This window comes from Altererythrobacter xiamenensis, assembly GCF_900177715.1.
Lineage (GTDB): Bacteria > Pseudomonadota > Alphaproteobacteria > Sphingomonadales > Sphingomonadaceae > Erythrobacter > Erythrobacter xiamenensis.
Window position 1 is genome coordinate 807,501 of record NZ_FXWG01000001.1, and the last position, 57,671, is coordinate 865,171.

General features: G+C 59.9%; 49 protein-coding genes and 1 tRNA gene (1 of these 50 only partly in view). 21 read left to right on the plus strand and 29 right to left on the minus strand.

The window, feature by feature from the left end:
- Nucleotides 1-253, plus strand: partial view of a lipopolysaccharide biosynthesis protein gene (locus CCE89_RS04030; RefSeq protein WP_086437001.1) — the 3' end only. The gene continues 1,277 nt to the left of window position 1, outside the view; 253 of the gene's 1,530 nt are visible here — the last part of the coding sequence; its start codon lies beyond the left edge, outside the window; the stop codon is at nt 251-253.
- On the opposite strand, the gene CCE89_RS04035 is transcribed toward CCE89_RS04030, so the two are convergent.
- The gene (locus CCE89_RS04035; protein ID WP_086437002.1) at nt 162-1,046 is read right to left on the minus strand and encodes a glycosyltransferase; all 885 of its coding nucleotides are present in this window, start codon (nt 1,044-1,046) and stop codon (nt 162-164) included. The genes CCE89_RS04030 and CCE89_RS04035 overlap by 92 nt on opposite strands.
- 128 nt (nt 1,047-1,174) lie before the next feature.
- On the opposite strand from CCE89_RS04035, the gene CCE89_RS04040 reads away from it, so the two are divergent.
- Together CCE89_RS04040 and CCE89_RS04045 are read left to right on the plus strand one after the other, a co-directional pair.
- Entirely contained in the window at nt 1,175-2,170 is a 996-nt protein-coding gene (locus CCE89_RS04040; RefSeq protein WP_234989927.1) for a retroviral-like aspartic protease family protein, read from the plus strand.
- A 71-nt stretch (nt 2,171-2,241) separates the two neighbouring features.
- Entirely contained in the window at nt 2,242-4,083 is a 1,842-nt protein-coding gene (locus CCE89_RS04045; protein ID WP_086436696.1) for an ABCB family ABC transporter ATP-binding protein/permease, read from the plus strand.
- On the opposite strand, the gene CCE89_RS04050 is transcribed toward CCE89_RS04045, so the two are convergent.
- Nucleotides 4,084-6,912 (minus strand): M16 family metallopeptidase, encoded by a 2,829-nt coding sequence (locus CCE89_RS04050; RefSeq protein WP_086436697.1) that lies wholly within the window; start codon nt 6,910-6,912, stop codon nt 4,084-4,086.
- A gap of 238 nt (nt 6,913-7,150) precedes the next feature.
- Here CCE89_RS04050 and CCE89_RS04055 point away from each other — a divergent pair, with 238 nt between their 5' ends.
- The 3 genes from CCE89_RS04055 (at nt 7,151) to CCE89_RS04065 (ending at nt 9,806) form a co-directional block, all read left to right on the plus strand.
- On the plus strand, nt 7,151-8,656 hold the full coding sequence (locus CCE89_RS04055; protein WP_086437004.1) for a SulP family inorganic anion transporter: 1,506 nt from the start codon (nt 7,151-7,153) through the stop codon (nt 8,654-8,656).
- Between the two features lie 21 nt (nt 8,657-8,677).
- Nucleotides 8,678-9,244 carry a SixA phosphatase family protein gene (locus CCE89_RS04060; protein WP_143255953.1) on the plus strand — a complete coding sequence of 189 codons (567 nt, stop codon included), beginning with the start codon at nt 8,678-8,680 and terminating at the stop codon, nt 9,242-9,244.
- 199 nt (nt 9,245-9,443) lie between these two features.
- The gene (locus CCE89_RS04065) at nt 9,444-9,806 is read left to right on the plus strand and encodes a cupin domain-containing protein (RefSeq protein WP_086436699.1); all 363 of its coding nucleotides are present in this window, start codon (nt 9,444-9,446) and stop codon (nt 9,804-9,806) included.
- 42 nt (nt 9,807-9,848) lie between these two features.
- On the opposite strand, the gene CCE89_RS04070 is transcribed toward CCE89_RS04065, so the two are convergent.
- Nucleotides 9,849-11,540, minus strand: a complete 1,692-nt coding sequence (locus CCE89_RS04070) for an alpha/beta fold hydrolase (protein ID WP_159456576.1) — start codon at nt 11,538-11,540, stop codon at nt 9,849-9,851.
- Nucleotides 11,541-11,894: 354 nt separating this feature from the next.
- Here CCE89_RS04070 and CCE89_RS04075 point away from each other — a divergent pair, with 354 nt between their 5' ends.
- Both CCE89_RS04075 and CCE89_RS04080 read left to right on the plus strand, forming a co-directional pair.
- Nucleotides 11,895-12,386 carry an Imm26 family immunity protein gene (locus tag CCE89_RS04075; RefSeq protein ID WP_086436701.1) on the plus strand — a complete coding sequence of 164 codons (492 nt, stop codon included), beginning with the start codon at nt 11,895-11,897 and terminating at the stop codon, nt 12,384-12,386.
- Between the two features lie 227 nt (nt 12,387-12,613).
- Nucleotides 12,614-14,797 (plus strand): putative bifunctional diguanylate cyclase/phosphodiesterase, encoded by a 2,184-nt coding sequence (locus CCE89_RS04080; RefSeq protein WP_086436702.1) that lies wholly within the window; start codon nt 12,614-12,616, stop codon nt 14,795-14,797.
- 254 nt (nt 14,798-15,051) lie between these two features.
- Here the strand turns inward: CCE89_RS04080 and CCE89_RS15555 are convergent, their stop codons facing one another.
- Nucleotides 15,052-15,327 (minus strand): PilZ domain-containing protein, encoded by a 276-nt coding sequence (locus CCE89_RS15555; RefSeq protein ID WP_086436703.1) that lies wholly within the window; start codon nt 15,325-15,327, stop codon nt 15,052-15,054.
- Between the two features lie 223 nt (nt 15,328-15,550).
- The gene (locus tag CCE89_RS04090; protein WP_086436704.1) at nt 15,551-16,627 is read right to left on the minus strand and encodes a helix-turn-helix transcriptional regulator; all 1,077 of its coding nucleotides are present in this window, start codon (nt 16,625-16,627) and stop codon (nt 15,551-15,553) included.
- Between the two features lie 464 nt (nt 16,628-17,091).
- Between CCE89_RS04090 and CCE89_RS04095 the strand changes: the two genes are divergently transcribed.
- On the plus strand, nt 17,092-17,685 hold the full coding sequence (locus CCE89_RS04095; protein ID WP_086436705.1) for an outer membrane protein: 594 nt from the start codon (nt 17,092-17,094) through the stop codon (nt 17,683-17,685).
- Nucleotides 17,686-18,080: 395 nt separating this feature from the next.
- Here the strand turns inward: CCE89_RS04095 and CCE89_RS04100 are convergent, their stop codons facing one another.
- On the minus strand, nt 18,081-25,079 hold the full coding sequence (locus CCE89_RS04100; protein ID WP_086436706.1) for a tandem-95 repeat protein: 6,999 nt from the start codon (nt 25,077-25,079) through the stop codon (nt 18,081-18,083).
- Nucleotides 25,080-25,242: 163 nt separating this feature from the next.
- Here CCE89_RS04100 and CCE89_RS04105 point away from each other — a divergent pair, with 163 nt between their 5' ends.
- Entirely contained in the window at nt 25,243-26,334 is a 1,092-nt protein-coding gene (locus CCE89_RS04105; protein WP_143255955.1) for a helix-turn-helix transcriptional regulator, read from the plus strand.
- Nucleotides 26,335-26,423: 89 nt separating this feature from the next.
- On the opposite strand, the gene CCE89_RS04110 is transcribed toward CCE89_RS04105, so the two are convergent.
- From CCE89_RS04110 to CCE89_RS04125, 4 genes are all read right to left on the minus strand, one after another.
- Nucleotides 26,424-26,828, minus strand: coding sequence for an ACT domain-containing protein (locus tag CCE89_RS04110; protein WP_086436708.1), 405 nt, complete (start codon nt 26,826-26,828; stop codon nt 26,424-26,426).
- Entirely contained in the window at nt 26,828-28,129 is a 1,302-nt protein-coding gene (gene hslU / locus CCE89_RS04115; RefSeq protein ID WP_086436709.1) for an ATP-dependent protease ATPase subunit HslU, read from the minus strand. Before hslU ends, CCE89_RS04110 begins: the two co-directional genes overlap by 1 nt.
- 26 nt (nt 28,130-28,155) lie before the next feature.
- Complete coding sequence (gene hslV, locus CCE89_RS04120) at nt 28,156-28,716, minus strand: ATP-dependent protease subunit HslV (RefSeq protein ID WP_086436710.1); 561 nt, start codon at nt 28,714-28,716, stop codon at nt 28,156-28,158.
- A 71-nt stretch (nt 28,717-28,787) separates the two neighbouring features.
- Complete coding sequence (locus CCE89_RS04125; RefSeq protein WP_234989928.1) at nt 28,788-29,255, minus strand: outer membrane protein assembly factor BamE; 468 nt, start codon at nt 29,253-29,255, stop codon at nt 28,788-28,790.
- A gap of 204 nt (nt 29,256-29,459) precedes the next feature.
- Here CCE89_RS04125 and CCE89_RS04130 point away from each other — a divergent pair, with 204 nt between their 5' ends.
- From CCE89_RS04130 to CCE89_RS04140, 3 genes are all read left to right on the plus strand, one after another.
- Nucleotides 29,460-29,975, plus strand: coding sequence for a ubiquinol-cytochrome C chaperone family protein (locus tag CCE89_RS04130; RefSeq protein ID WP_086436711.1), 516 nt, complete (start codon nt 29,460-29,462; stop codon nt 29,973-29,975).
- Nucleotides 29,972-30,505, plus strand: coding sequence for a YceD family protein (locus CCE89_RS04135; RefSeq protein WP_086436712.1), 534 nt, complete (start codon nt 29,972-29,974; stop codon nt 30,503-30,505). Before CCE89_RS04130 ends, CCE89_RS04135 begins: the two co-directional genes overlap by 4 nt.
- 83 nt (nt 30,506-30,588) lie before the next feature.
- Nucleotides 30,589-31,356: a DUF2189 domain-containing protein gene (locus CCE89_RS04140; protein ID WP_086436713.1), complete on the plus strand. Its 768-nt coding sequence runs from the start codon at nt 30,589-30,591 to the stop codon at nt 31,354-31,356.
- A 16-nt stretch (nt 31,357-31,372) separates the two neighbouring features.
- Here CCE89_RS04140 and ssb read toward each other — a convergent pair whose 3' ends face one another.
- From ssb to CCE89_RS04165, 5 genes are all read right to left on the minus strand, one after another.
- A complete protein-coding gene (gene ssb / locus CCE89_RS04145; protein WP_086436714.1) occupies nt 31,373-31,897 on the minus strand; it encodes a single-stranded DNA-binding protein in 525 nt (174 codons plus the stop codon).
- A 30-nt stretch (nt 31,898-31,927) separates the two neighbouring features.
- Nucleotides 31,928-33,784, minus strand: a complete 1,857-nt coding sequence (gene feoB, locus CCE89_RS04150; RefSeq protein ID WP_086436715.1) for a ferrous iron transporter B — start codon at nt 33,782-33,784, stop codon at nt 31,928-31,930.
- Entirely contained in the window at nt 33,781-34,017 is a 237-nt protein-coding gene (locus CCE89_RS04155; RefSeq protein ID WP_086437006.1) for a FeoA family protein, read from the minus strand. The genes feoB and CCE89_RS04155 overlap by 4 nt, the downstream gene beginning before the upstream one ends.
- An 88-nt stretch (nt 34,018-34,105) precedes the next feature.
- Nucleotides 34,106-34,759: a COQ9 family protein gene (locus CCE89_RS04160; protein WP_086437007.1), complete on the minus strand. Its 654-nt coding sequence runs from the start codon at nt 34,757-34,759 to the stop codon at nt 34,106-34,108.
- A gap of 29 nt (nt 34,760-34,788) precedes the next feature.
- A complete protein-coding gene (locus CCE89_RS04165) occupies nt 34,789-35,409 on the minus strand; it encodes an ankyrin repeat domain-containing protein (RefSeq protein WP_086437008.1) in 621 nt (206 codons plus the stop codon).
- A gap of 70 nt (nt 35,410-35,479) precedes the next feature.
- Here CCE89_RS04165 and CCE89_RS04170 point away from each other — a divergent pair, with 70 nt between their 5' ends.
- The 7 genes from CCE89_RS04170 (at nt 35,480) to CCE89_RS04200 (ending at nt 40,826) form a co-directional block, all read left to right on the plus strand.
- The gene (locus tag CCE89_RS04170; RefSeq protein ID WP_086436716.1) at nt 35,480-36,109 is read left to right on the plus strand and encodes an SCO family protein; all 630 of its coding nucleotides are present in this window, start codon (nt 35,480-35,482) and stop codon (nt 36,107-36,109) included.
- The gene (locus CCE89_RS04175) at nt 36,097-36,537 is read left to right on the plus strand and encodes a YcgN family cysteine cluster protein (protein ID WP_086436717.1); all 441 of its coding nucleotides are present in this window, start codon (nt 36,097-36,099) and stop codon (nt 36,535-36,537) included. Before CCE89_RS04170 ends, CCE89_RS04175 begins: the two co-directional genes overlap by 13 nt.
- Nucleotides 36,534-37,256, plus strand: coding sequence for a M48 family metallopeptidase (locus tag CCE89_RS04180; protein ID WP_086436718.1), 723 nt, complete (start codon nt 36,534-36,536; stop codon nt 37,254-37,256). Before CCE89_RS04175 ends, CCE89_RS04180 begins: the two co-directional genes overlap by 4 nt.
- A 70-nt stretch (nt 37,257-37,326) precedes the next feature.
- On the plus strand, nt 37,327-37,773 hold the full coding sequence (locus tag CCE89_RS04185; RefSeq protein ID WP_086436719.1) for a hypothetical protein: 447 nt from the start codon (nt 37,327-37,329) through the stop codon (nt 37,771-37,773).
- Nucleotides 37,774-37,783: 10 nt separating this feature from the next.
- Nucleotides 37,784-38,731 (plus strand): bifunctional diaminohydroxyphosphoribosylaminopyrimidine deaminase/5-amino-6-(5-phosphoribosylamino)uracil reductase RibD, encoded by a 948-nt coding sequence (ribD, locus tag CCE89_RS04190; protein WP_086436720.1) that lies wholly within the window; start codon nt 37,784-37,786, stop codon nt 38,729-38,731.
- Between the two features lie 11 nt (nt 38,732-38,742).
- Nucleotides 38,743-39,360 (plus strand): riboflavin synthase, encoded by a 618-nt coding sequence (locus CCE89_RS04195; RefSeq protein WP_086436721.1) that lies wholly within the window; start codon nt 38,743-38,745, stop codon nt 39,358-39,360.
- A gap of 83 nt (nt 39,361-39,443) precedes the next feature.
- The gene (locus tag CCE89_RS04200) at nt 39,444-40,826 is read left to right on the plus strand and encodes a flavin-containing monooxygenase (protein WP_086436722.1); all 1,383 of its coding nucleotides are present in this window, start codon (nt 39,444-39,446) and stop codon (nt 40,824-40,826) included.
- 75 nt (nt 40,827-40,901) lie between these two features.
- Here the strand turns inward: CCE89_RS04200 and CCE89_RS04205 are convergent, their stop codons facing one another.
- The 3 genes from CCE89_RS04205 to CCE89_RS04215 form a co-directional block, all read right to left on the minus strand.
- Nucleotides 40,902-42,341 (minus strand): S41 family peptidase, encoded by a 1,440-nt coding sequence (locus CCE89_RS04205; RefSeq protein ID WP_086436723.1) that lies wholly within the window; start codon nt 42,339-42,341, stop codon nt 40,902-40,904.
- Between the two features lie 143 nt (nt 42,342-42,484).
- Nucleotides 42,485-43,660 (minus strand): amino acid aminotransferase, encoded by a 1,176-nt coding sequence (locus CCE89_RS04210; RefSeq protein ID WP_086436724.1) that lies wholly within the window; start codon nt 43,658-43,660, stop codon nt 42,485-42,487.
- Nucleotides 43,661-43,772: 112 nt separating this feature from the next.
- A complete protein-coding gene (locus CCE89_RS04215) occupies nt 43,773-44,579 on the minus strand; it encodes a DUF1134 domain-containing protein (protein ID WP_086436725.1) in 807 nt (268 codons plus the stop codon).
- 224 nt (nt 44,580-44,803) lie between these two features.
- Between CCE89_RS04215 and CCE89_RS04220 the strand changes: the two genes are divergently transcribed.
- A tRNA-Ser gene (locus tag CCE89_RS04220) sits at nt 44,804-44,896 on the plus strand.
- 271 nt (nt 44,897-45,167) lie between these two features.
- On the opposite strand, the gene CCE89_RS04225 is transcribed toward CCE89_RS04220, so the two are convergent.
- The 11 genes from CCE89_RS04225 to CCE89_RS04275 all read right to left on the minus strand — a co-directional run bounded on the left by CCE89_RS04225 (nt 45,168) and on the right by CCE89_RS04275 (nt 57,575).
- Nucleotides 45,168-45,902, minus strand: coding sequence for a CPBP family intramembrane glutamic endopeptidase (locus tag CCE89_RS04225; RefSeq protein WP_159456577.1), 735 nt, complete (start codon nt 45,900-45,902; stop codon nt 45,168-45,170).
- Between the two features lie 45 nt (nt 45,903-45,947).
- A complete protein-coding gene (locus tag CCE89_RS04230) occupies nt 45,948-46,841 on the minus strand; it encodes a pirin family protein (protein ID WP_086436727.1) in 894 nt (297 codons plus the stop codon).
- A 20-nt stretch (nt 46,842-46,861) separates the two neighbouring features.
- Entirely contained in the window at nt 46,862-48,139 is a 1,278-nt protein-coding gene (locus CCE89_RS04235) for a serine hydrolase domain-containing protein (protein ID WP_086436728.1), read from the minus strand.
- Nucleotides 48,136-48,645: an anthrone oxygenase family protein gene (locus CCE89_RS04240; RefSeq protein ID WP_086436729.1), complete on the minus strand. Its 510-nt coding sequence runs from the start codon at nt 48,643-48,645 to the stop codon at nt 48,136-48,138. Before CCE89_RS04240 ends, CCE89_RS04235 begins: the two co-directional genes overlap by 4 nt.
- On the minus strand, nt 48,642-49,478 hold the full coding sequence (locus CCE89_RS04245) for an NmrA family NAD(P)-binding protein (RefSeq protein ID WP_086436730.1): 837 nt from the start codon (nt 49,476-49,478) through the stop codon (nt 48,642-48,644). Before CCE89_RS04245 ends, CCE89_RS04240 begins: the two co-directional genes overlap by 4 nt.
- A 92-nt stretch (nt 49,479-49,570) precedes the next feature.
- The gene (locus tag CCE89_RS04250) at nt 49,571-50,584 is read right to left on the minus strand and encodes an AraC family transcriptional regulator (protein WP_086436731.1); all 1,014 of its coding nucleotides are present in this window, start codon (nt 50,582-50,584) and stop codon (nt 49,571-49,573) included.
- A gap of 82 nt (nt 50,585-50,666) precedes the next feature.
- Nucleotides 50,667-52,124 (minus strand): tryptophan halogenase family protein, encoded by a 1,458-nt coding sequence (locus CCE89_RS04255; protein WP_268762209.1) that lies wholly within the window; start codon nt 52,122-52,124, stop codon nt 50,667-50,669.
- 167 nt (nt 52,125-52,291) lie between these two features.
- Nucleotides 52,292-55,318 carry a TonB-dependent receptor domain-containing protein gene (locus CCE89_RS04260; RefSeq protein WP_086436733.1) on the minus strand — a complete coding sequence of 1,009 codons (3,027 nt, stop codon included), beginning with the start codon at nt 55,316-55,318 and terminating at the stop codon, nt 52,292-52,294.
- A gap of 214 nt (nt 55,319-55,532) precedes the next feature.
- Nucleotides 55,533-55,844, minus strand: coding sequence for a P-II family nitrogen regulator (locus CCE89_RS04265; RefSeq protein ID WP_086436734.1), 312 nt, complete (start codon nt 55,842-55,844; stop codon nt 55,533-55,535).
- Nucleotides 55,841-56,803: a sodium-dependent bicarbonate transport family permease gene (locus CCE89_RS04270; RefSeq protein ID WP_086436735.1), complete on the minus strand. Its 963-nt coding sequence runs from the start codon at nt 56,801-56,803 to the stop codon at nt 55,841-55,843. The genes CCE89_RS04265 and CCE89_RS04270 overlap by 4 nt, the downstream gene beginning before the upstream one ends.
- Before the next feature lie 40 nt (nt 56,804-56,843).
- Nucleotides 56,844-57,575 carry a carbonic anhydrase gene (locus CCE89_RS04275; RefSeq protein ID WP_086436736.1) on the minus strand — a complete coding sequence of 244 codons (732 nt, stop codon included), beginning with the start codon at nt 57,573-57,575 and terminating at the stop codon, nt 56,844-56,846.
- Nucleotides 57,576-57,671: the final 96 nt, after the last annotated feature.

Genomic DNA, 57,671 nt, shown 5'->3' on the forward strand with positions numbered 1-57,671 from the left:
GTTCGCCAACGGCCTGATGGTCGTAGCGGTGATGGCGCTGGACTGGCTCGTGCCGGTCAGCTCGCCGTTCCTGGAGCTGGTCATGCACGGATCGGTCGGCGCTGCGACCTATGCGCTCGCGCTCTTCCTGCTGTGGCCCAACATCCTGGCAGAGACCTGGGCTATGCTGCGCCAGCGCGGCGAGCATCCGCCCGCATCGACGTCAGAGCCTGCCGATCGAACCAGTAATACCGCGGATCCAGCCGCGGTCTGAACGTCGGCAGGTGCTCTGCATAAAGCGTGGCGAGATATTCGGGCAGCGCCTGCGGACCCTCGCTACGCATGATGCGGCTGACGATGCGGTTCTGGAAATGACGTACGCTGTAATTGCGCATCCGCCGCGCCTGCAGCGCTAGCGATGAGATGCTGGCAGTGATCGGCTCGCAAAGAAATCCTGCCCCGGCGCAGGGTTCGACGCGCCTGTCATCCCAGTGGCTTTCATCTTCGAGATCGGTCTTGGCCAGCGCACAGATCAGCCCGTCATCGCCGATCAGATCTTTGGGAAGACGAATCCCGCGCGCGCGCACGCGCGAGACGAAATTCCCGCTCAGCGCATAGAGATCGCCGAACAGCCCGTGTTCGCGCATGATGCCTTCGCGGTAGGCCCCGGCCCGGCGACCATTGGCCGGAAGACCGGATGCCGCGTTCGCACCCGTCTCCGCCAGCGCCCCAACGAGCGCATCGATCGAGCCGGGAAGGACCTCGGCATCGCCATCGACGAACACGTAGGCGTCTGCGTCCACCCCCGGCGTATCGAGCACGATGCGGTTCCAGCTGCGCGACTTCCCGCCCTCGGGCCAGTCATGCACGGTGATACCGGCGAAACCGCGCGCGATTTCCGCCGTGCGATCGCTTGAGCCGTTGACGACGACATGGACCGCGATGGCCTCGTCCTCCAACGGAAGCGAGCCAAGGCAGGCCGCGATCCTGCGCTCCTCGTTATGGGCAAGCACGATGACAGCGACCGTGCGGACCGCCGAAGATGAAGCTGAAGTTTTGCGGTCCATGCCGTTGCCCACCACGTTCATGCGCGCCCGATACGCGATTGCATTGGTGCGCCATAGCCAATTCGTCGGACCCGGCTGCAAATTGAGGTAAACTCCCGCGTTTGGGCTTTCGCCGCGAGAGTGGTAAATTGGCCCGGGGACAGAAGGGCGGCGTGCGGGCTCGGTCGCCGCCACGCGAAGAGGAAAACCTGACGATGCACACCTTGTGGCTCTCGCCCGCGCTGCTTGCCATGCTGGCCGGGCCGCTCTCCGACACAGCCGATGAGCAGGCGATCGCGCCCAACCTCACCGATGCACAGACCGAAGTGCTGGCGATCCGTGAAGACCAGCACAATCGCTACACCGTTCCCGTCACTATCGACGGGGCGGGTCCGTTTCACTTCATGATCGACACGGGTTCGCAGGGTACGGCGATCACCGATGCCGTCCACGCGCAGCTCTCTCTGGCTCCGGCGGGTACGGCCACGGTGGTCGGGACCGCCAGCCGGAAACAGGTAAACCTGGTCGAGGTCGAGAGCCTCGGCCTCGGGTTCCGCACGATCTACGATATCGAAGCGCCGGTCCTGATGAAGGATCATGTCGGCGCGGACGGGATTATCGGGCTCGACACGCTTCAGGACTTGCGCGTGCTGATCGACTTCCGTGAGGAGTCGATTGCCATCGCCGACACGCATGAGAAGGTGAGCCGCCGCGGATACGAAATCGTGGTGCTCGCCCGGGAGAAGCTCGGTCAGCTGCTGATTTCGAACGCCGTGGTCGAAGGAGTGAAGGCCACCCTGATTATTGACACAGGTGCTCAGGGCAGCATCGGAAACATGGCGCTGCGCGATCGCGTGCGCCAGCGGCGCGAGCACGAGATCCTCACGACCGACGTCAACGGTGTGTCCATGATCGGAAATTTCACTTTCGCCCGCTCCGTCACAATCCAGAACATGGAACTGAGCAATATCCCGATCACCTATGCCGATACGCCCGCTTTCGAGGCGCTGGGCCTGACCGACGAGCCTGTCCTGATGCTGGGCATGCGGCAACTGCGGTTGTTCGACCGCATCGCGATCGACTTTTCACGGCGAAGGGTCCTGTTCGATCTGCCCAAGCAGAATCGTTCTCGCGGCCGGTACTAGGCTTCAATCCGGGCGAAGCCTCATTGCGGAGAGCTTGCCTCCATGGCTGATCACGCCCACATGGGCACGCAATGCCGCCCGATACAGGAGATAACCGCCCGCTAGAGGCCGATGGCTGGCACCTGATCAGGCGCTTCCTGCCGTATCTCTGGCCGCGCGGCGACGCTGGGCTCAAACAACGGATCGTCACGTCGATCCTGCTCGTGCTTGCCGCCAAGGCGATCACGCTCGCTCTGCCGTTTGCCTACAAATATGCGGTCGATGCGATGTCGCAGCCTCCTGCCGAGGTTGCGGGCGTGGCAATCGCGCTGGTGCTCGCCTACGGTCTCGGCCGCTTTACCGGGACCGCCTTCGACAACCTGCGCAACATCGCTTTCGAACGGGTCGGCCAGACCGCCACTCTCCATCTGGCGCGCGATGTCTTTCACCGGCTCCACCGCCTCAGCCTGCGTTTCCATCTCGAACGCCGCACCGGCGAGGTCGCAAAAACGATCGAGCGCGGGACCAAGAGCATCGACACGATGCTTTATTTCCTCATGTTCAACATCGCCCCGACGGTGATCGAACTGACCGCCGTGGGCGTCATTTTCTATATCAACTTCGGTTGGGAGCTCGTCGCGGCGACCGCCGTGACGGTGGTTCTTTATATCCTTGTCACGCGGTGGATCACCGAATGGCGAACCAAGCTCAGGCGCGAGATGAACGAGCTCGACGGGCAGGCGCTCCACCGCGCTGTCGACTCGCTGCTCAATTACGAGACTGTGAAATACTTCGGGGCCGAACGGCGCGAAGAGGCGCGCTACGGGGAGGCCGCGCACCACTACACCGAAGCGGCGATCAAGACCTCGAACTCGCTCGGCCTGCTAAACATCGCGCAGGCCTTGATCACCAACGGTCTGATGGCGGGCGCGATGGCCTACACCGTCTGGGGCTGGAGCCGCGGGCAATTCACCACCGGCGATCTGGTGCTGGTCAACACCTACCTGCTGCAGCTTTTCCGCCCGCTCGACATGCTGGGCTTCGTCTATCGTTCCGTCCGCCAAGGGCTGGTCGACATGGGCGAGATGTTCAAGCTGATGGATACTTCGGTCGAAGTCACCGACGCTCCCGGCGCACCCGCCCTCGCCGTGAGCGAGGCGCGCATCACCTTCGAGAACGTGGTGTTCCAGTATGACGATGGGCGCACCATCCTCCATGGACTGAGCTTCGACGTGCCCGCCGGGTCAAGCGTGGCCATCGTCGGACCATCGGGTGCCGGCAAGAGCACGATCGCACGGCTGCTGTTCCGGTTTTACGATCCGCAGGGCGGGCGAATCCTGATAGACGGGCAGGACATTGCAGGCGTTACGCAGGAAAGCCTTCGGGCCGCGATCGGCATCGTCCCGCAGGACAGCGTCCTCTTCAACGAGAGCGTCGGCTACAACATTGCCTATGGTGCTGGCAGCGCTGGTGACGAAGTTACCGAGACCGAATTGCGCCGCGCTGCCGAGGATGCCGCAATCCTGCCCTTCATCGAGAGTCTGCCACAAGGCTTCGATACCATGGTTGGCGAGCGCGGTCTGAAACTGTCCGGAGGCGAGAAACAGCGCGTCGCGATCGCTCGCACGCTGATCAAGGATCCGCCGATCCTGCTGCTCGACGAGGCGACAAGCGCGCTCGATTCCCGAACCGAGCAGGACATTCTCTCGACGCTGAAACGCGTCTCCCAACGCCGCACCACTATCGCGATCGCGCACCGGCTCTCGACAATCGCCGACGCTGACAAGATCCTCGTCCTCGACCACGGTCGCCTTGCCGAGGAAGGCAGGCACACAGAGCTGCTGGAGCGCGGCGGGCTTTATGCCGAAATGTGGGCGCGCCAGGCCGCCGAGCGCGATGACGAGGAAGACCCCCGCGCCCAGGCGGCCGAATAGCTAGCCCCCCTGCTGCATGAGATCGGTGCGCGAGAAGTCGATCTCGCCCGCCTCGATCACCTCGACATCGGGACGGATCGCCTTGAGATCATCGAGAAACTCCGACGCATTGCCCACGACGATGATCGTGGCTTTTTCCGATCCGACATATTCGGCCGCCACAGCGTCCGCCTGCGCTGGCGTCACCGCAGCGAGATTGTCGGCGTAGCGGGCCGCGTCGGCGGGCTCGAGCCCGTCGAGCAGCAGGTTCGCAACGATGCTGTTAAAGCCGGACGAGGTTTCGAGGGCGCGCGAGTAGCCACCGCTCAGATAGAGGCGACGCTTGCTGAGCAGATCGTCGGAGATGGGCTCATCTCCGAGACGGTCGAACTCGTCGAGGAAGACTTGGACCACTTCGTCGGCTGTCGAGTTCTGCGTCTGCGCCGATGCGATGAGGATGTCGGTGCCGAGGCCGCTTCCCGCGCCATAGCTGATCGACCGCTTGGTCCGCACTTCCTCGAAAAGGCGGCCCGACGAGCCGCCGCCGAGAATCGCGTTCGCAATCTCAAGCGGATGATAGTCTTCATCGGTACGCGAAGGCGCGCGCATTCCGGCATAGACCGCCGCTTGCCCAGCATCGGGCAGGTTGATGACGACGGTGCGAACGGGCTCGCCCGTCCCGGTCGGATCAGCAATATCGGCAGGGGCAGGCGTTTCCACCTGCCAATCGCCAAGCAGATTTTCGGTCAACGCGATCGCATCCTCAGGTGCGATCCCGCCGCTGACGATCACTTGTGTACGTTCGGGCCGCCACCATGTTTCGCGGTGTGCGATCAGGTCTTCGCGGGTCAGCGAGGCGAGGCTTTCGGGCGTACCGCCGGGGATCGTTCCGTAGGGCGAATCTCCGTAGAGGACCGGTCGCGCGACAAGCCCTGCCAGACCGCCCGGGTCCTTGAGCGTGATGGCCAGTGCGTCGACCGCGCGTTTGCGCTCGCGCTCGAACTCGGCTTGCGGGTATTCTGCGGCGGTCATGATGGCTGCCAGCACCTCGCCTGCCTCGGCGATATTCGCGGTCGGCGCGGTCAGGCTGAAGAAGGATCCCTTGGAACCCGCCGTCGCGTTGAAGCTCGCGCCGAGACTTTCAAGCTTGCGCGCAATTTCGGCGGCACTCATGCCGCCAGCACCCTGCTCGGCAATCTGCGCGGCCATCTGGGCGAGGCCCGCTTTCTCGCGAGGGTCGCTGATCGAACCGCCCGGCACCAGTACCGTCATGGTCGCGATAGGAACATCGCCGGTCTGTGCAGCAACGATCTCGATACCGTTGTCGAGCGTTGCCTCCACGATCTGGGCACTGGCGACTTCCGGTCGTTCGCCCGGACCGGGTACGGGCTCGCGCTGACCATCCGGTGCCACCGACAACGGCTCACCGGTCGCATCGGGCAGTGAGCGGAATGTCGGCATCGGCACCGGATTGGCATATTTCGAAGGATCATCTTCGCCGGCTGTATAGGTTATGTCGGTGCGCGCATTCTCGTTGTAATAGGTGCGTGCAACGCGCTGGACGTCTCCTACCGTCACGGCGGCAATCGCAGCGAGCCGGCGATCGGCAGCCGCCGGGTCTCCGGTCTGGACCAACGCCTCACCCAGTTCGAAGGCGCGACCACGCGCGGTCTCGCGTCGGCGCAGCGAACTGGCGATGAGCTCGCTCTTCGCTTCGGCGAGTTCGGCCTCGGTCACGGGTTCATCGCGCATGCGCTGGCGCTCTGCGATCAGGATCGCGGCGACTTCCTCGGCATCGGCAGTCGGATTGGTGACTGCGAACTGCGCGAGCATGCCCCCCTCTTCGGACAGGTCGGCGAAATGTACCGCCTGCACTGCCTTGCCGGTACGGACCAGCGCTTCATGCATGCGGCTGTTGTCGCCGCGCGCCATGATCGCATCCATCACTTCGAGAGCGGGCGCGTCGGGATGGTCGATCGAGGGGAGTTTCCAGACGGTGCCGACCAGCGGCAGCGGCACATTGGGCGCAGTCGCATTCACGACACGCGGTTCCGTCCGCTCTGGCGCCTCGAAATCGATCGACACATCGACCGGATCGGCGCGGCGCGGAATATCTGCGAAATAATCGTCGACGAGCGAACGCAGCGCATCCATCTCGAAATTGCCAGCGACGATCAGGGTCGCCGTGTCGGGCCCGTAATAGGCCTGGTAGAAGGCGCGCGCATCGTCCAGCGTGGCGGAATCGAGGTCCTCGATGCTGCCGATACCGGGCCGGCGATAGGGCGAGATGTCATAGGCCGATTCCGGCAGGACGAAGCGCTGGAAGCGGCCGTAGGGCGGCGCGAGCACACGTTGGCGCAGTTCTTCCTTCACGACGTCGCGTTCCTTGTCGAACACCTCCTGGTCGATCACCGGAAAGGCCATGCGCTCGCGGTGGGTCCACAGCATCGCTTCGAGATATTCCGCCGGAACCGTCTCGTAATAATTGGTCCGGTCCGGGCTGTTCGAGGCATTGCGCGTGCCGCCGACGTCGGCGGTGAGCCCGTAGATCATGTTGTAGGGCATGTTGCGCGTCTTGCGGCTGAGGATGTGCTCGAAGAGATGCGCGAATCCGCTGCGCCCTTCGGGATCGAGCTTCGAGCCGACCTCGTACCACATCGATGTCGTCACGGTCCCGGTGCTGCTGTCGGGGATCGCGATGATCTGCAAGCCATTGTCGAGCGTCCAGCGCTCGAACTGGATTTCCGGGGCGGTGAGCGCGGGACCGCTCGCCTCGTGATTGTCGGCCAGCGCTGGCGTTGAAACGAGTAGCGCGGCGGCAGCGCAGCCGGTCATCAGATTGCGGATCATTGAATGTCGTCCCCTTGAATTGCGAGCAATTTCAATGGGAATAGAGCGGTTCACCGGCGTCCCGGCAAGTCGAAAGCCCGCAAATCCGGTAAAAGCGCGATAGAAATCGACCAAATACCTTGACCGTTCACGGGATCTGCCGGTTGCGCTGCACTGCACAATAGGCCAAAGGACGCAGCGCATAGTCGTGAGCCTCGCGCCGCGCATCATCCGCAATACAATCCCGCAAGGCCTTGTCATGACCCAAGCCGCCCAACCGGCCAACGGCTGGTTTTCCAATATTCGCGCCGACGTGCTCGCCGGCATCGTTGTCGCGCTCGCCCTCATCCCCGAAGCGATCGGTTTCTCGATCATCGCAGGCGTCGATCCGCGCGTCGGGCTCTATGCCTCGGTCGCGATCGCGATCGTGATCGCCTTCACAGGCGGGCGGCCCGGCATGATCAGTGCCGCAACTGCGGCGGTGGCCGTCGTTGTGGTACCACTGGTGCGCGATTACGGGGTGGAGTATCTTTTCGCCGCGACGATATTGATGGGTATCTTCCAGGCGATTGCAGCGGTGTTGCGGCTCGACCTGCTGATGCAGTTCGTCAGCCGTTCGGTCATCACCGGCTTCGTCAACGCGCTCGCAATCCTGATCTTCACGGCGCAGCTGCCGCAGCTCGACTTCACCCAGCCCAATATCGGCTGGATGACCTACGCCATGGTCGCGGCCGGCCTTGCGATGATCTACCTCATTCCCAAGCTCACGACCGCCGTGCCAAGCCCGCTGATCGCGATCATCGTGCTGAGCGCGCTCACCATCTATCTCGACCTGCCGGTCAATCGCGTCGCCGACATGGGCGCTCTGCCCGAAGGCCTGCCCTATTTCGCGCTGCCCGATGTACCGCTCACCTGGGAGACGCTGCAGATCATCGCGCCCTACTCCTTGACCATGGCGGCTGTCGGCCTGCTCGAAAGTTTGCTGACGGCGCAGATCGTCGACGACATGACGCACACCGGATCGAACAAACGCCGCGAGTGCGCCGGGCAAGGCGGCGCCAATATCGTCGCCGCATTGTTCGGCGGAATGGGCGGCTGTGCGATGATCGGCCAGTCGGTCATCAACGTGACGAGCGGCGGCCGCGGCAGACTGTCCTCGCTCGCCGCCGGCGTGACGCTGCTGGTGCTGCTCGCCGTGCTCGGCCCGCTGGTCGGCCAGGTCCCCATGCCCGCGCTGGTCGCGATCATGATCATGGTTTCGATCGGGACTTTCAGCTGGAACTCGATCCCCAATCTCGGCAAGCATCCGTGGCAGTCGAGCGTCGTCATGCTCTCGACCGTCCTGGTCGTCGTCACCACGCATAACCTCGCGCTGGGCGTGCTCGCAGGCGTGATCCTGTCGGGCGTGTTCTTCACCCACAAGGTGATGACCATGTTCGAGGTGGTGCGCGAACGCGAAGGCAATACCGCGATCTACCGCGCCAAGGGGCAAATCTTTTTCGCCAGCGTCGACCGCTTCGAAGCGGCGCTCGGCCCGGAGAGCACCCAGCCCGATCCGGCGGACCACGTGATAATCGACGTGCGCAAGGCGCATTTCTGGGACATTTCGGCCATCGGTGCGCTCGACAAGGTGGTCGAGCGGATGCGCCGCAACGGACGCAGCGTTCAGGTGCGCGGGCTCAACCGGGCCAGCACCGACCTGTTCGACAAGTTCGCGCTGACCGACAAGACGGGCGTCGAGATCGGACTGGCCCCGCACCCTTGAGCGGACTTGCCAGTCTCGGATTTGTTGCTCAAGCTTCGGGGCGAAGCGTGCTCGCGCAGATTGAGGGAGGGTTCGATGAAGACATGGCGAGGATTGGTGCTGATTGCAGCAGCCATGCTGGGAGCATGCGCAGTTCCATCTACGCTCGATCATTCCGGAACGAGCGCCCCGACCACAAACGAGAAAACAATCTTCGTCATAAGGCATTTGCACAAAGCGCAAGGTGACGATCCGCCGCTCAACAAAGAGGGCGCTGCTGCAGCGGAACGCCTGGCAGATATGTTGGAGGACGAAGGGATCCTGGCGACTTTCGCGACGCCAACCCGGCGAGCCAGGGAAACCGCCGCGCCTCTATCCAACAGGATTGGCGTTGCGATTACAGAGTACGACGCTCGCAACCCCGAAGCCCTGGTCGCCTCGGTTTCTGCTATCGATGGCTCGGTGCTCGTCGTAGGCCACAGCAACACCGTTCCCGATCTGGTCGAACGCTTTGGCGGCTATCCGGCTCCTCGATTAACCGAAGACGATTACGGGACGATCTTTGCAATCGACCCGATGGGTAACGTCGAAGAATTGCCCGTCGACTGAAGTGACCGGACCAGCACCGACCTGTTCGACAAGTTCGCGATGACCGACAAGACGGGCGTCGAGATCGGACTGGCGCCGCACTCGTAAGCGGAACTTCCGCCACTGGGTGGAAAGCGGACAGGCAGAGCGGCATCATTTGGGCGGCAAATTATGACGGTTTCGCTCGCCTAGTCATTAGTCGGAGATTAAGGCTACCTCCATGAAGATGTTTCACGGCAATCAGCTTGAGAGAGCGGCCGACTCGCACGGCTTTCAGTTTCCTAATTTTGAGAACGCCACCATCAAGTTCCGTCGTATCGAGAGTTCATTCGAGTGGCACGAGAATGAGGGCCAAGAGCTTTTCATGGTGCTCGATGGTGAACTCCAGATGCTTGTTCGAGAGTTTGGCAGTACAGATGAGCGTGTCGAGTTTATGGCTGCCGGTGACATTATGTTGTTAGAAAAGGGCGATTCTCACGTTGCTCGACCAAATGGATCGGTCAAAGTTATGTTCGTTGAGACCGTGCTACTGGAAACTCGAGCAAAGCAGTCTGTCAAATGTAGGGCCGAACCTGTACGTTAGTATCGGCTGCTAATAACGGCGGTAGACATTATCACCGGAAAACTATTTCGGTGATGCTTCCACTCGGTCCAGAAAAGCCTGCACATCATTAGCGAACCGGAACGGCTCATCGAGAAATGGGAAATGCCCTGACCGTTCATAGGAAAGCAGATCGCCGGCAACAATTTTTGACACCAGCTCTTGCTGCGGCTCGATCGCGGTCTGGTGGTCGAGCGCGCCATCGATGAAGAGCACCGGCATCGAGAGACGCTCGGCTGCCTCGAAACGGTAGCTCATCAATCCCTTGCTCCAAAGCGCATTGCCGAGTTCGCCGGTGTTCCCGAGACCGTCGATATTGTCCCACTCCTCGACCTGCCTAGCGACTGTGGGGTTCGGGAACATCGCTTGCTCGATCCAGTCTTTCCTTTGCTTATCGTCATAAGCTGCGAAGGGCTCACATTTCTGTGTGCCATCGACCATTGAGATGCTTCGCCGATACGCATCGGGATCTTCGCTCTCGAGCCGCTTGCAAAGCGCTTGGAGCGCTTCTGGCATGTCGGGTATCGCTCCCGTCAGGACTAGCCCTGCAACCCGGTCAGGCTGCTTGGCGGCGTATTCAAGGGCAAGAACACTCCCGAAGCTGTGCCCGAGGAGAATGGCTTGGTCTGCACCAATCGTGTCCAAGAGTTCGTCCAGATCAGAAACCAAGATTGGAATGGAGTAGAGGTCCGGATTGCTCGGCCGGTCTGAGCGTCCCGAGCCGCGCTGGTCGAAATAGACGACGGTGGTAAACTTCTCCAGCTCTGGGCCGATCGACGCTTGAAAGGTCTGGCTGCCTTGGCCAGGCCCACCGTGAAGCAGCACGATGGGTGTGTCCGAAGGCTTACCGGCCACGCGATACCATTGGCTGACCGGCCCCGGAGAGGTCTCGATGCGCCCTCCGTGCGGGGACGCAGACACGTCCGTCGTCGTTGTTTGGCGGCGGCGATCAATCAGCCAGACGCGCTTTTCGGGAAAGTCTGTCACGATCATAAAGTGGCGCAGCAGACTTACGCCGACATTGGCAGGTACCTGGAGGTCCGAAGAAACGTGAGCACGCACGTCGTAAAAGGTGCGGCCGGCCAAGGTGACTTCTGGAACGATAACAACGGCGCGCAGCAACGAACCGCCGATGCCCCCTGCGGGTTCGAAGCCTACTGGCGAAAGGTCGAGGTCAGTCGCCAATTTCGATGAGATCAGCAAGCCTGAGCCGTTGCCTAGGTCAAAGTCCGCCCGCAACTGTCCAAGGGGGCCAAATTCTACAGGGATGGTCTCAATGCCATGTGAAGGCGAGAGATCGAGCGCTTTTCCCAGAGGTTGCGTGTCTCGTTCCACCCAATCGATACGGCCTCCTTCGATATCGACCGCAATACGGCCAGCGTCGAAGATTTCCCTGCCAAGGACCATTGGCAAGGGAGCATTCAATAGGCGCGAGCCGACGTCCGAGAGATCCATTACCGCGGCCACCGGTATATTAACATTACGACCTAGAGCGTTCAAAGTGATGTTCTCCACGAGTGAAGCTCGTACTGTTTTGGCGCCTGTTCCTCGCGCCTCTACTTCAGTTCCGCCCGTTAGGCCGAGAGCGTCGCCCGTATTAGTATCGAAGATGGTCACTTCGGCACCGCTGTCTAAAAGGGCTTCCACCTCTTTTCCTTCGACAACGACGGTAACGAAAACGCGGTCGCCTCGAACTTCGAGGACTTCAGCGTGCAAGGGAACTGCGCCCAGTCCGACTAGGATGGTGAGAAGGTTTCGTATCATGTGCTCGACATAGTCGGAGTGTTGAGCCCGCACATAACCTGTCGATTAAAGGCGAGTTTGGTCCGACGAATGGAGCTTTATGAAGTGCGCGAAGGTAACTTCGCATCGATTCCGGAGGCTTTTGACACCGCCAAACATAGGATCGATCTCAGCCAGCCGGGTGGCCCCGAAAGTTCACATTCAAAGTCCGTAATCGGCTCGTTAGCCGAAAGTCTGCTCTTGGCACAGCGTTAGCTCGGTGAAACCGTCGTGAGATGGTAGAAAGCGGACATTGCGATTACACGCTGGTTCGAGTTAGCCAAGGTCATGCCAAGTAAGCGAATCAGACGACGCATCGGTGACATCCTGAAGATCGATTTAGGTGACGGGATACAGTCCTATGCTCAAGTAGCCGACGAGCCACTTGTGGTCTTCTTCGGCGGTTTCTTCACCGAAGCGCTGCCGCCGGAGCAGGCAATCGACCTACCAGTGTGGTTCCGTATCTGGGTTCATAACGACGCTATCAAGAAAGGCCGTTGGCATGTGCTCGGTAACGCGCCGCTGGCTGCTGAAAACGCAGCGGAGCCATACTTCTACAAGCAGGATGCAATCACCGGAGCACTATCGGTCCACCACTCAGCGTTCGCGAATACCGGATGGGAACGACCCGCATCATTGATTGAATGCGATGGACTTGAGTGCGCCGCTATATGGGACGCGGAGCACGTAGAAGAACGGCTCCGGGATTCCTACGCGGGGCGTCCGAATCAATGGCTTGAGAGCCTGAGGATTGACAAGAACGCCCTCCCGAAAGCGTGATACAGCTAGAGTCCGTAATCGGGTCGTTAGGAGCCGGTCCGCTGCTGGCACATCACTGACCCGGTGCAAGCGGCTCCTGATGGGTGGAAAGCGGACCTAGCGAGACTTGTTGAGTGGGAAAGCTGCTAGTCCGATTCTAGGCTCGGTGCCGTAGCTAAAATCCGGTAACCACTCTTCAACTAACCTCAGTTAGAAAGGGGAGCGATTGTCAGGGTTGAGGGGCGGACATGTCTTTTGAGAACTTCCATAAGACATTCTCCAGCATCCTCAAAAACGAGACTACTCAAGGTGTAACGCCGACAATCTCTGATTTCTCGGTTCTGCGGGAAATTGAGCAGGTGGGCGTCGGGTGCTTTTGGGCGACTGATAGCCAAGGTAAACTAATCTATCTTTCTGAGAACGCGAAAAGCGCCTTCGAGGAGGAAGGTTGCCAAATCATCGGTCGTCCGATGCTCGAGTTCTTCCAGGAGGCAGGCTGCCACGGTGCGCAGTCTGGCAGCCGCAGTTTGGCTTTTCGCATTCAATCGCGATCTAGTCTGGCCAATCTCACTGTTAAGATTAATTCTCGGCCAGACCAACCGGAGTGCCGTGCGCGATATTGGCGCATTTGTGGCGCACCGCTCTTTGACGATGAAGGCCACTTCAAGGGCTATCGAGGCAACGCGGCGGACACAACGGGCGAGTTTCACCATCAACGCGAAGTTACAAAGCAGTCCCAGTTCGACGAGCTCACCGGCCTCTCCAACCGCCGCCGTTTGAACGAGAAGCTCTCTGGTATTTTGGAGTCGTCGAGAGGACGCTGCTGCGCCCTTATGATGCTCGATCTGGATCGGTTCAAGCAAGTCAATGATACGATGGGGCATCCGGCGGGAGATGAATTGCTCCAACAGGTTGGAGATCGTCTCAGGGTTTTGATCAAGAACCGGGGCGAAGTTGGAAGATTGGGCGGCGATGAGTTTCAAATTTTGCTGCCGGATCTCGATGACCGCGGCGAACTCAGCGAATTGGCCGATCGCGTCATCCAAATGCTTTCTCAGCCTTACTCGATCAACGGTAGGCGAGCCATTATCGGAACCTCGGTTGGCATAGCTATCGCCCCATTTGATGGAATTACGGCAGCTGAATTGATCAGCTCCGCGGACATGGCGCTATACCGCGCAAAAGAAGACGGTCGCGGCGTGTCACGCTTCTATACTGCTGAACTCCGAAATGCAGCGAATCTCGGTGTGCGGCTCGAGGAAGATCTAAGAGATGCGATTGATAAAGGCGAGTTGAGCCTCGCCTACCAACCACTCGTCGATCCGACAGATAACCGCGTGAAGTGCTTCGAAGCGCTTATGCGCTGGGAGCACCCGCATGAGGGCACGATCTCGCCTGGGGTCTTCATTCCTATTGCCGAGAAGAGCGAGTTGATACTGATCCTCGGCGAATGGGCATTGAGACAAGCATGTAGGGACGCGGCACAATGGCCAGACCACATTCACGTTGCTGTAAACGTCTCGGCGAGGCAGTTTATGCAAGCCGATATGCCCAAGCTGGTCTCATCTGCGCTTCGGAGCAGTAGCCTTGCGGCTTCTCGGCTGGAGCTCGAGGTTACCGAGAGTGTGTTTGTCGGCGGTGTCGAGGCCGTCGACCAGACCTTTGATAGACTAGATCGGTTAGGTGTTCGTCTCGCGATGGACGATTTCGGGACCGGATACTCGTCCCTCGGCTACCTTAAGCGAGCACCCTTCAAGAAGATCAAGATTGACCAGAGTTTCGTTCAAGGATGCACCGAGAGTGGAGATACCAATCCCGCGATCATCAGTGCAGTCGTTGCTCTTGCAAAAGCACTCGGCATGCAGACCGTGGCAGAGGGTGTGGAGGCTATGGACGAGCTAGCTCTCGTCAGGGAACGGGGAGCTGATCTGATCCAAGGGTATATCTACTCCCCACCCCTCACTCAGGACCAGATCCTGACAAAGTTTGCAGACGGCGATTGGATACTCAAGGCTGATGGCCCCCCTCGCTATCGAGCCGATAGAATGACGCTCTACCGCAAGGCGGGGCTCATTCATGAGGACCACTACTATGAGGTGATGCTACGCAACTTGTCGAAAACTGGCGCGCGCATCGAAGGTTTGAGAGGTGTTCCCATCGGCACGGACGTTGTGCTGGACCTTGGCGCAGGGCAACTCGTTGTAAGCAAGGTCATTCACACGACGGATCGAAGTCAGGGTCTGCGGTTCGAGACCTCACTTATAAGCGATGGATACAGCGGTCTTATGGCACGACACCGTGTGTCGCCCTACCTCTTGGCGGAAGCTGGAATGCCATTGGCCGCCTTGGGACAGGGAAACACCTACCCGGTCGCAAAAACGCAAGGGCCAATGCGCCCTCCAAAGTTTGTCCAGTTGGACTTGGCACACTAGGGGGCGACTGCCTGTCCCCTAGCAGGCCGCTCGCGCTCCAGAGACTGCACCGATCCCGCTTTTGGGGAATCCCCCTCTGATCAGTAGCTGATCAGGCAATTCACGCTGTTCCTAAAGCAATAAGCTAAGTTGGGGTTCTTAGGCTGAGCTAAGCTTCGAGAGCGACAGGCGTCGAGAGACAAGCAGCCCTGTGCTCCCGAGAGCGGAGCGGAACTATCAAAGCAAGTTCAACGAATGTCGGTTATCCAAGCCACTTACAGAGCTATGCGATCAATCAATTGCTCTGGGATCGGTTTACTAAATTTCACGCCGCATCGTTCTTTGTTTTTCCAAGCGATTTGACCGGCTGCTTCCTCTCCATCTGGTAGGCGGATGAGGATTGTCGCACCGATCTGTGCGAGCTCGCTCGATGTTCGGATTTTGCAACCCGTGGTCGAAATGTCCAATATCGCAACCTCCGCATTGGAAGCGGGTATTCGAGCAGCGGTCACAAACCTAGACGCAAACCTGTCGCCTTGCCGAAGTTCCATTGGATTCTCCTATCCAAGTGCGAAAACTAACATAAGATAGGAAACGGATGGTTAATTCGACCCTTTCAAAGTGAGCTACCAGAGAATGTCCAGATACGGGTCGTTAGCCGACCAGCCGCTCTTGGCCGATATGTGAGGATAGCCGACTGTCGGCTTTCAGGCTGGCCATCAGGAGCGATCGATGGCTGTTTGTGGGTGGAACGCGGACACTGGTAATTTTCCGCTACTTCACCCTTGGCAAGCTTGCTACGAGTTGTGCCAACTGGCTTGCTTTATTGACCCCAGTCTTTTGGTAGATGTGCTGTATATGGGAACGTACTGTCGCTATTGATATCCCATGTTGCTCGGAAATTTCGCCTGCAGAAAGGCCTTGGCTCACTGCCATAAGGATTGGCAACTCAGCCTGAGTCAGCCCGTAAATTTGTTGCATAGCTTGAGGCGCGGACGCCGCCGGTTTGCAACGATCGATCCAAACCAGAACCAGAGTCTTGCCCTCGAAAGTTTTGGGCGCGAGAGTGAAGCGCCAAGCTAAGCCGGACTTGTCCCTCGCAAGAAACGACATCTTGCCTGCTAGCCTGTTATAATTGGTATCGCTTAGTGCGCGAGCGAACCTCTGGTCATCCTGAATTCGGTGAAGGTAGAGCTTACCTTCGGAGGTCTGCAGTAGATCATGCTGTTGCAGCAGAGCCTCAGCAGCCATGTTGGCAAACGAAATGCGTCGATCAGGCGAGAGCACCAAATATGCGTCTTCCAGGCAATCAACTGCCGCAAGGGCTCCAACAGAAGCGGTCGTTGCCTCAGCAAGTTTTTTACGAAGAACCGCTACACGGGTAATATGGGGGCGAAGTGACTCCAGCTTTGACCGCTGTTCTTCTGTAAAATCCTGATCGGATCTGGCGCGATGCAGGCCCATAACCACCAATCCGCCGTCAGGTGTCTCAGAACCGAAGCCCAAACAATGGGCTGAGTCATCTCCGAACCGGCGTATGAACTCGTTATAGAAAAACGACTTACAGAAATCCGCAGTCTCTATGAATTCTGAGTGCAAGTTTGCTCTTCCAACACCCGCTTGCAGCATGGTCTTGGCCCACAAATCGTGAACGTGCAGACCATTTTCACGGTAAAACTGGTCCATCTCTTTTTGGAAGTAGTGGTGCCTCATTAGTTCGAGATCGAAGTTTTTCGAAAAAATCTGAAAGGTGCACGAACGCGATCCAACTGTTTCAGAAACAATATAGGGAAGCATTTCGAACACTTCCTCGTCGTCTAGCGCCTCGTAGATCCTGCCAATGATATCCATTGCGCTTCCCCGCCCAATATCAACCGCGAGCCCGTACTATTATTGGCGACCTGTCAAGGGTTAGGAAATTAGCCTAAGCTAGTTCGTCCAGCATCATCAGAACAGATGATAACAGGAATGGCAAGTTAGCTGAGCTTGGTTCGGCAAGCTTACTTCAAAGTGGAGAGGGGCACACATGAACTTGCCCCAAACATACACTGCCCTGCTGTTACATGCAGCCGTATTTAGCACCGCCCTTGCTGCACTGCTCGCGGATCACAGGCAAATGACACAATTTGCATCGTCAATGATCATCAGAACTGATGATGCGCTGCAAGATGCACCGTATTAAATGCGCAGTATGGAAGTGATGATCTAAGCTCGAAACGCGCGTTCAGAAGAAAAAACAAGGCAGTTGAGGCAATCCTGAGGCCAGCCATCGCTTACCTAGTTGAAGTCACGATTGAAAACGACGGGAGGCAAATATGAAATATTGTATTGGAGCTATCATCATCAGCGTAACTATCGCTAGTCCGGCACTGGCCGAGGGGCGCGCAGAACTCCGAATAGGTCTTGATGACCTCTCAGTGGACGATAGTGAGACTACCATTAGCGGAAGCGGTCTATCTTACGGGGCAGAAGTTGGTTACGACTTCCAAATTGCCGATAAGATTTTTCTCGGCCCGTATGCGTCCTTTGATCTTTCGAACTTCGACAAGGGGACCGACGAAAATGATCCTGAGAACGATTTCATAACTTTCAAGCATGGCTTATCGGTCGGAGCGCGGATCGGTGCCGATGTTGGAGGTGCCCTCGTCTTTGCAAAGGCAGGCTATTCAAACGGAACGCTGCGCGTGGTGAACGACGACTCCGGTGTGTTTGACGAAGAGTTCGGATTTGATGGGATTCAAGTCGGCGGCGGAATCGAACTAGATATAACTCAGCGGCTTTATATTAAGGCAGAGGCTGACTACTCCATGTACAGCCGTGATCGTTTCGATACCGTGAGTGTCACTGAGGAAAACGAAGTTGAGATTGATCGCCTACAAGTACTGGCTGGCGTTGGATTGAGAATATAGATTTTCGTTAACAAAGCCGAACGCGTCCATCCTAGGGTGAGATGTCTAAGGTTCGAAGCGTCACTCAACCGTGCCAGCCAGGACAGTGCTCACGATGCAAGCCTTGCCTCCGCAAGGCCGTCACCGATCGGCCGGGAAAGCGCTTGAGCGAGGGAAACAAATAGCCCCTGCTGCTCTCGGCTCTGAGCCTAGAGAAAGCGGGGGCACTAAATTTGTTTGGGGGGCGAAACCACTAGCTCTAATCGCAGCGCCAGCGAGAAATCATCCCTGAGACACTCTATGGGAGCTCTCGTCAAAATTGTTCATACGCCGATACCAAGCTTGCGCGAGACAGTGGGCCGCTTAGCAGAAGCCTTCAAGCTATTCAGCCAGCATCGTTCTTGGGACTTTAATTGCTACCCGGCTTGATGGGTTTCAGGCTCTTGGACCATTTCCATTAATTCAGGTCCGATCGTCCCAAATTGCACATCCGTGTGCCATTGGGTTTCCAGAATTGCCAATGCTGCCTGCTCGCTTACCGGAGTCGGATCACCATTCTCCTCGGTCGAGACATAGAATTCCAATATCTTCTCGATAGTGCTTGTCGCCGCCAGATCAGCCAAAACTGCCGCTACTTCTTCCGCAGCCGGCTCATCCAATGAGTTCTGACCGTGAGCGTCCGCCATTAGAAGCAAAGATTGCATCAGCAGTTCTGGTGACTCGGTGGCTGGAGCGTTGTTTGCGTTAAGGGGAGCCGCGTCTCTCAAGGTATCAAGTTCAGCGGGTATGGCGGCTCGTAGATTCGGGAGAAATGCCTCTGCATCGGTCTGAAAGTGCCCTTCCCTGCTCGCTAGATTGCTGGGCGCCCAATCTTTCGGACTTTCAGCTCGGAAATATATCTCGGGTGCCTCAGGAGTAAGTTCCACGCCAAGGGTAGGAAGGGCGAAGCTGCAGGCCAATGCATCTTGGCCGAACGGCTCGGCCACTTCCTCAACTGGAATTCGCTCAGAAGAGAAATCGTTCGTCTTCACGAATGCGGTCATCAAGAGAGGCGCTATTGCTGCATCGATAGAAAAGCTGATGGCTCGCTGTTGAGAGTCGATCTTGTTTACATCCGTGAGCAGAGCCGCCCCGCTAAGACTGACCAACTCGTAATCCGCGATAGAAACCAGGGTGGTTTCGGTCTCTTGGGTTTGAAAAGCTGTTTTGGATATGCCTGAGCTGCCAAACCAGCTGGGCAGGGAGTCCGCTTCAAGCACACCGAGATCGGAAATCCCGGTCACGCCCTCAAGCCGGATTGTCCCCTCGTTTGAGAGAAGCAATATTGTATCTGCACCGTCTTCCGCCAGAGAGACGATAGAAACCCCGTCGTTGAAATAGAGGAAATCTTCGCCGATAGTGAAATCAGTAATCGTATCGTTGCCGCTTGATTTGTCTCCGTCTCCGAAGGCGTGAATGTCAGCTCCTGGCCCGCCCGTTTGAATGTCATCGCCACGCCCGCCGACAAGGACATCGTCGCCGGGACCGCCCAGAAGGATGTCAGCACCACGCCCTCCATCTAACAGATCAATGCCAGGCCCGCCTTCGAGGGTGTCGTCTCCACGGTCGCCCGAGATCTGGTCGAATCCCTCGCCGCCTCGGATGGTTTCATTGCCGCGCCCGCCAGAGATGAGATCATCACCGTCGGTCCCTCCTAAATCTCCCCCACCACGACTTGCGCGAATTACCTGACCGTCATCGAGCGCCGTAATTTCGATGGAGAGAGACGCTGTGTCGCTTAGTTCTCCATCCGAAACTTCATAGGTGAATGTATCCGTAACAATGGTTCCTGGGGCAAGAGTGTCAGTGATGTCCGCGTCAGCACTGTAAGTGTAAGACCCGTCGGCCTGTACGATAAGTGATCCATAAGTACCCTGCACGAGTGTTCCCGGAACTTCGCCACCGGCGATGACGACAGTCAGTGGATCGTTCTCCACGTCTGTATCCGCGCCTGGCCCGGTGATGAGATTCCCGGAGACGCTTTGGTCCTCGTTTACGGTGGCGGTGTCGTCCTGCGCCACAGGAGCATCGTTAACCGGCTCGATATTCAGCTGGAATGTATCGCTGGCGCCAAGTTCGCCATCGCTGGCCGTGACGAGAACTTCGAAAGAGCCATTGAAGTCCTGTGGCGGTGTGCCCGAAAACGTCTGTGTATCAGCGTCGAACAAAAGCCACGTCGGCAGCGGGTCGCCATTGGCAAGTGTCGCTGTGTAACTCAGTAGATCGCCATCAGGATCGGAGAAAGCGTTCTCCGGGATAGTGTAGCTGAAGGGTGTGTCTTCATTGGAAAATTGGTCGGCAAGTGTTCCGCCATTGGGGTCGGGAAGATCGAATGTGCGCATGAACACTCCAGACGCGTCCCCGTCCAAGTCTGCATCGGCTTGGAATACCGCAACTAGATTGCCATCCTGTCCCTGGACCAGGTCTGGTGCGAACTGATTGCCGGTAGCAATCTCGTTGATGGCCACCTCGTCGCCGATCTTCGTGCCATCGGCAGAAAATCGCTGCATCAGCAGTCCATATCCTTCGAAGTCCGAGAAGAGGGCCGACCATCCAACTACGTATCCCCCATCGTCAAGCGGGGCTACGGTGGTCAACCATTGGGGGGAAATCGGCCACGTGTTGACCTGTATTACCTCCGTGATGGGCACTCCCGCGGGATCAATAATGCGTGACTGTACTTGCCCCTGTCCTTCCCAAACAACGACAAGGTTCCCATCGTCCAACTGGGTAGCCGCCGCCCTGAAGTGCTCGCCGCTATCGTTGGAATTGATCAGGAATTCATCACCTTGTGCAGTCCCATCCGAATCAAAGCTCCTGCCAAAAATCTGACCCGTATTGTCACCTGGATTGCTGTGCCAGACTATCGAAAAACCGCCATTTGCAAGTGCCACCACGTCCGGTTCGAATTGGTCGCCTAAGGTGGTTTGATTGACCTGGATCTCACCGCTTAGCGGCTGGCCAGAAGCATTGTAGACCCGGGCGATGACTGCCGAGCCATTTCCATCTTGACCGAACGAGCCCCACGTAATGACAATGTTGCCGTTGTTCAGTTCAGTTACATCCGGAAACCGCTGACTGTTCGCGGTGTATTGGTTTGCATGGATGGGATCGCCGACAGGCGCTCCAGCTTCATCGTAAATCTGGGCGCGAACTCCCCACTCAACGTCACCGCCTTCGAACCACGACTCCCAAACAGCGACAAAACCTCCAGATGAAAGTGCAGCAACTTCTGGCACCAGTTGAATGCCAGCCGTGACGGGGTTTATTGTCATTTCTCCGCCTACCGGAGTGCCATCAGCAGCAAAGAATTGAGCGTGAACGTCGGGATTTGGATGTCCAAGACCATCCCCCCAGACGACGATAAATGTTCCGTCCCCGAACATAGCGATCTGCGCGGGCTCTTGTCCGAATGCGAACACGGTATTGACCTGAATATCGCCAGTGAGAGGCACTGGCGTTGGATCAGCATCACCACCGGAAGCAATCGGCGCATCATTGACCGGGTTGACAGTGACATTGACAGTCGCGGTATCCTCACCGCCTTGGCCGTCACTGATTGTATAAGTGAAGCTATCCGACCCATTAAAGTTGGGGTTCGGCGTATAGGTGAGGGTTCCATCAAAATTAGGCACAACCGTGCCGTTGGCCCCTTGGGTTACGCCCGTCACGCTTACGCTGTCGCCGTCGACGTCGCTATCGTTGGCCAAAACGTCAACAATCACCGCATTGTCCTCATAGGTAGACGTGCTGTCGCTTGACGCTAGAGGATCGTCGTTGATCTGGTTAATTTCGATTGTGATGGTTTTACTGGTCGTCAGCTCGCCACCAGAGCCTGTCGCACCGTTATCGTTGACTATTACCTCCAGTTCGGCGGAACTCGGCGGTGCATCGGTATTGGTGAAGAACGTCAAAGTGCTGTCAGGATCAAAATTGAGAAATGCATTAAGTTGGACAGTCGTGCCTGAGATAGTCAGTATAGATGTGCCCGACCCATCGATAGATACTCCACTTGTTCCGGCGACTGCATTGAGAATGCCAAAATCGACAGTAAGCGTAACCGACAGAATAGCGTCGCCTGCATCGGCATCGCCAACTGAAATTTCACCCTTCAGATCGTAGGGGACTTGCTCAGTCGCGGCTGGAATCGAGCTCCTAAGCACGAAGGCTGGAGCGATTTCATCCGTGCCAAAGGTCCCGTCCGGATCTGTTTCGTTCGAAGTATAAGCGCGCAACGCCCCTTCCGGAGTATCAGCAAAACGCACCCAACTGATCTCTGAGCCATCGAAGGGAGAGCCCCAAGGGCCTTCGTGCAAAATGATCCAATAGTCACCAATAGCCAATTGGACGTCGCCAAGCGCAATCGTTATGTCAAAGATTTCAAGGTTCTGTCCTTCACCGGTATCTATTATGCGAGGGCTGACGTCCTCGCCGGTAAATAGTCTAGACCCAGGCTTACCCGTACCATCGTCGGCATAAATGGCCCAACTTAGCGAGCCGGAAAAGCCTTCAAACACTCCATCCTGTGAGCCGAACCCCTCCCGGAGCAAAAGCGATATCTCGGACAGATTTGTGCCAGAATTGAGGGTAAAATTTCCGCCTTGGGCAAACTGTCCTAGTATGAGGCCTCCCGCCGATTGTCCGCTTCCAGATTGGTCCCAAACTTCCGATGCAAATGATACCGAAGGAGCATCATTAACCGGGTTCACCGTTAGGTTGACGGTTACAAGGTTGCCGTCAACCGTCCCGTCATTGGCGCGGTAGGTAAAGCTGTCCGTGCCGTTGAAATCAGCATTGGGTTGGTAGCTGAAGCTCCCGTCCGCGTTCAGCGCGAGCGTACCGTTAGTCACATCATCGACCAGCACCGCGCTGAGCGCATCCCCATCAACATCGCTGTCATTCGCCAGCACGCCCACCGCTTCGACAGTGAGCGCAAGGTCCTCGTCGGTTGAATAGGCGTCATCCGCGCCAATAGGCGCATCGTTGACCGGGTTTACGGTCACTCTAACGAGAAGTTCTGCAGTTCCGCCGTTGCCATCGTCCACAAAAATAGTGAAGGCGTCAGGGCCGTTTGAATCGAGGTTTGGCTCGTAAGTGAAACTGTTACCCTGAAAGGCAACAGATCCCAACGACGGGCCTCCACCTCCAACAAGGCTATAACTCAAAACATCGCTGTCGGCATCGATAGCAAGGATTGGAACAGCGCCGCTGTTGGAATCTTCATCGACAGAAATCTCGATCTCACTAACGGGCAACTTTCCTGCTGCTGAAAAGTTATCAATGAAGGTAGAGTGGCCTGTCCACCAGCCGTAGGTTTCGAACATCACCGAACTCAGCCCGGCACCTATGAATGATGGGTTCTCGGCCGAGATGTCTATTGTCCCGTCGCCCTCAATGTCGATCGTTATTAGGCCCGATGATGAATCGAGATCGAACGCAAAGTTGGTCCAGAGATTGAGATAGTCAGAGGTGCTTAAGTCGAGTGCGTAGAAGCTCTCAACCGACCCATCCTTGTTGAACACGGTAAGCTGTGGTTTGTCATAATTTCCAAGCGAGTTGTCATGATCTGGCCCATAAGAAGTCCGTTGCATACTGAAGCGCACTTGCAATACGTCTCCATCTGCGGTTTCGATCATGAATCGTGTTGGCCCGTAGAAATATTCGCTGAATGGGAAGGTTTCTGACGGCTGGTAATTCGCATCCCAAGAGATCTCTGCATCCCTAAGCGGTTCTTCAAAATTGTAGGTTGCCCTGCTTCTAAGGTCGGTCGAAGATTGAAAAAGCTGCAGGTATCCATCGGCTTCCTGCACATCATACTGATAAGTCCAGGGCAGACCGTTTAGGGCGCCATCCCGGAATTCCTCCGAGACAGAGAAATCGCGATAGATCACTGGCGCATCATTGACCGGGTTCACGGTCACATTGACCGTCGCGGTATTTGTACCGCCCTGACCATCATCGACCGTGTAGCTGAAACTGTCGCTGCCGTTGAAGTCGGGGTTCGGCGTGTAGGTCACCGATCCATCACCATTGTCGACAACGGTGCCTTTTGCCCCTTGCGTCACCGCACTTATGACAAGGCTGTCACCATCGACATCGCTGTCGTTCGCCAGAACGTCGATCACAACCGCGACATCTTCGTCTGTCGCAACTTCATCATTGACCGCATTCGGAACCTCGTTGACTGGTTCTACATCTGGAACAGTAAAAATGCGGAGAAACACTTCGAGTCCCTCCCCACTTCCACTACCAGACCAAGAAAAAACGAGATTTCCGTCTTGGAGTTCGGCAACCGCCTCAATGCCAGTAAAGTTTGATCCGAATGATTGATATCCGGACGTTGTTTCATTGACGAGGAACTCGTCTCCGATTGGGACACCAGCAGCATCAAAACGCTGGCCAAAAACTCCCCAGCTATCGCCATCTTGTCCGAAGGAGTTCCACGTCACCAGAAATCCGCCATCGCTCAAGCCCGTGACAAATGGAGTTCTCTGAACGCCCGAAGTAAATGTGTTTACTTGGAATTCCTCTCCGGAAGGGGTCCCGTCAGCATTGAAGCGCTGGCCAAAGATCCCCCAGCTACTACCATCTTGAAACAGAGATTCCCAAGTCACTACGAAGCCACCATCGCCAAGGCCGGCGACAGAAGAAATAAACTGGTCGTTAGCTGTAACCGTATTTACCTGAAACTCGGTCCCGACGGCGGTCCCATCAATATTGAAACGCTGACCAAAAATTCCCAGACCGCTGCCATCTTGGTCTCTTGAGCTCCATGTCACGATGAAGCCGCCATCGTTTAGACCCGCGACACTTCCAAAGAACTGACTGTTGACCGTATTGGTGTTAATTTGGAACTCGACTCCGACGGCATTTCCAGCCGCGTCGAAGCGCTGGCCAAAGATACCATCCCCGCTGCCGTCAGAGGAGTGCCATATCACCACAAAGCCCCCGTCACTGCTGCTTTCCAGCTGAGGATTTGCTTGGCTTGCGAAAGTCGCTGTATTTATCTGAAACTCATCGCCGGTGGGAGTTCCGTCAAAATTGAAGCTTTGGCCATAAATGCCCCCGCCACTTCCATCCTGAAGGTTTGATTCCCACGCCACCACAAACCCACCATCGGAGAGGCCGACCACGGAAGGATTATCCTGATCCAACAAGGTGTAGGTGTTGACCTGGAATTCGTCACCGACTGCATTTCCAGCAGAGTCGAAACGCTGTCCGTAAACTCCAGGCCCGTCACCATCTTGCCCGTTGGAAACCCAAATAACCACGAAACCGCCGTCGGAGAGGCTGGCGATGTTAGCGGTGCGCTGGTCGTTCGAAATGAAGCTATTCGCCCGAATCTCACCAGAGATGGCTGTGGGTTGGTAGTTCATGGCGATTATTCTCCTACCTCTTCAATGGGTAGGATAATTGCCTTGCCAGTTAGCCATGTCGTCATCAGTTCTGATGAACTCACGCCAGCCCTCGATGGCTAATAAGTCTTAACCCCTTTTGATCGCGACATTCGAGCGTAATCTGAAGGCGAGGAGCAGGACCATGGAGATTATTGGCCAGATCTACGAAGCACTCGACGATGACGAGGCCCAAGAGGTTCTACCAGACCATCTTGCGGGCGCCCTCAGGGGACGCTCTTGCACAATTCAAACATTCTCACCACAATTTGAACTCGAAGAAATGTGGTTAAACCATTTCAGCGCTGCGATGGATGACTACTATCGCCTCCATTCACTGCATCGGCATGACGCGTGGACTAAGACCAATCTTACTCGGATCGGACTCAACCGATCCGCAAAGCATTCGGACTTCGTAGAAATTTCTGAGTTCAGAAATTCGTTTTTCTTCAACGAGTTTATTCGCCAGTTCGGAGATGATTCCGGTCAGTGCATGGGCTTCATTTCCAAGCGGAGCGATGATGGCTTGGTCGTTCTAGGCATTCAGAAAGCATATATCGAGGATGACTTTTCCGACGACGAACTCGGATTGCTCGAACTATTGCGCCCTCATATCACACGCATGGCGGTGCTCCGGCGCAACCTTAATAGACACAAAGAACAGGCATCGGGCGCGATCCTTGGGATAAACGAAATCGAAGATGCCTATCTCGTTCTAGCTGCCGACCGCAGGATTTCCTTTGCCAATGCCGAGGCGGAGGCCTTGCTCAACCATCCCAGTCTGCTGCGATCCTCCCAAGGGAGGCTTTTTCTCCATCGTCCTCAAGACGATCAAAAGCTTGCTGCTGCTTTAAACGACGCCAATCATAATCACCGGTCCGGCAGGCTCTCTTATCTGGGCCAAGACAGCACTGGGACAACATGGCGCTTCACTCTGGCACCAAAGAAATTTGAAGGTGAAACGAAGGTCCTGGTCTGGATTGACAGGTGCAAAGCAAGCGCATCCGCACCCATAGCCATGCAGCAGATCTATGGTCTGACCGAAGCTGAGCTTCCCATTCTTATGGCGGTCAGCCAAGGATACTCCGCGGCAGAGATATCGGACCAGCATCAGATTTCGATCGCGACCGTGCGGACGCATATCCAGCACATCTACCAGAAGACCGGGGTCCAGAAGGCCAGCCAATTGGCTCAGCTAGTCGCAAGTTTACCTCGCATCCGGCAGCCCGAAGGCTGATCATCTTTCCAGATACTAAGGTCCGCAATCGGGTCGATAGCTGCCATTTGCTTATGTCTGCTTTGGACAAACTGGTCGAACAATTCGCCTTAGCGAGAGGCTGCGGACAGCTCGCGCAGAATTGCGAGGGCGTCCTCACCGCGTTCTGCCGGGACAAACGCGTGATCGTGGTGGAATGCCGCGACCATGTTGCAGGCGATGCCCGCCTCAGCGAGCGCGCCCGCAACAGCGGCGGTCAGCCCGACACCTTCGAGCGAGGAATGCACGGTCAGCGTGATGCGCGCCATCGCCGGGCCTTCCTCGCCCAATTCGCGCGCCACGCTTTCGGGCACGATGGCTGTCACGCCCTCGTCCTCGCGGAAAGTGCCGATGGCTGCGCCCAGCGCCTGCGGAGCAATCTCCGGCGCGATCAGCATGAAGCAGTATCGGACGGAATCGAGCACCGGCGCCATCTGCGCCAGCATCGCGTCTCGGTCCGATACCGCTTCCGTCATCAGAGGATATATTTGGACAGGTCGCTGTCGCTGGCGAGGTCCGAGAGCCGCTCGCGCACGTAACCGGCATCGACCGTCACGGTATCGCCCTCGTGCTCCTCGGCTTCGAAGCTGATTTCCTCGAGCAGCTTTTCCATCACCGTCTGCAGGCGGCGGGCGCCGATATTCTCGACGCTCTCGTTGACCTGCGCGGCGATCTTCGCGACCTCGGCAATCCCGTCATCCTGCATGTCGAGCTCGACCTTCTCGGTACCGAGCAGCGCCTTGTACTGGGCGACGAGATTGGCGCGGGTTTCGGAGAGGATCCGAACGAAATCTTCTTCGGTCAGCGCACGCAACTCGACTCGGATCGGCAGGCGGCCCTGCAGTTCGGGCAGCATGTCGGAAGGCTTGGCAACGTGGAATGCGCCAGACGCGATGAAGAGCACATGGTCGGTCTTCATCGGGCCGTATTTGGTGGAAACGGTCGTCCCTTCGATCAGCGGCAGCAGGTCGCGCTGCACGCCTTCGCGGCTGACAGAGCCGCCGCGGACGTCGGACACCGCGATCTTGTCGATCTCGTCAAGGAAGACGATGCCGTTGGTCTCTGCGTTCTGCAGCGCGACACGCGCGACGTCGTCCTGGTCCATGCGCTTTTCGGCTTCTTCATCGACCAGCTTGTCCCAGGCTTCGGGCACCTTCAATTTCCGGCGCTTGGTCGGCTTCTTGCCCATCGCCTTGCCGAACATGTCGCTGAGATCGATCATGCCGACATTGCCGCCAGCCTGGCCGAGGTCGAAAGGCATTTGCGGTGCTTCCTCGACATCGATCTCGACCTCGGTATCGTTCATGGCGTTCTGCACGATCCGCTCACGGAAGGCTTCGCGGGTCGCTTCGGACGCATTTTCGCCGACGAGAGCGTTGAGCAGGCGTTCCATCGCCGCTTCGCTGGCAGCTTCGCGCACGGCCTCGCGGCGGCGATCTTTTTCGAGCCGGATCGCTTCTTCGACGAGATCGCGGGCGATCTGTTCGACGTCGCGGCCGACATAGCCGACCTCGGTGAACTTGGTCGCCTCGACCTTGATGAACGGTGCTTCCGCCAGCTTCGCCAGACGCCGGCTGATCTCGGTCTTGCCGCAGCCCGTCGGGCCGATCATCAGGATGTTCTTGGGCGTGACCTCGTCGCGCAGTTCGGGCGAGAGGCGCTGACGGCGCCAGCGGTTGCGCAGCGCGACGGCGACGGCGCGCTTGGCTTCCTTCTGGCCGATGATGTGTTCATCGAGAGCGGCGACAATCGCCTTGGGAGTGAGTGCTTCTGTCATCGTATCCGTAAGTGTTGGAGGTTCGCTCAGACGGTCTCGAGCGTCACATTTCCATTGGTGAAGACGCAGATTTCGGCGGCGACCTGCATCGCCTTGGTCGCGATGACCTCCGCATCTTCCTCGTATTCTGCGAGCGCGCGCGCAGCGGCCAGCGCATAGTTACCGCCCGATCCGATCGCGGCGATGCCGCCTTCCGGTTCGAGCACGTCGCCATTGCCTGTCAGCACCAGCAGGCTGTCCTTGTCGGCAACGATCATCAGCGCTTCGAGGTTGCGGAGGTACTTGTCGGTGCGCCAGTCCTTGGCGAGTTCGACGGCTGCACGCAGAAGCTGGCCCGAATACTGCTCGAGCTTCTTTTCCAGCCGTTCGAACAGGGTGAAGGCGTCTGCCGTCGCGCCGGCAAAACCGGCGACGACCTTGCCGCCCTCGCCGATGCGGCGCACCTTGCGGGCATTGGGCTTCATGACGGTGTTGCCCATCGAGACCTGGCCGTCGCCCGCGACGACGATCTTGTCGCCCCGCTTGACGCCGACGATGGTGGTGCCGTGCCACTGGGTCAGGCCGTGGCTCGCCGCTTTATCGTTCATGCGGCGGGATATGGGGAGCGCGCCAAAAGGGTCAAGCGCGCAAAGGGGGTGCCCTACCCCCGAAAGGCGATCTAGCCGCCCGGACCCGCGCCGCCCGCTCCCGGTGCGCCAACCTGGCCGATATTGCCGAACAGGTCTTCGAGGAAGCTGCGCTCCCGGCCTAGCGTCGGCGTTTCGTCGCCATCGGGACGCAAGATCACGACATTCTCCATGCCCGAGCGCTCGACCTCGGTCACATTGCCGGCATTATCGAACTTCACCGCCAGCACCGAATGGTCGCGGGTGGTCGGTCGGACGAAGGGTCGGCGGCCGGTCACCGATGAAACGTAATACCAGGTCTGGTCGCCATACTGGCTGGTGAAGCTCGGGCGGCCGAGTGTGCCTTCGACCGAGCGACGATTGTCGATGCCCGGCTGCACCGTCTGCATCAGCGTCTGGTCGATCACGTAACCGCGCGATTCGCGGATGGAGGTGCAACCGGCCAGCCCCGCCCCGACTGCAATCATCAGACCGATTTTCAATGCTGCAGCGTGTTTCATCGCGTCTTTCGTATTCCCTAGATGGCCCATGCGCATTGTCCGCGCGGCAAGCCTGCCTATATCTTGTGCCAGAGCCTTAGGGCGATGGCCCGCGGCATGCAACGCCGCTTCTCCTTGCCACTGGGCATTACGATTTGAATTGCGGCTGAACGCCCCCGCCGACACACGGCGGTCACAAGACACGAGACAAGGCAAGCACAACCCATGTCATTCCTCTCACGACTACTTGGAACAGAGCCCGACCCGCGCGAGCGGCTTCGCCCCTTGTGGCACAAGGTGGTCGAGCTGGCCCGCGATCCCCGCTGGTATGCGGAATGCGGCGTGGCGGACACGGTCGATGGCCGCTTCGACATGATCACCGCCGTGCTCTCGGTCGTGACCGTGCGGCTGGAGGATGCGGAGCTGCGCCGCGAAAGCGCGCTGCTGGCCGAGTTCTTCGTCGAGGACATGGACGGGCAATTGCGCGAGTTCGGCGTGAATGACGTCGTCGTCGGCAAACGCGTGGGCAAGCTGATGGGCGTGCTTGGCGGCAGGCTTGGCGCCTATCGCAGCGCTCTGACCCTAGCAGACGGGCCGCGCCTTGCCGAGGCGGTGAACCGCAACGTCAGCCTGACCGAAGACGGCTCTGCAGATTGCGTTGCTCAGGGCATGCTAGCACTGAAAGACCGATTGGCCGGGCTGGATGACGAAGCGCTGATCGCAGGCGAAATCCCCGCATGAGCGCGCCCGAACTCTCCCGCACTATAAAGGCCCGCTCGCTTCCTGCGGATCCGGTAGTGATCGAGGCGAACGAGGGCGAGCGCGACGCGCTGGCCAGACGTTTCGGCCTGCCGCGCGTCGATTCGCTGCGCGCCGAATTGACGCTCGAGGAAGACGGCAAAGCGGTACTCGCGACCGGCACGCTCGAGGCGGCGATCCAGCAGAATTGCGCCGTCAGCCACGAGGAATTCGCGGTAGAGATCGACGAGCCGCTTTTGCTGCGGTTTGTCGAAGAAGGCGCGATCGATCCTGCGCTGAGCGAGGACGAAGAGATCGAGATCGAGCTCAGCCCCGAGGACTGCGACGAGATCGAGTATTCGGGCGACACGTTCGACCTCGGCGAAGCGGTCGCACAATCGCTGGGCCTCGCGATCGATCCCTATGCGATCGGGCCCGAGGCCGACACGGCGCGAAAGGAAGTGGGCATCGTGCAGGAAGGTCAGCAGGAAGGCCCGCTCGCCGCTGCATTGGCTGCACTCAAGAAGGACTGACCTTCGCGCCGCTCTCACGCGATTGATGCAAATCAATGCGGAAGGCATCCTCTCCGGGCTCATCTGGAGTGGGAGGGAATGTCATGGAAGCAGCTTCGCAGAACGATGCGCAGCCAGTCCACGTCGCTGACGACCTGAGGGCGAGTGACCTGTTTGCCGCGCTGGCGGCGGGCTGGCGCGATTTCAAGGCCTGCCCGCAATACGGGCTCTTTTTTGGAGCGGTATTCGTGATCGCGGGGCTCGTCATGACCCACCTTCTCTTCAATCGCGGCGAGTATTTCTGGGTTATCCCGGCGATGGCAGGGTTTCCGCTGATCGCCCCCTTCGCCGCAGCCGGGCTCTACGAAGCAAGCCGCAGACGCCTGGCGGGAGAGGCGATTTCATGGCGCCCCGTGCTTGGCGCGGTGACTGCTGGTGACGGTCAGTTGCCGGTGATGGGCGTCATCGCCTTCGTCATTTTCGCCTTCTGGGTAATCCTGGCGCACACGGTGTTCGGCGTCTTCCTCGGCCAGTCGGGGGTTGGCGCGGACCCGCTCCAGGTGCTGCTCTCACCCGTCGGCCTCGCAATGCTCGCGGTCGGCAGCGCAATCGGCGGACTCATCGCGCTGCTTCTCTTCGCTATCATGGTCGTGAGCCTGCCCATGCTGATCGACCGCGAAGTCGACTTCATCACCGCGATCATCACGAGCATACGCGTTGTCGGGGCCAACCGAGCAGTGATGCTCTGCTGGGCAGTACTCGTCGCGTTGTTGGTATTTGCCGCGATGATCCCGGCGCTGCTGGGCCTGCTGGTGGCGCTACCCGTGCTGGGTCACGCCACCTTTCACCTCTATCGCCGCGCGGTGCGTTGAGCGTTCAAACGTCCGATCAGAACGGAATATCGTCGTCGAGATCGTCGTAGTTCGAGCCGCCACCCTGGCCACCGCCAGAACCGCCCCCGGAACCGCCGTCACGCCAGTTGCCGCCGCCTCCGCCACCAGAGCCGCCGCCGCCCTGGTTCCAGCCGCCACCGCCCTGGCCGCCTCCACCACCGCCGCCGCCAGCGCCGTCGAGCATGGTCAGCGTGCCGTCGAAACCGCGCAGGACGACCTCGGTCGAATAGCGGTCATTGCCCGACTGGTCCTGCCATTTACGCGTCTGCAGCTTGCCCTCGATGTAGACCTTGCTGCCCTTCTTCAGGTAGCGCTCGACCACGTTGACGAGCCCTTCGGAAAAGATCGCGACGGAGTGCCACTCGGTGCGCTCCTGACGCTCGCCGGTGTTGCGGTCTTTCCAGGTCTCGGTCGTCGCGACACGCAGGTTTGCGACCTTGCCGCCGTTCTGGAAGCTGCGGATCTCCGGGTCTGCTCCCAGATTTCCGATGAGCATGACTTTGTTAAGTGACCCGGCCATTCAGTATTCCTTCGTTTCGCTCCAGCGCGCCTACAGCCCGAAGGCCAGCGCACCCCAATAGGTGATTCCGGCAAATACATAGGCGAGCGCGAAGAGATAGGCCAACATGAAGGCGGGCCATTTCCACCCGTTTGTTTCACGCCGTGCGACCGCGATGGTCGAAAGGCACTGCGGAGCGAAGACGAACCAGGCGAGGAAGGCGAGCGCCGTGGGCAGGCTCCAGCGCGCCGCGATCTGGTCGCGCAGCGCAGCTTCGGTCTCCTCTTCGTCCTCTGCATCGACCGCATAGGTCGTCGCGAGCGAAGCCACCGCGACTTCTCGCGCGGCCATTGCCGGGACCAGCGCCAGCGTCATTTCCTGATTGAAGCCGATCGGGGCGAAGGCGGGCTGCATGACTTCGGAAATCTGTCCGGCGAAGCTCGCATCGAGCTGGCTTTCGCCCGGCTGCGCCTTGGGGAAGGTGAGCAGCAACCACAGGATCACGGTCGCGGCGAAGATGATGGTGCCCGCGCGGCGGAGGAAGACCCAGGCGCGCTGCCACAGGCCGATCAGCACGTCGCGAAGGCGCGGCAACTGGTATCGTGGCAGCTCCATAATGAAGCCCGATGCCGTGCCCTTGGTAACGGAGCGGCGCAGCACCAGCGCGGCCGCCATCGCGCCGAGGATGCCGGCGACATAGAGCGCAAAGAGCACGAGGCCCTGCAAACCGATACCCGGACCGACACTGGTCGCCGGAATCACCGCGGCGATGATTACCGCATAGACCGGCAGGCGCGCCGAACATGTCATCATCGGAGCGATCAGGATGGTCGTCAGCCGGTCCTTGGGGTCGGCAATACTGCGCGTCGCCATGATGCCCGGAATGGCGCAGGCAAAGCTTGAGAGCAGCGGGATGAAACTTCGGCCCGACAGGCCGACGCCCGCCATCATCCGGTCCATCAGGAAGGCAGCCCGCGCCATGTAGCCGGTCGCCTCCATCACGAGGATGAAGGCAAACAGGATCACGATCTGCGGCAGGAACACCACCACAGATCCGACGCCTGCGATCACCCCTTCGGTCAGGAAATCGCGGATAAAGCTTTCGCCCATGTTGGCGGTCAACCAGCCGGCCACCGCCTCAGTCGCGCCTTCGATCATGCCGATGAAAGGGTCGGCCCAGGCGAAGACGGCCTGGAAAACCACGAACAGCAGGCCGAACAGGATCACAGGGCCGAGCCAGGGGTGGAGCAGAATCTTGTCCAGCCCGGTATGCAGGCGGTGCACGCCGCTTTCGGAGAGGATCGCGGCATTGGCGATATTCTTTGCCGCCAACCGGCGTTCCGGCAAGGTCAGATGGCCAGCCCGGCGCTCCTCGCGATGCTCCGCGATCTCCTTTCCGGCCTGCGCAATAACCTCAAGCAGCGTGTCCAGCCCCTTGCGGCGCACAGCAACGGTCGAGACAACCGGTACGCCCAGCGCATGGCCGAGCGCCTCGGGGTCGAGAACAAGACCGTCCCGCTCGGCGAGATCGACCATGTTCAGCGCAACGACTGTGGGCTTGCCCAGCGAAATGACTTCCTGAGCGAAGACGAGGTGCTGTTCGAGATTGGCGCCATCGAGCACGATGACGATCACGTCCGGCTCTGCCTGACCCTCGAACTCGCCCATGATGACCTGCCGCGCGACTTCCTCGTCCGGGCTGGTCGTTTCGGCGAGGCCATAGCTGCCGGGCAAGTCCAGCAATTCGGCTGCTTCGCCGCTTGGCAACGAGATCCGTCCCGCCTTGCGCTCCACAGTGACGCCCGGGTAATTCGCGATCTTCTGCCGAGCGCCGGTCAGCGCATTGAACAGCGCGCTCTTTCCGGCATTGGGATTGCCGACCAGCGCAATGGTGCGCATCGGGTTCATTGCGCGATCTCCATCGCCACGGCGTGGGAGCGCCGCAGCGCGATCGTCATCCGCCCGACCTTGATCGCAAGCGGATCGCCGCCCCCGAATACGCCGCGATGGGCGATCGCCACCTCGGCACCTTCGTCGATGCCGAGCGCGCGCAGGCGCTGGCCTTCCTCCGGCGCAATCAGGCTCCAGTCTATCGCAGTGATCGTTGCGCTTTCGCCGCGCTTGAGATGGTCGAGCGTCATGATCTGCGCGCTGCCAGAGCCCAAGGCTAATTGCAACCGATTATCAATAGCGAGTAGCTTCGAAACTGCGGATGCGCATGCGAAAACATCAGCGTGCGGGGTAGCGCAAGCGGCCGAGGAAGCGCGAGACGCTGAAATGGTCGCGGTCGCCCGAGCCCAGGAGTTGCGCCTTGGCTTTCTCGAACTTCATCACGCCATCGATTCGCCGGTCGAGAAAGGCGTAGGTGTCTGCCTTGCCCTCGCTCTCGTCGCCGACGAACACAGATAGCGTTGCGCCATAGATCGAGGCGAGGATCGCGCGTTTCGTATAGTGATTGTAATCGGTCGCCGTGTCGCCAGCGAGACGCCACATGATATCGGCGCTCCGCCAACCGGTCCTGAGAGCATGGGCTGCATTCTGCGGCATGGCCATCACGGCAAGTGCGCGGCGCAAGGCTTCTTCGAGCCCCGTTACCGCCTCGAGCCGGAAAGCGACGAGTGCACGGATGCGCTCGCGGATCTTCATTTCGGCCAATTTCTCAGCCGGCAGCGCCTCCGCCATCTGCGCATCGATCGTGTCGATCCAGGCCGTGATCATGTCCATCGCGCCGCCGGGATAGGCCAGCCGCGCTACATCGATATCGACGTCCGCCATTTCTGCGGCGTTGACCAGCGCCTCATCGCTCCAACCGTCGAAAATAGCCGAAGCGGCGACGTCGGGTGCGAGCGCGAGCCGCAGCTCGTCGAGCGTCATGTCAGCCATATCGGGAGGGGTGTCTGCCACGGTCACGATCAGATCTTCGGCCCGTAATTCTTGTCTTCACCCTTTGCCTCGCGCTCCTCCTCGGCCTTGATGAACTCGTCGAGGATCGACCGGTTGCCCTTCAACAATTCGGCATAGTCGCGCGCTGTCCGGCCCGAATTGTCCGTCCTGCCGGGGCTGGCACCATTGGCAAGCAGCAGCCGCACCATCGGCACGTCGCGGCGGTGCACGGCGGCGATCAGGGGCGTTTCGCCCGCCGAATCGTTCACATCGATATCGGCGCCATTTTTGAGCAGCGCCTCTACCCCATCGACGAAGCCAAGCCGGACCGCGAGCTGGATCGGTGCGACGCCTTCCTTGTCGCGGATATTGGGGTTCGCCCCGCGCTGGAGCAGAAAGCGCACCCAGACGAGATCACGCCGCGCCGTGACGAGGTGCAGTGCGGTTTCACCGCTCGTGATGTCGCGTGTATTGACGATGGTCGAGCCCGGCTCATTGAGGAACTCGGTCGCAACTTCGCCATCGCGGTCCTTCACCGCCTTCAGAAACTCGTACCCGTCGCGAAACATCTGCGCCGATACCGGTGCAGCCAGGCTCGTCACGATCAGGGCAAGGCCCATGGCAATTGTGCGCATAACACCGCGGGTCATGCTGTCATCCTTCAAAAAATCCTGTCACAAGAAGCTTGTCCAGCTTTCACGAGCACCCAGTTAGCAGAGCATGAACCGTATCGCCATGCCCCACATTCGCTTCCGTCAATTCTGTGCCCTTCCGGCGACTCTTGCCGCCGCGCTGGCGCTTGCCGCCTGTCAGCCGGGCGCGCCCGAAGCTGCAGGAGAGCCGCCACTGGCAGGCGCGGATATAGGCGGGCCGTTCGAACTGGTGAACAAGGACGGCGAGACCGTGCGCTGGGCCGATTTCGACGGACAGTACCGGATGGTCTATTTCGGCTTCACCTATTGCCCCGATATCTGCCCGACGGACGTGCAGCGCATGATTCAGGGCTATAAGAAGCTTGCCGAAACGCAGCCCGAAGCGGCGGCGAAGATCCAGCCGATCTTCATTTCGGTGGATCCCGAAAGAGATACGCCGGAAATCGTCGGCGAGTTTGCCTCGGCATTTTCCGACGATCTCATCGGCCTCACCGGCACGCCCGAACAGGTCAAGGCGGCGGCGGACAATTTCCGGGTGTTCTACTCCCGCGGCGAAGATACGCCGGGCGGCGGGTACCTGATGGACCACTCCGCGATCGTCTATCTCTTCGGGCCGGACGGCGAGCCGCTCGCGACCCTTCCCACCGATCAGGGCGGCGACGCGGTCGCGGCAGAACTGGCGAAATGGGTGAGTTGAGAGAGCGCTTCTGGGAGCTGCCGCTAGGCCAGCTCAACCGCGCCGAATGGGAAGCGTTGTGCGATGGCTGCGGGCGCTGCTGCCTGCACAAGATCGAAGATGCGGATACCGGCGAAATCGAAGACACGAATGTCGCCTGCAAGCTGCTCGACACGAAAACGGCTCAGTGCACGGATTATCGCAACCGCAAGGCCTTCGTCCCCGATTGCCTCCGGCTGACCCTGCGCATCGTCGGCGAGGTCAACTGGCTACCGGAGACCTGCGCCTATCGCCGCCGCGCAGACGACCGGCCCCTGCCCGAATGGCACTATCTCCTGACCGGCGACCGCGAGGACGTGAAGCGTGCCGGAGTCTCGGTGGCGGGGCGCGTGGTGAGCGAGAACGATGCTGGCCCGCTCGAACATCATGTCGTGGATTGGGACGAATGATCGACTGGCTGCGCCGCGACATGCTCGAACCCCAGATCGAGCTGGGCGGACGAAGGGTTCCCATTGCATTGCGACGGCACAAGCGCGCGCGGCGGCTGACCTTGCGGCTCGCACCCGACGGGAGTGAAGTTCGGCTGACCCTGCCGCAATGGGCGCGCAGTGCCGAAGCGATCGCATTCGCGCACGCGCGGCGTGAATGGCTGGAAGCGCAGGTGGCCAAGATACCGCAGCGCCGCTCGCCGCGTCCGGGCGGCACGATATTTTACCGCGGGCGCGACTTGGTGATCGACTGGTCGGAGGATGCGCCGCGTCGTCCCGTCTTGCAGGAAAAAACCATTGCGCTGGGTGGGCCGCACAGCTCGCTCGAACGGCGTCTGCAACGCTGGCTGGAGGTTGAGGCCCGCACGCTATTCGAAGAAGAGATCGCCCATTATTGCGGGCGGGCGCAGCTTGATCCCGTACCGCTTGCGTTGTCGCGCGCGCAGAGGCGTTGGGGCAGTTGTTCGGACCGCAAGACCATTCGCCTCAACTGGCGGCTCATACAGGCGCCCGACCATGTGCGCCGTTCGGTCGTAGCGCACGAGGTCACGCATCTTGTCCATTTCGACCACAGCCCCGCCTTCCATGCCATGCTGGGCGACCTGTTCGAAGACGACATCGCGCAGGCCGATCTATGGCTGAAGGAACACGGTCGCTCGCTCTATGCCAGCTTCGGCTGAGCCCCGCCTTGGCGACCCCGGCCGAGACTGGCCCTAGCGCGCACCGCTCCTGCCACCTATATCCAGCCCCATGTTTTCGCGTTCTCGTTTCAATCCCGTCCCCGGGGCGATGGATTTCTGGACCTATCTGCGCCAGCCCCAGCCCTATCGCTGGGTAATCCTTGCCGTATCCTTCCTGCCGCTTTCGCTGATCCTATGGTGGGCGACGGAGGAATCGATCCTGGTCCCCCCTTCCCCGCCCGAAGTGACCTATATCACCAGCTATGCGCCCGACCGGAGCGACGAGGAGATCGCCGCGTCGAACGAAGCCAACCAGCGTCGCAAGGACGAACGGCGCGCGCAGCTTGAAGAAATCGAGCAGCGCAAACGCGAAATGTATCGCGACCTGGGCCGAGCCACCGGCATCGACGTCGATGCGATGGAGGCAGAGATCGAGGCCGAACGGGCCGCCGAAGAAGCTGCAGAGGCACAAACGGCGAGCGAAACGGGCGAGACCGGTGCCGTCGCAAGCGACTGACACGCGCTGGATGGCGGCAGCCTCGCGGCTGGCCGCTCGCTCTCGCCCTGCGAGTCGGCCCAATCCCGCTGTCGGGTGCATAATCGTCGAAGACGAGCGCGTGATTGCCCGCGGCTGGACGCAAGAAGGAGGGCGACCGCATGCCGAAGCCCATGCGCTGAACCAGCTCGAGAAAGGTGGCGCACAAGGCGCGAGCGTCTACGTCACGCTCGAACCCTGCGCGCACAGAAGCGAACGCGGACCGGCCTGTGCCGATTTGCTCGCCGAGGCCAAGCCCGCACGCGTCGTTATCGGTGTTTCGGATCCGGACCCCCGCACGGCCGGCGACGGTGTCGAGCGGTTGAAATCCGCCGGGATCGCGGTCGATGTGCTTGACGATGCCGCCGCACGCGAAAGCCTCGCGGGATATCTCTCGACGAAAGAGCGGGACCGTCCCTTCGTCACGCTGAAGATCGCCATGTCCCTCGATGGCTGCATCGCCATGGCCGACGGCACGAGCCAGTGGATCACCGGCGAGGAAGCCCGCGCCCATGTCCATTCCCAGCGCGCACGGCAGGACGCGATCCTCGTCGGCGGCGGCACATGGCGCACCGATAAACCGCGGCTCGACGTACGTCTCCCCGGCCTTGAAGACCGCAGCCCTCGGCGCGTTCTCCTCTCGCGCGGTTTCCCGCCTGACGGGGTCAAGGTGATCAACGAGCCCGAGGGCATTTCGGGGCTTGAGGATGTCCAGTATCTCTACATCGAAGGCGGCGCTGGAACATCGTCCAGTTTTCTCGCTGCCGATCTCGTCGACCGGCTCGAAATATACCGCGCGCCCATCGTCATCGGCGAAGGCAAGCGCGCGATCGGCGATATCGGGCTTGAAGATCTGAGCGATGCCCACGGCCGCTGGCGGCTGGTCGAACAGCGCCAGCTTGGCAGCGACCATTTCGCCGCCTACAGCCGCGTCACCTGACAGGAGGCACCATGTTTACCGGTATCGTCACCGCCATCGGCACCATCCAATCGATCGAGGATCGCGGCGACATGCGCGCGGTCATATCCTGCCCCTGGGATCCCGAGGGTATTGCGATCGGAGCCTCGATTGCGTGCTCGGGCGTTTGCCTGACCGTGGTCGATCGCGGAGGTCAAAAGGGCGACGCATGGTTCGCGGTCGACATTTCGGGCGAAACGGTCAGCCGCACCGCACAGGACCAATGGACCGAGGGCCGCAAGCTCAACTTGGAGCCTGCATTGAAGCTCGGCGATGAGCTTGGCGGGCATATCGTCACCGGCCATGTCGATGCGGTCGGGCGGATCGCGTCGAAACGCGACGTAGGCGGATCGCACCGCCTCGAAATCCTCGCGGACAAGTCTGTTGCGCCCTATGTCGCCGAGAAAGGCTCGATCACGGTCGACGGCGTGTCGCTGACGGTCAACGAAGTTGCCGACGAAGCCGATGGCGACGTGCGTTTCGCCCTCAACATAATCCCGCATACCGGCGAGGTGACGACGCTCGGCACGCTCGACGAAGGCGACAGCGTCAATCTCGAGATCGATGTGCTGGCGCGCTATCTCAAGCGCATGCAGGCACTTGCGGGATAACGCGAGGCGCACAGGTTCCTTCATTCTGATAGTGGGCCCGGTGCAAGCTGGACATGGGTTGCAGACCGCAACATAGTTTGCCGATGGCCACAGAAAGTTCGACGGAAGCCCTACCCCGCGTCTGCATCATCGGTGCAGGCTGTTCCGGGTTCACCACCGCCAAGCGGCTGAAGGACTACGGTATTCCCTTCGATGTCTACGAAGGCTCGGACGACATCGGTGGCAACTGGTACTACGGCAATCCCAACGGCCTCTCGTCCTGCTACCAATCGCTGCATATCGACACCTCGAAGTGGCGGCTCGCCTTCGAGGATTTCCCGGTGCCTGAAGACTGGCCCGACTATCCGCATCACAGCCAGCTGCTGCAGTATTTTCACGATTACGTCGATCACTTCGACCTGCGCCGGCACATCACCTTCAATACGCGTGTAACCAAGGCCGAGCGCCGGGAAGGTGGTGGCTGGGATATCACCCTTTCGACCGGCGAGACTCGGCAATACGACGCGCTGTGCGTCGCTAACGGGCATCACTGGGATGCGCGCATTCCCGATTACCCCGGCAGTTTCACCGGCGAGCAAATCCACAGCCACCATTACCGCACCCCGTTCGAACCGATCGATTGCGTCGGCAAGCGCGTCCTGGTTGTCGGCATGGGCAATTCGGCGATGGATATCGCCAGCGAGCTGTCGCAGCGCCCGATTGCCTCGAAGCTGTTCGTTTCCGCGCGCCGCGGCGTGTGGGTGCTGCCGAAGTACTATAATGGCGCGCCGCTCGACAAGAATCCCGCGCCGGCCTGGATGCCGCGCAAGATGCGCCAGAAGCTGGGCGAACGCTTCATCAAGAAGCTCGTCGGCAGGATGAGCGATTACGGCCTGCCCGACCCCGAGATCGGCCCGTTTGAAAGCCACGCGACGGTCTCGGGCGAGTTCCTGCTCCGTGCAGGATCGGGCGACATCGAGATGAAGGGGGCGATCGAGCGTCTGGATGGCGACGGCGTTATTTTTGCCGACGGCAGCCGCGAACAGATCGATGCGATCGTCTGGGCGACCGGCTATGACATCTCCTTCCCGTTCTTCGACGAGCCCGCGTTCAAGGCCGATGCCGACAATTGCCCGCCCCCGCTTTACAAGCGGATCATGAAGCCGGACGTGCCCGACCTGTTCTATCTCGGTCTCGGCCAGCCGCTGCCCACATTGGTCAATTTCGCCGAACAGCAATCGAAGCTGGTCGCCGCCTATCTCGCCGGAGGATACGCTCCGCCGGACGAAAGCGAAATGCATGAGACCATCGTCGCCGACGAGAAATATCACACCGGCCAGTTCTACGAGAGCCGCAGGCACACGATACAGCTCGATTTCGATGCCTATGTCCGCGACCTGCTGAAGGAAATCGAGGCGGGCAAGAAGCGCGCCGATCGCGTCGGCAATCGGCTGCCTGTCCCGGCGCGCAGCCTCGCTGAGGCCTGAGCGGCGTCAACGCCGGTCGGCCAACGACCCGATTGCGGGCATTGGCCTCAGCCTGGAAAGCGGGGCAATCGCCGATCAGTCAGAGCCGGTTATGGCGACCAGCGCTTCGACCGCGCGCCAGTGTCCTTCCACCGGAGCGCTAGCGGGATAAACGGCGAGCGGCACTTGAGGGGCTATCCCGCTTTCTTCGTAAATGCTGCCGTCAGGCGCAGCAAAGACCTCGTTGGAAAGTTCGAGCAGCCAGCCATTGGGAAGCCGTTTGGTCAGCGGGGTCGAGAAAGAACCGCGGGTCACGCCGCCGGCATGGACCACCCGGGGATTTTGCCGAAGCGCAAGTGTAGCGAGTTCTCCGCCGCTCACCGTCACATCGCTGGTCAACAGGTAGACAGGACCGGTAAAGCGCGGGCCGGACGCGAGTTCGATCAGGTGCGGGAACGGCGAGAGACCCGATCCGCGGGCGACGGTCGTGAAACCGACATAGGTTTCGTCGGTGAAACGCGCGGGGATCGACTTGGCGATCCTGTCCCAGCCGCCGCGGTTGTTCGACAGGTCGAGGATCACGCTCTCCACCCCGGCATCGGCAAAGGTGGCGAACGCTTGGTCCATAATACGGTCGAACTCGTTCATTTCCGCCGCGGCCCAGGCATCGCTGCCGAAATCCTCCCGATCCGTGAAACCGCCCATCTGAAATATCTGAAGATAGCCGATGCGTCCGTCGATCAGTCCCCAGACTATCCGGTCATTACCGGTGTGGTGCGCTGTACTACCCAGCTTCTGCATGGTAGCGTTGATCAGGCCCACCAGCCATGCAGATTCGCCACCCTCGGCCGCACGCATTCGGGGCAAGGTCGTGCCCTGTCCATCCTGCACCCGGCGACGTTCACCTCCGACATTGCCGATTAGCTTGGTATGACTGTCCGACAGAGATTCCATGTAGCCTGCCAGAGCATCCCACAATTCGGCCTCGCCCATCTCGGGCCTGATTGCCGCGCGCACCTGCGCGGCGCGGGTCGCATGGTCGGGCGGGCGACGGTCGAAGAAGGCGTAATGACGCTCGAAAGCATCGAGGAAGGCTTCAGCCACCGCTTGCGGCGTGGTTGCCGGGGTTTCGGTGCATTGATCGGGGAGTGCCTCCAACCTGTCGAACACCACATTGGTATCGCCGCGCAGCAACTGGAAGATCGCGCTATCGCCGCCGGGCAACGCCCGAAAGTAGCGGTAGGAAACCGAATCCATCGCGCTCAGTGCCTCGCCCGAACTTGGCGGACGGTAACAGGTCGTGCCGATTTCGAATTGGGTCACCCCCGCTTCGTCGACGCGCAGCAGCCGGCCATAGCCTCGGCTTTGCCACACACCGCGGATCGCCGGATCGGTGGCGCCTTCGGCGGTCAGGATGGGCTGAAGCTGCCCGGCGACGCGCCATGGCTGGGTTGTATCGGAAGGGGTGGAGGTCGAAGCGCAGGCTGCAAGTGTCGCTAGCAGGAAAATGACGAAAGGCTTGATCGAACGGGTCATGCTAGACGAACTGCCTCCTGCGCAGCGCTCAGACAAGATCGACACTTCGAACCGTCCACCAGACGCTTCAGCCCTCTTTGGCCCAGGACAGTGCTCCGTGTGTTCCAGATGGTAGGGTTTGCGCGCGCGAGACAGCGCGCTGCTCAGCCCGTTACATCCGCGATTGCTGCGATGAACTTGTCGATGTTTGTCATGGTGAGCCCGGCCACGTTGATGCGGCCCGATCCCGCCATGTAGATGCCGTGATCCTCGCGCAGTTGCTTGACCTGCTCCGGGGTGACCGGAAGCACGGAGAACAGCCCGTTCTGCCGACCTAGCGGCACCAGATCGACGCTGCCGGCGACACCCGCCTCCGCCAGTCGCTCACGCACGGTCCGCATCCGCTCCCGCATGGTGTCGAGCTCGTCGAGCCACAGCTTGGTCAGATCGGCATCGCGCAGGATGACGCGCACCGCCGCACCGCCGTGATCGGGCGGCATCGACCACGCCGCGCGGGCCAGCGCATTGGCGTTTGAGAAAACCGTCTCCAGTTCGTCCGCGTTCTTCGCCTTCGCGTAGAAGGCACCGACGCGGTCGCGATAGACGCCGAAGTTCTTGTCGCAGCTATAGGCGACGAAGGCCTCCGGCACGGCATCGAGCACGCGGCGCACGCCATGGGCGTCTTCTTCGAGGCCATGACCGAGCCCCTGATAGGCGGTATCGACGATCGGGAAGAGACCCTTGCTCGCAAGCGCCTCGGCAATCCGGTCCCATTCCTCGTCGGTGTAGTCGACGCCCGTGGGATTATGACAGCAGCCGTGGAGCAGGATCGCGTCTGTCTCGTGCGCCCCGTCGATCGCGGCGAGCACCGCATCGATATCGGCGCGGCCGTCCTCCGTCGCATGGTTGAACGGCGCCAGCTCGAGCGCGATGTCGCCAAGGATCTGCGCATGGTTGGGCCAGCTCGGCGTGCCCATGTGCAAGCGCTCGACGCCAGCCTTCTGCGCCAGTGCGACGGCCAACCGCACCGCACCGGTGCCGCCCGGCGTCTGCATTCCCTGAATGCGCCCGCCGCGGGTCGGATCATCGCCGAAGATATAGGGCATCAGCGCTTCGACGAAGCCCATGTCCCCTTCGGGTCCGAGGTAGGACTTGCTGTCCTGCTGGTCGACAAGCCGTTGCTCGGCCTGCTTGATCGCTGCAAAGACGGGCGTGTCGCCCTGCCCCGTGCGATAGACACCGACGCCGAGGTCGATTTTGTCCTGCCGCGGATCGGCAGCGTGCATCTTGATCAGCGCGAGCAGCGCATCGGGCGGTTGGCTGGTGAGATTCTCGAGCATAGTGCGCCGCGCAATGCCGCCGCTGCAAACAAAGCGCAAGGCGTTTTGCGCGGACATTCGTATCCGCGCATCACGACAGATTGTGGCGCGGGTCTTTGCCCGCCGTTACGACCTAGAAGGGCAGCCAGCGCTGCTTCTTGGAAAACTTCATGTAGCCCGCGTTGACGCCAAGCCGCAGCCCGGCCCCCACGCGGATGGGAATGAGAACGACGTCGCCCTTGCGCAGATAGCTCGCGTGCATTCCGCCCACGACATAGGCCTGTCCTTCGCCAGCGGGATAGCGCTCGTAGAGCTCTTCGCTGTCGTAAAGGTTGTAGACGAGAACGAAGGTGTTGGCCGCGTTTGCGCCGACATCGAAACCGACTGACGGGCCGGTCCAGTAGACCTTGCGTTCACCTTCGACCTTGTGATGCAGCGTGCCCGAACCGTAGCGCGCACCGACGACGAAAGCGCCGCCCGCCTCACGCCCGACGATATAGGCATTGGGCTCGCCCTGGTCGGCAAGCGTCTTTTCGATCAGTCGCGCGAGGCCCTCTGCGCCTTTGCCGAAGACGCCCTCGGCCGCACCGATCAGATCGTCCTCGCCATAAGTCGTTGCGCTGGCCTTTGTTGCAGGAGCAGCCGCCTCCGCAGTGGCCTGACTATCGGCAGCGGGAGGAGCAACCTCGCTCTCCTCCCAGCCGGCAACGCCTGCGCTCTCGGACGGGGCGGGCGAATAGGTGACGTACTCGTCATTGCTCTCCGCCGTCGGTGCGGGCTGCGCCGCGGGGGCAAGATCGCCATCAATTGCGCCGCTCTCGAAAGCCGTATCGGGATCGATGCTCTCGACCTGCTGCGCGGCAAGCGGCGCGGCAATCATCGCTACAGCGCTGGCGGCCGCCAAGGCGAGCGATTGGAGAAAACCCGGTTGTTTCGTCATTCTTTCGTCCTTTCGGCCTTCGGCAGACCCCGTCTGGGCAAGAAGAATCCTTTGCTGCGCCCGCGACAATTGCGCGGCGGTGAACCGAATCGAAAACGCGGTGAAACGAGTCCGACATGCCATAGAGCGAGCAATTCCGGGTTTTTTCCGAATGCCCTTGCCGCGCCAAGCCGGCACTATTATAGCGCGCCACTCGCACGCCGTAGACAGCCTGGCATGCGCGCGGAGACGTGGGTGAGTGGCTGAAACCAGTCCCCTGCTAAGGGACCATACCGTTTATAGCGGTATCGAGGGTTCGAATCCCTCCGTCTCCGCCATTTTCCCTCGGAAGACCCGGAAAAGCCAGCTTTCTGCATCACCTTTTCCCGCATCCCACATTGGGTTCCACGCTGTGTCTCGGCTTCGGGCGAGCTTCGGTGAACGATACATCTCGATCTGACAGCCAGAACGGACCCTACTTGAAAAAACCTGGTGCAACGAGGCGGCCAATCGCCATGCTGTTCCACAAAGGCATGCTCATCCCACAGGTCTGGTCATGAGATTACCCCCTCGATAAAAACTCAAACTCTGCCGTTCGCTTGAACTCGCCTATTCTTCTATGCCGAGGAAGCGAAACGTCTGACCCAGCGTGTTGAATACGCCGTGCGCAAGAATGAGGGGCAGGATGTTCCGCCTCCCGAACCACAGGTAGAACACACCGAAGGCAAAACCGCCCGCGCCAGTCACGAGGGCGCCATGCCAGCCTTGATAATAGGCGTGCCGATATCCGAAGAACGCAGACGATAGAAGCAGGGCCGCGATGTCCGCTCTTAAGCCACCGCCAAGGGCTCCGCTCGTATGGTTGATGATGAAGGCCCGAAACAGCAGTTCTTCGAAGAACGAACCGTGAGTCCAGACCAGGAGCATGATTACCACATATGCGACCAGATTGCCCTCGACATGGGAGAAGCGGTCGCTCGTGCCGACATCTTCGAAAAAGTAATCTGCCAGGGGCACCATCAACTGAGTCAAAACCACGAAAAATGCCATCGTGAGCAGGGTCAGACCCAGCGTCTTCGGCCAGCTCTCCGGCCAGCGCAGCCCCATATCGCGCCAGCCCATCCCCCTCCGCCGCAACAGCACGGTGGCGACGATCATGGCGCTGAAGGTCGAGGCAGGCCCCGCATAGAGCTGCGTGATCGGAAGCAGCGATTGCTTCACCAGAACAAGGGTAGCAACGACGAGAAACAGATCCCGCAGGGCAGTGAGGCGGCCCGGACCTCGCGCCCCCTCGACCGGCGCATCCGCGCTATCAGATATGTGTGGCATGACCTTGATCTCCAATCTTGGCATTCCAGGTTGGCGAGACTGGCAGAGATGCGAAAGGCATCACCCATGAAGTGCCTGATTTGATCGATGATCCTCTGGTAGAGTGCCGAGCAGGCCTGCCCGATAGTCCGCCTCGACCTGATCAAGTTCTGCATCAGTGCGCATCACGAATGGCCCACGCTGAACGAAGTCTTCGCGGATCGGCTCGCTCGTTATGAGAACAGCCTCGCTTGCGATATCGGTGCATAGGGACAGATCGCGCGGGTTACGGCACGCCTCGATCGCCAAGGCTTCTCCTGCCGTAACCTTTCGGTGACCTTCGCCATAATCCACCTCGATCGCTCCTCGGATGCAGACAAGCACAGCGGCGTGGCCTGGGGCCATTTCGTGGTCAAATTGCCCGCCAGATTGGAAACTGGCGTCCAGAATAGTCATCGGCAGCGCTGGTGGGCGGACTGCTGAAAGATCGTTGCTCTCTCCCAGAACCACTCTGACGCGAACGCCCGCGCACTCGATGACGGGCATATTCTCTGCTCTCACATGGAGCGATTGCGGCGCGTCCTGTCTCATTCTGGCGGGCAGGTTCACGAATATCTGAAGTCCATGCGCGCGAGAGCCGGGAACAGGCTTTTCATCGTGAACCGCCCCGCGTCCTGCCTTCAGCCAGTAGAGATCGCCGGGCTCCAGATCGATGTCATTGCCAAGAGAATCGCGGTTGTTGAATCTCCCTACGCTGTCTTCGAACAGCACGGTCACCGCAGAGATGCCTGCATGGCCGTGCGCGCCGAATGTCGGCTCGGTCATGACGTAGTGATCGATCATGACGAGCGGGTCCATCGCCCCGGCGAACATGGCGTGCTTGAAACTCAGCGCGTTGAAGCCTTTCCCGACAGAAGTGGGCTTCCCGGGGACGGCTCCAAGGTCATCCTGCGTCGGGGATTCTTGCGCTGACATTTGCCAATCTCCTCTGGATTTCATGATCTTGTTTCACTGGTCGTGGTGGATTTGCGGCGACGCCTCCAGATCAGGAGGCTGCTCATGAGGAGGATCGCGAGGCTTCCCGCCGCGAAGACTGCCAGCGCAGTCGGCAATCGCGAAGCGAAAGTCAGGCTGTCGACATTTCCGGTTTTCCAGAACACCCACTCGCCCGCGATCCGTGTTGCGAGCAACGGATTGCCGGTCGAAAGCACCACGATGCCGTCTCCGGTGGCCGGATCGAGCCGCGCTGCCGTGTTGATGGCCGGTTCATTGCTGCCATCGTGACCGATGATGAAGCCACCGGAATTGTCGGGGGCGTAGAGCATCGCTCCGAGGCCCCAGATGTCGGCTCCCATGCTCGACGCGTGCGGCGCGCGCATTGCAGCGATCGTGTTTGCCGAAAGCACGGTGCTGGAGCCATTCGGCGCCTGAGCCGCCATGAAAGCGGCAAGATCGTCGCTGGTCGTGAAAAGCGATGTCGCGGCGAGCGCGGTATACCACCGAAAGGGTTCGGTTCCGCCCTCCGGCGTGAAGTTCTCTGCCAGCCCCAGTTCCATCGCCTCCGCATGATCGAACGTCGTTCGTTCCATGCCGAGCGGGGTGAAGACGCGTTCGTCCATGAAGGCGGCAAAGGATCGATCGGACACCTCTTCGATCACCAGTTGCAGGAGGGTGTACCCACCTCCAGAATATTCCCATGCCGAACCCGGCTCTCTGCCGAGTACGGTGCCGCCGATCTTGTCAGGCGATGCATCCGCCGCCTTGGTCAGCGACGCTTCGAGAGTTTGCCTTTCGGCAGCCTCGGCAAAACCATTGTAGCCCAGACCGTCGGTGAGGCCTGCGGTATGGCTCAGCAGGCGCCTCGCTGTGACCTGCGACGCATCGAATTGCGACGGTGGCAGCTGCCAGCGGGTGAGATAGGTCGACACGGGCGCGTCGAGATCGATGGATCCGTCTTCCACCAGGGCCATGATGCCCCATGCGGTCAGCCATTTGCCGAGCGAGGCCACCTGGAAGACCGACTGGCCATCAACAGGCTCGCCCTTCGACAGGTGGAACTCGCCGGCGGGCTTGCCACTCGCCATGAGGATGAAGCTGATATTCCCCGCATTCTCGCGCTCGGCGATTTCGCGCGACGCCTGAGAAAAGCCATCCGGGTCGCCTTCCTCGGCAATGGCGGAGTTTCCCCAGCCCTGGTCGAGAGCGGCATAGACCAACGCCCCCCAACCGCAAATTGCGATGAGCGCAGCGAATAGAACCTTGGCGTAATTCATGGCTGGACCTGCCCGCTGGTGATCAGCGTGATGGCCGCGACGATGTACAACCCGGCGGTCAGGACGCTACCGATTGAGCGGACATGATTGAGCCGGGTCCATTTCCGGCCATACTCGATCCAGTATGCTCGGGCTTGCGCACTGGTGTGATCGAGAGCTTCGAGACGGTTGTTCATCGGAACGTTTCCGAAGATCGTCATCGCGAAAACCGAAAGCACGTAGACCAGAGCCGCGAGGATCAGCACCACCAGCGCGGCACCTTCGAAGACCGCCAGGCCGTAGGCTGCAAACAGCACCGAAAACAGCGCTATCGAGAGGATCCCGGCGACGAACTGGGTCCTGATCACATCGCGATTGATATGCTGCATCACCTCGATCCCGCTCGCCGGTTCGGCCTTGAGCAAAGCGGACATGATGAACTCGGAAAAAGCGGAAAACACACCTCCCACAATCGCGCTCCAGAGGGCGAGGAACAGGCAGAAGTAAAGCGGCCAATCGTAGGTCATGCTGCAACACTCCACGCATCGGTCGCGGCAACGCTACGTGCGTAGTCGGCGAAATCTCTCGGCGGGCGGCCCAGCGCACGTTCGATCCCGTCCGTCAGGTGCGCATTGCGACCATCGAGAACTGTCGAGAAGAGATAGTCGAGCATCCACACCACATCATGGGGAGCGCCGGACTTCGCGAGGCCATCGACGAAGGCATCATGCGGCACGTCGATGAAGTCGATCTGGCGGCCTGTCGCCTCGGACAGCTCTGCCGCGACATCGGCCATGGTCATGAGCCGGGGGCCGGTCACTTCGTAGGCTTCGCCATTGTGACCGTCTTCGGTGAGCGCAGCCACAACGACTTCCGCAATGTCATCGGCATCGACGAACGGCTCGGGCATATCGCCAGCCGGCAGGGTTATCGCTCCGCCGAGGACCATGTCGATGAAGGCGCCTTCGGAAAAGTTCTGGTTGAACCAGCTCGCGCGAACTACTGTCCACTCTAGACCGCTGCCCTGCACTATCCGTTCACAGGCCTGCGCTTCGGTCTCGCCACGGCCCGACAACAGGACCAGGCGTTCGACGCCTTGCAGTTTGGCTCGCCCGACCAGTGCACCGATCGCATCCGTCGCGCCGGGCATGGCAAGGTCGGGGGAATAGGTGATGTAGACGCTGGTCACGCCCTCAAGAGCGGCATCCCACCCGGACTCCTTATCCCAATCGAACCCGGGGACCGATGATCTGGAGCCAATCCGGATTTTGCGACCCTTGGCGATCATCCGTTCGGCAACGCGCTTGCCGGTCTTTCCCGTTCCGCCAATTACGAGGGTGATTTGCTTTTCGTTGCTCATCCGCTTGCTCCCGGTTGTTGAAGGCAAGCAATGATTAGGAAGAGCGCGGTCCGGTCTCTTGCCCTAGGACGACAACCTTTGTGCAGATGACGTCACTGATCCGACGCCGCACTCAAGCGATAGGAACGCGGGGTCTCGCCAGCCCACCGTTTGAACGCACGCGTGAACCCGCTCTGCTCGGCAAATCCCGTGAGGAACGCGATTTCAACCAGGGGATACTGCGTTGTGCGCAACAGCCGTTGGGAAAGTTCGCGTCGCGCCTGATCGACCAGTTCCTGGAAGACCGCATCTTCTTCGCTCAACTTGCGCTGAAGCGTTCGCGCACTCAAACCGAGACTCTTCGCGATGTCTGACAGCTTGGGGACCCCGCCGCTGAGTTTCTTCCCGATTTCCGACTTGACCTGCTGCGATAGCGGAAGGTCGCAAGGCATCTCAGCCAGCATTTGCTCCACACGTTCATCGAAGAAACGAGAGATGGCGTCATCACCCACCGCGTTGGGGAGCGCCATTTCGTCGTTCGAAACGACAATCGCATTCACTCCGGCACGATCTTCCACCGTGCAGTCGAGGTATTCCTCCAGGAAAGTCTTGTCGCCAATGAACTCATGTCCGCACATCGCTCTGACGGGACTGAAGGGTCTTCCCGAGGCTTCGCGACAAATTGCCGTAAAAGACGCAAAAGTCGCCTCGTTGGAAAGCCGGGCACCCAGGGGAGCTTCGTCTGTCAGGCGCAGGAAACGGATCTCGGTGGTCTGGTCGCCGCGCGTCAACTCGAGTGCTCGTACACCGGAGACGACGCCGACATAACGCTGGGCACGATCCCAACCGTCCATCAGGGTCGGGGAGCTCTTCCAGGCCAGGCCGACTGCGCCCAGGTCTTCGCATCGCAACGAAGCGCCCAGCCTTATGTGGGCTCTCGGAAGCCCGTCTTCGGCGTCGGCTATGCGAGCCAAGAGCGCGATGTAGTCTTCCTCTGCCACCATCGTGGAGAGGTCGGCAGGCTCGTCCCCGTCGAGCTTGCACATGGCAAACAGTTCAGTCCGGTCCAGATGATCGGGAGCCTGCGCAATTGCCTTGCGCGCGTAGATGGACGATGACTGCCGCACCTGCCCATACTAGCAATCAAAGGTGATCTGGGAAGGTTGAGTCTCGAACGCTTCCCGGCTTCGACAAGGCCGGGAATGCGCTTTAACGCAAGAGAGCCCCGATGAACTCGGCTTGCGTTGGCATCCTTGATACCATTTCCCGGTATCCAGCACCCATTCGATCGAGAAACTGGCGCAGTTCGGCTTCCGGCATTTCGTCTGCGAGCGGGTGCCAGCTTTCAGGGATGATCCCATGCCCCAGGAAAACCTGTGACCAGCCTACTTCGGTGAAGAGTTCTTCTTCCTCACGAATGAAATGTCCGGTCGCCTTGAATTGTTCGATCTTGGGCACAAGGGTTTCTGGCAACTCCATGGTGCGGCACGCATCCCAGAATGGCTCCCCAACGCGGCCGTTCGCCCAATAGTGCAGGATAAGAAAGTCCCTCACCCGGAGCCACTGGCGAGACACTTCGTGATTGAAGGAGGCGGCTATAGCCGGGTCGGTGCCTCGGCGCGGCAACATCGCCATCAAACGGGCGATGGAATACTGGATCAGGTGGATGCTCGTCGATTCAAGCGGCTCGAGAAAGCCTGCAGACAACCCCACCGCCATGCAATTGCCGATCCAGTGATTGCGGCGCGTCCCGGTGGTGAAGCGGATTTGTCGCGGCTCGGCATCGGGTGCGGAATCGATATTCGCCAGCAGGTGAGCGCGCGCCTCGTCGTCGCTCATGTGAGCGCTGCAGTAGACCACCCCATTGCCGACGCGATGCTGCAAAGGAATACGCCACTGCCAACCCGCCGAATGCGCGGTCGACGAAGTGAAGGGTGAAATCTCGCCATCTGACCGGCAAGGCGCGGCCTGCGCACTGTCGCAAGGAAGCCAGTGACTCCAGTCGCAGAAATCCGAACCTTCAAGTTGTGAAATCAACAGACCGCGAAAGCCGGTGCAATCGAGGAAGAAATCGCCCTCGATGACCTGGCCGCTGGCGAGCGTGACACTTTCAATTGCAGGCTCCTCGTGGTCGCATGTGACACCGACGATCTTGCCCTCGATGCGTTTGACCCCCTTGGCCTCTGCCCGTTTGCGCAGAAATTGCGCGTAGAGCGAGGCATCGAAGTGATAAGCCCAGGGCATGTTCGCACCTTGCGCAGGCATGCCGCGACCCGGCATCGCCATCTTGCCAGCGCGCGCGGCAACGTCATTGAGCGCATATTCGCCGAAGGCGCCCGCAAAGCCCAGTGCTCGCCCGCGCAACCAGAGCTGATGGAACGGCATGACAGCAGTGGGCTGTCCGACCTGCCCGAAAGCGTGAATGTAGTCGCTGCCCTCCCCATTCCAGCCGAGAAAGCGGATACCCAGTTTGAATGTAGCATTCGTCGCGCGGACGAACTCACGCTCATCGATGGCCAAGGCGCGGTTGAACGTCCGGATCTGGGGAATGGTCGCTTCGCCTACGCCCACGGTGCCGATCTCGTCAGATTCGACAAGCACGATGGGAGTCGAAGTGACGCTGGACAGGGCGGCGGCTGCCATCCAACCGGCCGATCCGCCTCCCACGATTACGATCTTTCGAAGGCGATCCCCACGATCATCGGAATTCGAATCCCCTTTCAATTAAGCCGTCCTTCTTCGCTAACCGGTTTGTTTTGTGGTCGCATGGCCCATAGAACAAAAAAGGGCGGCCCCGAAGAGCCGCCCTTTCCTTTTTCGCGTTTCAGCCTGGCTTAGAAGCCGAGCTTGTCCGTCGTGATGCGGATACCTGCGTAGAAGTAACGACCCAGCCAACCGGTCGGGGTGTTGTCCAGACCCTGTGCCGGAAGCTCGTTCGTGAAATTGTTCACGCCGAAATAGACCGAGAAAAGGTCTTCTTCCGGAGTCACCTCGATGCGGAAATCATGGATCAGACGATCGTCGATCACGAGGAATTCCGGATCGACGATGTCCGGATCGGCCGCGATCTCGTCATTCTCGAAGCGCAGCTGATCGCCGATGTACTGGACACCGTAATTGACCAGGAATGCGCCCTTGCTCCAGGTGATGTCGGCATTGCCGGTCCACTCGGGGAAACCGACTTCCTTGCGCTCGATATCCACCGTGCCGCCATTGGCCGGAAGGAACTCGAACTTGTCGAGGTAACCAAGGGTACCGCGCAGATCAAACCGGCCCCAGCTGCCATCACCCGGCTCGAAGCCGTAGTTCACGGTAATGTCAGCGCCTGCGGTGTCGATGAAGGCAACGTTCTGCGGACCGACGACATAGCTGGTGACAAAGCCGGTGGTCGCCGAGCGCGTGATCGCATCGCAGAACGGGTTGTCGAGCGTCGGGGAATCGACGCAGAACTCTGCCGTTTCCTGCAGCAGCGGCGTGCGCACCGCATCGGTCAGGCTGATATCGAACCAGTCGAAGGTCAGCGAGAGGCCGGGGATGAAGCTGGGCTGGAGCACGACACCTGCGGTCCAGGTCTTGGCTTCTTCCTCGAGCAGATCGGGGTTACCCGAAACGATGCCTTCGATGCTTGCCGACGAAGCGATATCATCTGCGAAGTTGAAGGTGTCATAGTCGGCCCCCAGCCCTTCGATAAGAGCACGGCAATTCGCTGCACGTTCCGGGGAACCCTGGTTCACGTTGGTCGGATCGCAAGGATCGTCGAGGAACAGGAAGGTGCCGGTACGCGGAGCGAACAGTTCGGTGATGTTCGGCGCACGGACCGATTCCGAATAGCTGCCACGGAAACGGACGTCGCGGATCGGTGCCCACTGACCGCCGACCGACCATGCTTCGGTGCTGCCGACCGTCGAATAGTCGGAGTAACGGCCAGCAACCGTCAGTTCGAGAGTTTCGAAGAACGGACGATCCGAAAGGATCGGAATGCTGAGTTCGCCAAAGACTTCCCAGACGTCGAATTCGCCCTGTTCCGGTCCGAGAAGGGCCAGATCGGCCAGCACGCCGGCGTTCGGATCGAAGGTCGTGACCTGCGTCGAGATCGCGTCGGGGCGGAAGTCGCTCTGTTCCTTGCGATACTCGGCGCCGACTGCGAAGCCGACAGCACCGCCCGGAAGCTCGAACAACGAACCGAAGTCGCCCGAAACGAAGCCGTTCACGACATGCTGCTTGAGCGTGTATTCGTTCTGCGTATCCGTCAGGATGAAGTCGAGCGCAGCCTGGCTGGGCGCACCTTCACCGAAGATGTTGAGCGGGACGCATTCGCCCGGCGCGAACGTCTGCGGCGCTTCGCCATAGTTGAAATTGAACGCGTCGACGATGGCTCCACCATCGAGATTGACGCGGCAATCGACCACACCGTTTGCAACGCCGTTCAGGAACAGGCCCTGATCGACCGCATCGAGCGCTGCGAAATAGCGGTCTTCGATACGCTGGCTGGTCGAGATATACTTGGTATCGTTCTGACCGTAGACATAGCTCACTTCAAAGCGAGCGTTCTCGCCGATGTCGCCATCGAAGCCAACCACCCCGCGATAGAGGTCACGCTCGAAGAACTCGTCGCGCGTTCCGAAGTCGAAGTTGTCGCGATTGAAGAGAATGCCGCCGAAGGTGGCGGTGCCGCCGGCATCGACGATGTTCTGCGGAATGAAGGGATTTTCTTCGCCGATGAAGGTGAAGAAGTCGAAAGACGGTTGAGCGACCGTGAAGTTTTCCGACCGGACGTATTTGCCCTCAGCAAAGAAGCGCACCGAAGGCGTCAGCTCATAGCTCAGGAACGCATTGGCCGAATGGTGCTTCGTGCGAGCCTGAAGGTCACCCTGGTAGCTGTTGACCGGCGTGTTGTCGCCGCCCTGTGCCAGGAAGCCCGAGTCCGGCAAGAAGGTGCCGAGATCATAAGGCGTGCCATCACCATTGAAGGTCGGCAGGAAGGAGCCATCGGTGACGATACCGCCGCCCGGCGAGCTTTCCGACCAGCCGATGCGATCGAGGAAGATGTTGTCGGGCAGGTTGGGATCGTCAGGAACGTCGTTCGGGTTGCGAACCAGCGTAAGCGCTTCGTACTCGCCATTCGGGCGGTCACCGAAAGCGACGCGTCCGTCGCGGCGGAACTCGTAGGACAGCGCGATGTTTGCACGATCGTCCGCGAAGTTCTTGCCGACGGTTGCCGAGATGAAAGTGCTCGGCGCATCGCCGAACTCGGAGAAACCGTGCTGAGCGCGAACGTCGATGCCTTCGAAATCGCGGCGCATGATGAAGTTGACCACGCCCGAGACGCCGTCCGCACCGTAAACCGAAGAGACACCGCCTGTGAGTACGTCAACGCGCTCGATCAGGCCGACCGGGATGGTGTTGATGTCGACCGCAGCTTCACCCGAGACACCGGCGATGTGACGGCGTCCATCGACGAGAACCAGAGTACGGTTGGCACCGAGGTTGCGAAGGTTAAGCAGGTTGACGCCGGCCGCACCCGTACGGGCCTGCGAACCGGCCGCGTCGAAGTTGTCTTCCGAGTTGAACAGTGCCGGGGTCTGCGTCAGCAACTCGGTCACATTGGTGAGACCGGACTGCTCGATGTTTTCAGCGGTGACTGCAACAACCGGCGTTGCGGTCGCAACTTCGGGGCGCTGAATGCGCGTACCGGTGACGAAAATCACGTCGCCGGCTACAGTATCTTCCTCAGCAAGCACGTCGGCCTCAGCCGAGTCCTGTGCCAACGCGCTGCCCGGAACGGCCAGAGCAACCGCAGCGATACCGGCACTCGTAAGGAGCGCACTCTTGCTACGACGCAAGTGGTTCTCAAAAATCATTTCAACACCTTTATACTTCTGAAAAACCGAAAGAAATGACCCCCTGTTAGACAGGAGGTTCAAGTCTCCGGATAATTTGGCAATGCCCAATCCTGAACCGAGTTGCGCTCTCGGACAATGATTTGTGCTTTCCTCGCCACATTAAGGCTGCTGCTGTTGCGACGCAGCAACAGGGGGGCGATAGAGTGCCCGCTCCTTGCCAAGCAAGAATTCCTCAGAACCTTTCCGGCCGGATCACTTCCACGGTTGAGCGCAGAACGACCAGGCCGTGGCTATCGAGCAAGGGTACCAGAGCTTCGAGAAAGCGATCGGCTTTTTCGCGATTGGCGATGGCAAGAAAGATGTATTTGGCCGTGGCGCCACTGATCAGATCTTCGCTCCACTCACCATGCCGGCCGCGCCCGCTCTCGGTGCGGATGAGCGTATGACCTGTCAGGCCGACTTTCTCGGAGAGCTGTGCAAGTGTCGGCGCCAACGGTGCATCCACCAGCACTTCGATCCTGTCGCGCGACGTCGTCTCGATCACAGCATTCCTCCCAAGCTTTCGGCGATCCAGCGGAATAGCGGTATGCCGAGGACGATGTTGAAGGGGAACGTAACGCCCAGGGACATGGCAAGGTAGAGGCCCGCGTCGGCCTGAGGCAGGGAAAGCCGCATCGCAGCGGGGACTGCTATGTAGGATGCGCTGGCACCAAGGATGCCCAGGGCCGCCGCGGAAGCCGCATCAAGACCGATCGCGGTGCCGACGAGCACGCCAATTGCTCCGTTGATCACCGGGAAAACCAGCGCGAGCAGCGCCAGCCGCCAGGTCAAGGCACGGGTCTTGAGGATGCGCCGCATCGCGATCAGACCCATGTCGAGGAGAAACAGACACAGCACACCGGTGAAACCGGCACGAAACAGCGGCGAGATGGGTTCGAAGCCCCGCTCTCCCAGAAGGGCGCCGATTGCGAAGCTGCCGAGCAGCAATACGACCGATCCATTGAACAGAACTTCGCGAAGCAATTCTGGCGCGAACAGCCGCCCGCCCTTTTGCCGGGCAAGAAACAATCCCGAAAGTATCGCCGGTGTTTCCATCATCGCGAGTACGGCGACCATGAAACCGGCGATGGCGAAACCTGTGTTTCCGTAGACCTCGCTGGCGGTCACGAAGGTGACGACGCTGACCGAGCCATAGTGCGCCGCGACCGCTCCGGTGTTCGTACGGTCCAGGCCGCCGAACCGAGCCAGAGCCGGTGCGACCAGAAACGGTATGGCGGCGCTCAATACCAGCCCCGCCGCCAAGGCGACCAGCAATTCGGTACCGAAGCCGGCCTTGGCCACCTCGACACCGCCCTTCAGCCCGATAGCCGCCATCAGGTAGAGCGACATGCCTTTGGCGATGGTCTCAGGGACTGCAAGATCGGAACGAGCTGCAGCCGCCAGCGCCCCAAGAATAAAGAAGAGAACCGGCGCAGACAGCAGCGTAGCCGAGAGTTGATCCATGAATTTGCCCCCGGTTCGCTACCGCTGCCGGTCCAAAGGATTATTGCGGAGCGACGAGGAGGCGTCCGTTGCGATGCTGAATGGAGCGAGCGCTCGGTCCCAGGGCACCGCGTAGCGCAGCGATCTGCTCTGCGCTTGCCTCGACCGGGGTGTTGGCGACGTGCCAGTTGACGCCTTCGCTACATGGCGGGGTGGTAAGCGAGCCCATGTAGCGATAGACCTCGACCCTCTCGGGAACCATGTCGTCGATGTTCACGGAAAGCGCCGTTCCGTCGCCCTGCTGGTGAGCGCTCAGCAGCGATGCAATCGCGGGATTAGCTGCACCCTCGACGAAGAAAACGCCGAGCACGCCAAGTTCGCCAGCGCTCGTCGCATGGACGAAATGCGCGACGAGTGGGTGGCGCTTTCCGTTCACGGCATGCTCGGCAGGGGTGTGGAAGTGGACCTGGAGGAGGTCGAACGCCTTGTTGCCGCTCGTCATTCCCTTGCCCTGTCCGGGGGCAAAGTCGATCTGAACCTTCTCTTTGCCGAGAGAGAGTTTTCCGGCGGCCTGCCCAAAATTGGTCGCCAGCGCCACCGTACCGATGGCATCGGGACCAGTCAGATCGATGGGCGACTGCATCTTGCCCGTGTCGCAGGCAGCATAATCGGTGCTTATTGCGCTCCAGAGTTCGGGCGTTTCGCCATCACCGAAGTTCCAGTCCTTTTGTTGAGCCAGGGCGGTTGCGGACGCGCCGAAAGCCAGGGCCGCGAGGATTGCAGTCGTCTTCATACAAGCTCTCCTTGGATTTTGCATCCGCTGCATGTCGACGCACTGCCGGGCGGGCAGATTGGTCTCCTACAGCTGGGTCGGAGGGCATATGTGTCA

Coding starts and splice junctions, on each gene's coding strand:
- CCE89_RS04035 (WP_086437002.1), bottom strand. CDS start 1,046: ATGGACCGCAAAACTTCAGCTTCATCTTCGGCGGTCCGCACGGTCGCT.
- CCE89_RS04045 (WP_086436696.1), top strand. CDS start 2,242: ATGCCGCCCGATACAGGAGATAACCGCCCGCTAGAGGCCGATGGCTGG.
- CCE89_RS04050 (WP_086436697.1), bottom strand. CDS start 6,912: ATGATCCGCAATCTGATGACCGGCTGCGCTGCCGCCGCGCTACTCGTT.
- CCE89_RS04055 (WP_086437004.1), top strand. CDS start 7,151: ATGACCCAAGCCGCCCAACCGGCCAACGGCTGGTTTTCCAATATTCGC.
- CCE89_RS04065 (WP_086436699.1), top strand. CDS start 9,444: ATGAAGATGTTTCACGGCAATCAGCTTGAGAGAGCGGCCGACTCGCAC.
- CCE89_RS04075 (WP_086436701.1), top strand. CDS start 11,895: ATGCCAAGTAAGCGAATCAGACGACGCATCGGTGACATCCTGAAGATC.
- CCE89_RS04080 (WP_086436702.1), top strand. CDS start 12,614: ATGTCTTTTGAGAACTTCCATAAGACATTCTCCAGCATCCTCAAAAAC.
- CCE89_RS15555 (WP_086436703.1), bottom strand. CDS start 15,327: ATGGAACTTCGGCAAGGCGACAGGTTTGCGTCTAGGTTTGTGACCGCT.
- CCE89_RS04090 (WP_086436704.1), bottom strand. CDS start 16,627: ATGGATATCATTGGCAGGATCTACGAGGCGCTAGACGACGAGGAAGTG.
- CCE89_RS04095 (WP_086436705.1), top strand. CDS start 17,092: ATGAAATATTGTATTGGAGCTATCATCATCAGCGTAACTATCGCTAGT.
- CCE89_RS04100 (WP_086436706.1), bottom strand. CDS start 25,079: ATGAACTACCAACCCACAGCCATCTCTGGTGAGATTCGGGCGAATAGC.
- CCE89_RS04105 (WP_143255955.1), top strand. CDS start 25,243: ATGGAGATTATTGGCCAGATCTACGAAGCACTCGACGATGACGAGGCC.
- CCE89_RS04110 (WP_086436708.1), bottom strand. CDS start 26,828: ATGACGGAAGCGGTATCGGACCGAGACGCGATGCTGGCGCAGATGGCG.
- hslU (WP_086436709.1), bottom strand. CDS start 28,129: ATGACAGAAGCACTCACTCCCAAGGCGATTGTCGCCGCTCTCGATGAA.
- hslV (WP_086436710.1), bottom strand. CDS start 28,716: ATGAACGATAAAGCGGCGAGCCACGGCCTGACCCAGTGGCACGGCACC.
- CCE89_RS04125 (WP_234989928.1), bottom strand. CDS start 29,255: ATGAAACACGCTGCAGCATTGAAAATCGGTCTGATGATTGCAGTCGGG.
- CCE89_RS04130 (WP_086436711.1), top strand. CDS start 29,460: ATGTCATTCCTCTCACGACTACTTGGAACAGAGCCCGACCCGCGCGAG.
- CCE89_RS04135 (WP_086436712.1), top strand. CDS start 29,972: ATGAGCGCGCCCGAACTCTCCCGCACTATAAAGGCCCGCTCGCTTCCT.
- CCE89_RS04140 (WP_086436713.1), top strand. CDS start 30,589: ATGGAAGCAGCTTCGCAGAACGATGCGCAGCCAGTCCACGTCGCTGAC.
- ssb (WP_086436714.1), bottom strand. CDS start 31,897: ATGGCCGGGTCACTTAACAAAGTCATGCTCATCGGAAATCTGGGAGCA.
- feoB (WP_086436715.1), bottom strand. CDS start 33,784: ATGAACCCGATGCGCACCATTGCGCTGGTCGGCAATCCCAATGCCGGA.
- CCE89_RS04155 (WP_086437006.1), bottom strand. CDS start 34,017: ATGACGCTCGACCATCTCAAGCGCGGCGAAAGCGCAACGATCACTGCG.
- CCE89_RS04160 (WP_086437007.1), bottom strand. CDS start 34,759: ATGGCTGACATGACGCTCGACGAGCTGCGGCTCGCGCTCGCACCCGAC.
- CCE89_RS04165 (WP_086437008.1), bottom strand. CDS start 35,409: ATGACCCGCGGTGTTATGCGCACAATTGCCATGGGCCTTGCCCTGATC.
- CCE89_RS04170 (WP_086436716.1), top strand. CDS start 35,480: ATGAACCGTATCGCCATGCCCCACATTCGCTTCCGTCAATTCTGTGCC.
- CCE89_RS04175 (WP_086436717.1), top strand. CDS start 36,097: ATGGGTGAGTTGAGAGAGCGCTTCTGGGAGCTGCCGCTAGGCCAGCTC.
- CCE89_RS04180 (WP_086436718.1), top strand. CDS start 36,534: ATGATCGACTGGCTGCGCCGCGACATGCTCGAACCCCAGATCGAGCTG.
- CCE89_RS04185 (WP_086436719.1), top strand. CDS start 37,327: ATGTTTTCGCGTTCTCGTTTCAATCCCGTCCCCGGGGCGATGGATTTC.
- ribD (WP_086436720.1), top strand. CDS start 37,784: ATGGCGGCAGCCTCGCGGCTGGCCGCTCGCTCTCGCCCTGCGAGTCGG.
- CCE89_RS04195 (WP_086436721.1), top strand. CDS start 38,743: ATGTTTACCGGTATCGTCACCGCCATCGGCACCATCCAATCGATCGAG.
- CCE89_RS04200 (WP_086436722.1), top strand. CDS start 39,444: ATGGCCACAGAAAGTTCGACGGAAGCCCTACCCCGCGTCTGCATCATC.
- CCE89_RS04205 (WP_086436723.1), bottom strand. CDS start 42,341: ATGACCCGTTCGATCAAGCCTTTCGTCATTTTCCTGCTAGCGACACTT.
- CCE89_RS04210 (WP_086436724.1), bottom strand. CDS start 43,660: ATGCTCGAGAATCTCACCAGCCAACCGCCCGATGCGCTGCTCGCGCTG.
- CCE89_RS04215 (WP_086436725.1), bottom strand. CDS start 44,579: ATGACGAAACAACCGGGTTTTCTCCAATCGCTCGCCTTGGCGGCCGCC.
- CCE89_RS04230 (WP_086436727.1), bottom strand. CDS start 46,841: ATGTCAGCGCAAGAATCCCCGACGCAGGATGACCTTGGAGCCGTCCCC.
- CCE89_RS04235 (WP_086436728.1), bottom strand. CDS start 48,139: ATGAATTACGCCAAGGTTCTATTCGCTGCGCTCATCGCAATTTGCGGT.
- CCE89_RS04240 (WP_086436729.1), bottom strand. CDS start 48,645: ATGACCTACGATTGGCCGCTTTACTTCTGCCTGTTCCTCGCCCTCTGG.
- CCE89_RS04245 (WP_086436730.1), bottom strand. CDS start 49,478: ATGAGCAACGAAAAGCAAATCACCCTCGTAATTGGCGGAACGGGAAAG.
- CCE89_RS04260 (WP_086436733.1), bottom strand. CDS start 55,318: ATGATTTTTGAGAACCACTTGCGTCGTAGCAAGAGTGCGCTCCTTACG.
- CCE89_RS04270 (WP_086436735.1), bottom strand. CDS start 56,803: ATGGATCAACTCTCGGCTACGCTGCTGTCTGCGCCGGTTCTCTTCTTT.
- CCE89_RS04275 (WP_086436736.1), bottom strand. CDS start 57,575: ATGAAGACGACTGCAATCCTCGCGGCCCTGGCTTTCGGCGCGTCCGCA.